Source organism: Kitasatospora sp. Xyl93 (assembly GCF_055383135.1).
On sequence record NZ_AP029185.1, the window covers coordinates 223,782 to 278,256 of the forward strand.

Annotated in this window: 56 protein-coding genes (2 of these 56 only partly in view); 25 read left to right on the plus strand and 31 right to left on the minus strand. The window is 74.9% G+C overall.

Annotation, left to right across the window (positions count from 1 at the left end; all coding sequences use genetic code 11):
• On the plus strand, positions 1-957 hold the 3' portion of the coding sequence (locus tag ACZ5GH_RS01075) for a YdcF family protein (protein WP_387755217.1). It extends 42 nt beyond the left edge of the window; 957 of the gene's 999 nt are visible here — the last part of the coding sequence; the start codon falls outside the window, past its left edge; the stop codon is at positions 955-957.
• A gap of 266 nt (positions 958-1,223) precedes the next feature.
• Positions 1,224-2,693, plus strand: a complete 1,470-nt coding sequence (locus tag ACZ5GH_RS01080; RefSeq protein WP_464333107.1) for an extracellular catalytic domain type 1 short-chain-length polyhydroxyalkanoate depolymerase — start codon at positions 1,224-1,226, stop codon at positions 2,691-2,693.
• 104 nt (positions 2,694-2,797) lie between these two features.
• Here ACZ5GH_RS01080 and mca read toward each other — a convergent pair whose 3' ends face one another.
• Both mca and ACZ5GH_RS01090 read right to left on the minus strand, forming a co-directional pair.
• Positions 2,798-3,691 (minus strand): mycothiol conjugate amidase Mca, encoded by an 894-nt coding sequence (gene mca / locus ACZ5GH_RS01085; RefSeq protein WP_464333108.1) that lies wholly within the window; start codon positions 3,689-3,691, stop codon positions 2,798-2,800.
• Positions 3,692-3,731: 40 nt separating this feature from the next.
• Positions 3,732-5,180: an MDR family MFS transporter gene (locus ACZ5GH_RS01090; RefSeq protein WP_464333109.1), complete on the minus strand. Its 1,449-nt coding sequence runs from the start codon at positions 5,178-5,180 to the stop codon at positions 3,732-3,734.
• A gap of 196 nt (positions 5,181-5,376) precedes the next feature.
• On the opposite strand from ACZ5GH_RS01090, the gene ACZ5GH_RS01095 reads away from it, so the two are divergent.
• Both ACZ5GH_RS01095 and ACZ5GH_RS01100 read left to right on the plus strand, forming a co-directional pair.
• Positions 5,377-6,024, plus strand: a complete 648-nt coding sequence (locus tag ACZ5GH_RS01095) for a TetR/AcrR family transcriptional regulator (RefSeq protein WP_464333110.1) — start codon at positions 5,377-5,379, stop codon at positions 6,022-6,024.
• Between the two features lie 121 nt (positions 6,025-6,145).
• Positions 6,146-6,826, plus strand: a complete 681-nt coding sequence (locus ACZ5GH_RS01100) for a DUF6445 family protein (RefSeq protein WP_387755202.1) — start codon at positions 6,146-6,148, stop codon at positions 6,824-6,826.
• Between the two features lie 23 nt (positions 6,827-6,849).
• On the opposite strand, the gene ACZ5GH_RS01105 is transcribed toward ACZ5GH_RS01100, so the two are convergent.
• Positions 6,850-7,473, minus strand: a complete 624-nt coding sequence (locus ACZ5GH_RS01105) for an endonuclease (protein WP_464333111.1) — start codon at positions 7,471-7,473, stop codon at positions 6,850-6,852.
• A 215-nt stretch (positions 7,474-7,688) separates the two neighbouring features.
• Between ACZ5GH_RS01105 and murQ the strand changes: the two genes are divergently transcribed.
• Positions 7,689-8,594: an N-acetylmuramic acid 6-phosphate etherase gene (murQ, locus tag ACZ5GH_RS01110; RefSeq protein WP_464333112.1), complete on the plus strand. Its 906-nt coding sequence runs from the start codon at positions 7,689-7,691 to the stop codon at positions 8,592-8,594.
• Positions 8,595-8,627: 33 nt separating this feature from the next.
• On the opposite strand, the gene ACZ5GH_RS01115 is transcribed toward murQ, so the two are convergent.
• Entirely contained in the window at positions 8,628-9,290 is a 663-nt protein-coding gene (locus tag ACZ5GH_RS01115) for a TetR/AcrR family transcriptional regulator C-terminal domain-containing protein (RefSeq protein WP_464333113.1), read from the minus strand.
• A 100-nt stretch (positions 9,291-9,390) separates the two neighbouring features.
• Here ACZ5GH_RS01115 and ACZ5GH_RS01120 point away from each other — a divergent pair, with 100 nt between their 5' ends.
• Both ACZ5GH_RS01120 and ACZ5GH_RS01125 read left to right on the plus strand, forming a co-directional pair.
• Positions 9,391-10,686 (plus strand): MFS transporter, encoded by a 1,296-nt coding sequence (locus tag ACZ5GH_RS01120; RefSeq protein ID WP_387755192.1) that lies wholly within the window; start codon positions 9,391-9,393, stop codon positions 10,684-10,686.
• A gap of 261 nt (positions 10,687-10,947) precedes the next feature.
• Positions 10,948-12,456, plus strand: coding sequence for a TolB family protein (locus ACZ5GH_RS01125; RefSeq protein WP_464333114.1), 1,509 nt, complete (start codon positions 10,948-10,950; stop codon positions 12,454-12,456).
• Positions 12,457-12,518: 62 nt separating this feature from the next.
• On the opposite strand, the gene ACZ5GH_RS01130 is transcribed toward ACZ5GH_RS01125, so the two are convergent.
• Positions 12,519-14,105 carry a glutamate synthase subunit beta gene (locus ACZ5GH_RS01130; protein ID WP_464333115.1) on the minus strand — a complete coding sequence of 529 codons (1,587 nt, stop codon included), beginning with the start codon at positions 14,103-14,105 and terminating at the stop codon, positions 12,519-12,521.
• A 134-nt stretch (positions 14,106-14,239) separates the two neighbouring features.
• The gene (locus ACZ5GH_RS01135; RefSeq protein WP_401115291.1) at positions 14,240-14,566 is read right to left on the minus strand and encodes a hypothetical protein; all 327 of its coding nucleotides are present in this window, start codon (positions 14,564-14,566) and stop codon (positions 14,240-14,242) included.
• A gap of 408 nt (positions 14,567-14,974) precedes the next feature.
• On the opposite strand from ACZ5GH_RS01135, the gene qcrB reads away from it, so the two are divergent.
• A complete protein-coding gene (gene qcrB, locus ACZ5GH_RS01140; RefSeq protein ID WP_464336775.1) occupies positions 14,975-16,597 on the plus strand; it encodes a cytochrome bc1 complex cytochrome b subunit in 1,623 nt (540 codons plus the stop codon).
• 137 nt (positions 16,598-16,734) lie between these two features.
• On the opposite strand, the gene ACZ5GH_RS01145 is transcribed toward qcrB, so the two are convergent.
• Positions 16,735-17,136: a hypothetical protein gene (locus ACZ5GH_RS01145; RefSeq protein ID WP_464333116.1), complete on the minus strand. Its 402-nt coding sequence runs from the start codon at positions 17,134-17,136 to the stop codon at positions 16,735-16,737.
• Between the two features lie 356 nt (positions 17,137-17,492).
• On the opposite strand from ACZ5GH_RS01145, the gene ACZ5GH_RS01150 reads away from it, so the two are divergent.
• Both ACZ5GH_RS01150 and ACZ5GH_RS01155 read left to right on the plus strand, forming a co-directional pair.
• Entirely contained in the window at positions 17,493-17,819 is a 327-nt protein-coding gene (locus tag ACZ5GH_RS01150) for an acyl-CoA-like ligand-binding transcription factor (protein WP_464333117.1), read from the plus strand.
• Positions 17,820-18,006: 187 nt separating this feature from the next.
• Positions 18,007-18,438 (plus strand): YchJ family protein, encoded by a 432-nt coding sequence (locus ACZ5GH_RS01155; protein WP_464333118.1) that lies wholly within the window; start codon positions 18,007-18,009, stop codon positions 18,436-18,438.
• A gap of 48 nt (positions 18,439-18,486) precedes the next feature.
• On the opposite strand, the gene ACZ5GH_RS01160 is transcribed toward ACZ5GH_RS01155, so the two are convergent.
• On the minus strand, positions 18,487-19,479 hold the full coding sequence (locus ACZ5GH_RS01160) for a polysaccharide deacetylase family protein (RefSeq protein ID WP_464333119.1): 993 nt from the start codon (positions 19,477-19,479) through the stop codon (positions 18,487-18,489).
• Between the two features lie 255 nt (positions 19,480-19,734).
• On the opposite strand from ACZ5GH_RS01160, the gene ACZ5GH_RS01165 reads away from it, so the two are divergent.
• Positions 19,735-20,274, plus strand: coding sequence for a GNAT family N-acetyltransferase (locus ACZ5GH_RS01165; RefSeq protein ID WP_464333120.1), 540 nt, complete (start codon positions 19,735-19,737; stop codon positions 20,272-20,274).
• Positions 20,275-20,281: 7 nt separating this feature from the next.
• Here the strand turns inward: ACZ5GH_RS01165 and ACZ5GH_RS01170 are convergent, their stop codons facing one another.
• On the minus strand, positions 20,282-21,199 hold the full coding sequence (locus ACZ5GH_RS01170) for a carbohydrate kinase family protein (protein ID WP_387755168.1): 918 nt from the start codon (positions 21,197-21,199) through the stop codon (positions 20,282-20,284).
• Between the two features lie 337 nt (positions 21,200-21,536).
• Here ACZ5GH_RS01170 and ACZ5GH_RS01175 point away from each other — a divergent pair, with 337 nt between their 5' ends.
• From ACZ5GH_RS01175 to ACZ5GH_RS01185, 3 genes are all read left to right on the plus strand, one after another.
• Positions 21,537-23,090, plus strand: coding sequence for a M1 family metallopeptidase (locus tag ACZ5GH_RS01175; RefSeq protein WP_464333121.1), 1,554 nt, complete (start codon positions 21,537-21,539; stop codon positions 23,088-23,090).
• 265 nt (positions 23,091-23,355) lie between these two features.
• Positions 23,356-23,844, plus strand: a complete 489-nt coding sequence (locus ACZ5GH_RS01180; protein ID WP_464333122.1) for a nuclear transport factor 2 family protein — start codon at positions 23,356-23,358, stop codon at positions 23,842-23,844.
• A gap of 88 nt (positions 23,845-23,932) precedes the next feature.
• Positions 23,933-24,169, plus strand: coding sequence for a hypothetical protein (locus ACZ5GH_RS01185; RefSeq protein ID WP_387755160.1), 237 nt, complete (start codon positions 23,933-23,935; stop codon positions 24,167-24,169).
• 66 nt (positions 24,170-24,235) lie between these two features.
• Here ACZ5GH_RS01185 and ACZ5GH_RS01190 read toward each other — a convergent pair whose 3' ends face one another.
• The 3 genes from ACZ5GH_RS01190 to ACZ5GH_RS01200 form a co-directional block, all read right to left on the minus strand.
• Positions 24,236-25,837 (minus strand): sigma-70 family RNA polymerase sigma factor, encoded by a 1,602-nt coding sequence (locus tag ACZ5GH_RS01190; RefSeq protein ID WP_464333123.1) that lies wholly within the window; start codon positions 25,835-25,837, stop codon positions 24,236-24,238.
• A gap of 199 nt (positions 25,838-26,036) precedes the next feature.
• Complete coding sequence (locus ACZ5GH_RS01195) at positions 26,037-26,399, minus strand: CAP domain-containing protein (protein WP_464333124.1); 363 nt, start codon at positions 26,397-26,399, stop codon at positions 26,037-26,039.
• Positions 26,400-27,148: 749 nt separating this feature from the next.
• Entirely contained in the window at positions 27,149-27,628 is a 480-nt protein-coding gene (locus ACZ5GH_RS01200) for a GNAT family N-acetyltransferase (RefSeq protein WP_387755152.1), read from the minus strand.
• Between the two features lie 171 nt (positions 27,629-27,799).
• Between ACZ5GH_RS01200 and ACZ5GH_RS01205 the strand changes: the two genes are divergently transcribed.
• The 6 genes from ACZ5GH_RS01205 (at position 27,800) to ACZ5GH_RS01230 (ending at position 32,681) form a co-directional block, all read left to right on the plus strand.
• A complete protein-coding gene (locus tag ACZ5GH_RS01205) occupies positions 27,800-28,240 on the plus strand; it encodes a hypothetical protein (protein ID WP_464333125.1) in 441 nt (146 codons plus the stop codon).
• 382 nt (positions 28,241-28,622) lie between these two features.
• Complete coding sequence (locus tag ACZ5GH_RS01210) at positions 28,623-30,167, plus strand: ATP-dependent DNA ligase (RefSeq protein WP_464333126.1); 1,545 nt, start codon at positions 28,623-28,625, stop codon at positions 30,165-30,167.
• Between the two features lie 241 nt (positions 30,168-30,408).
• Complete coding sequence (locus ACZ5GH_RS01215; RefSeq protein WP_464333127.1) at positions 30,409-30,636, plus strand: ferredoxin; 228 nt, start codon at positions 30,409-30,411, stop codon at positions 30,634-30,636.
• 72 nt (positions 30,637-30,708) lie between these two features.
• Positions 30,709-31,923 (plus strand): cytochrome P450, encoded by a 1,215-nt coding sequence (locus tag ACZ5GH_RS01220; protein ID WP_464333128.1) that lies wholly within the window; start codon positions 30,709-30,711, stop codon positions 31,921-31,923.
• Positions 31,924-32,074: 151 nt separating this feature from the next.
• Positions 32,075-32,239, plus strand: coding sequence for a hypothetical protein (locus tag ACZ5GH_RS01225; protein WP_464333129.1), 165 nt, complete (start codon positions 32,075-32,077; stop codon positions 32,237-32,239).
• A 103-nt stretch (positions 32,240-32,342) separates the two neighbouring features.
• Positions 32,343-32,681, plus strand: a complete 339-nt coding sequence (locus ACZ5GH_RS01230) for a hypothetical protein (protein ID WP_401115240.1) — start codon at positions 32,343-32,345, stop codon at positions 32,679-32,681.
• 112 nt (positions 32,682-32,793) lie between these two features.
• Here ACZ5GH_RS01230 and ACZ5GH_RS01235 read toward each other — a convergent pair whose 3' ends face one another.
• From ACZ5GH_RS01235 to ACZ5GH_RS01250, 4 genes are all read right to left on the minus strand, one after another.
• The gene (locus ACZ5GH_RS01235; protein WP_387755135.1) at positions 32,794-33,705 is read right to left on the minus strand and encodes a hypothetical protein; all 912 of its coding nucleotides are present in this window, start codon (positions 33,703-33,705) and stop codon (positions 32,794-32,796) included.
• Positions 33,706-33,751: 46 nt separating this feature from the next.
• Entirely contained in the window at positions 33,752-34,036 is a 285-nt protein-coding gene (locus ACZ5GH_RS01240; RefSeq protein ID WP_387755133.1) for a DUF427 domain-containing protein, read from the minus strand.
• Between the two features lie 153 nt (positions 34,037-34,189).
• Complete coding sequence (locus tag ACZ5GH_RS01245) at positions 34,190-34,426, minus strand: DUF6296 family protein (RefSeq protein WP_387755130.1); 237 nt, start codon at positions 34,424-34,426, stop codon at positions 34,190-34,192.
• 15 nt (positions 34,427-34,441) lie between these two features.
• Positions 34,442-34,687, minus strand: coding sequence for a DUF2277 domain-containing protein (locus tag ACZ5GH_RS01250; protein WP_387755128.1), 246 nt, complete (start codon positions 34,685-34,687; stop codon positions 34,442-34,444).
• A gap of 167 nt (positions 34,688-34,854) precedes the next feature.
• Between ACZ5GH_RS01250 and ACZ5GH_RS01255 the strand changes: the two genes are divergently transcribed.
• Positions 34,855-36,048: an MFS transporter gene (locus tag ACZ5GH_RS01255; RefSeq protein WP_464333130.1), complete on the plus strand. Its 1,194-nt coding sequence runs from the start codon at positions 34,855-34,857 to the stop codon at positions 36,046-36,048.
• A gap of 17 nt (positions 36,049-36,065) precedes the next feature.
• Here ACZ5GH_RS01255 and ACZ5GH_RS01260 read toward each other — a convergent pair whose 3' ends face one another.
• From ACZ5GH_RS01260 to ACZ5GH_RS01270, 3 genes are all read right to left on the minus strand, one after another.
• Positions 36,066-36,602: a gamma carbonic anhydrase family protein gene (locus tag ACZ5GH_RS01260; protein WP_387755122.1), complete on the minus strand. Its 537-nt coding sequence runs from the start codon at positions 36,600-36,602 to the stop codon at positions 36,066-36,068.
• A 113-nt stretch (positions 36,603-36,715) separates the two neighbouring features.
• Complete coding sequence (locus ACZ5GH_RS01265; RefSeq protein WP_464333131.1) at positions 36,716-38,011, minus strand: serine hydrolase domain-containing protein; 1,296 nt, start codon at positions 38,009-38,011, stop codon at positions 36,716-36,718.
• Positions 38,012-38,217: 206 nt separating this feature from the next.
• Positions 38,218-38,784: a DJ-1/PfpI family protein gene (locus ACZ5GH_RS01270; protein WP_464333132.1), complete on the minus strand. Its 567-nt coding sequence runs from the start codon at positions 38,782-38,784 to the stop codon at positions 38,218-38,220.
• 254 nt (positions 38,785-39,038) lie between these two features.
• On the opposite strand from ACZ5GH_RS01270, the gene ACZ5GH_RS01275 reads away from it, so the two are divergent.
• On the plus strand, positions 39,039-39,587 hold the full coding sequence (locus tag ACZ5GH_RS01275; protein ID WP_387755114.1) for an RBBP9/YdeN family alpha/beta hydrolase: 549 nt from the start codon (positions 39,039-39,041) through the stop codon (positions 39,585-39,587).
• Positions 39,588-39,666: 79 nt separating this feature from the next.
• Positions 39,667-40,263 carry a hypothetical protein gene (locus tag ACZ5GH_RS01280; RefSeq protein ID WP_464333133.1) on the plus strand — a complete coding sequence of 199 codons (597 nt, stop codon included), beginning with the start codon at positions 39,667-39,669 and terminating at the stop codon, positions 40,261-40,263.
• A 30-nt stretch (positions 40,264-40,293) separates the two neighbouring features.
• On the opposite strand, the gene ACZ5GH_RS01285 is transcribed toward ACZ5GH_RS01280, so the two are convergent.
• The 6 genes from ACZ5GH_RS01285 to map all read right to left on the minus strand — a co-directional run bounded on the left by ACZ5GH_RS01285 (position 40,294) and on the right by map (position 46,945).
• Positions 40,294-40,626, minus strand: coding sequence for a hypothetical protein (locus ACZ5GH_RS01285; protein WP_464333134.1), 333 nt, complete (start codon positions 40,624-40,626; stop codon positions 40,294-40,296).
• Between the two features lie 100 nt (positions 40,627-40,726).
• Positions 40,727-43,054: a transglycosylase domain-containing protein gene (locus tag ACZ5GH_RS01290; RefSeq protein ID WP_464333135.1), complete on the minus strand. Its 2,328-nt coding sequence runs from the start codon at positions 43,052-43,054 to the stop codon at positions 40,727-40,729.
• 168 nt (positions 43,055-43,222) lie between these two features.
• Positions 43,223-44,734: an alpha/beta hydrolase gene (locus ACZ5GH_RS01295; protein ID WP_464333136.1), complete on the minus strand. Its 1,512-nt coding sequence runs from the start codon at positions 44,732-44,734 to the stop codon at positions 43,223-43,225.
• A gap of 143 nt (positions 44,735-44,877) precedes the next feature.
• Positions 44,878-45,303: an acyl-CoA thioesterase gene (locus ACZ5GH_RS01300; RefSeq protein WP_387755100.1), complete on the minus strand. Its 426-nt coding sequence runs from the start codon at positions 45,301-45,303 to the stop codon at positions 44,878-44,880.
• A 100-nt stretch (positions 45,304-45,403) separates the two neighbouring features.
• The gene (locus ACZ5GH_RS01305) at positions 45,404-46,099 is read right to left on the minus strand and encodes an HAD family hydrolase (protein WP_464333137.1); all 696 of its coding nucleotides are present in this window, start codon (positions 46,097-46,099) and stop codon (positions 45,404-45,406) included.
• A 78-nt stretch (positions 46,100-46,177) separates the two neighbouring features.
• The gene (gene map, locus ACZ5GH_RS01310) at positions 46,178-46,945 is read right to left on the minus strand and encodes a type I methionyl aminopeptidase (RefSeq protein ID WP_387755098.1); all 768 of its coding nucleotides are present in this window, start codon (positions 46,943-46,945) and stop codon (positions 46,178-46,180) included.
• Between the two features lie 98 nt (positions 46,946-47,043).
• Here map and ACZ5GH_RS01315 point away from each other — a divergent pair, with 98 nt between their 5' ends.
• Entirely contained in the window at positions 47,044-47,313 is a 270-nt protein-coding gene (locus ACZ5GH_RS01315; RefSeq protein WP_387755095.1) for a helix-turn-helix domain-containing protein, read from the plus strand.
• Positions 47,314-47,507: 194 nt separating this feature from the next.
• Here the strand turns inward: ACZ5GH_RS01315 and ACZ5GH_RS01320 are convergent, their stop codons facing one another.
• The 3 genes from ACZ5GH_RS01320 to ACZ5GH_RS01330 form a co-directional block, all read right to left on the minus strand.
• On the minus strand, positions 47,508-48,902 hold the full coding sequence (locus ACZ5GH_RS01320; RefSeq protein WP_464333138.1) for an ABC transporter substrate-binding protein: 1,395 nt from the start codon (positions 48,900-48,902) through the stop codon (positions 47,508-47,510).
• Between the two features lie 131 nt (positions 48,903-49,033).
• The gene (locus ACZ5GH_RS01325) at positions 49,034-49,930 is read right to left on the minus strand and encodes a carbohydrate ABC transporter permease (protein WP_464333139.1); all 897 of its coding nucleotides are present in this window, start codon (positions 49,928-49,930) and stop codon (positions 49,034-49,036) included.
• On the minus strand, positions 49,927-50,862 hold the full coding sequence (locus ACZ5GH_RS01330) for a carbohydrate ABC transporter permease (protein ID WP_387755087.1): 936 nt from the start codon (positions 50,860-50,862) through the stop codon (positions 49,927-49,929). Before ACZ5GH_RS01330 ends, ACZ5GH_RS01325 begins: the two co-directional genes overlap by 4 nt.
• Positions 50,863-51,088: 226 nt before the next feature.
• Between ACZ5GH_RS01330 and ACZ5GH_RS01335 the strand changes: the two genes are divergently transcribed.
• Complete coding sequence (locus ACZ5GH_RS01335) at positions 51,089-51,793, plus strand: SMI1/KNR4 family protein (protein ID WP_387755084.1); 705 nt, start codon at positions 51,089-51,091, stop codon at positions 51,791-51,793.
• 58 nt (positions 51,794-51,851) lie between these two features.
• On the opposite strand, the gene ACZ5GH_RS01340 is transcribed toward ACZ5GH_RS01335, so the two are convergent.
• From ACZ5GH_RS01340 to ACZ5GH_RS01350, 3 genes are all read right to left on the minus strand, one after another.
• Positions 51,852-52,613 (minus strand): SDR family NAD(P)-dependent oxidoreductase, encoded by a 762-nt coding sequence (locus ACZ5GH_RS01340; RefSeq protein ID WP_464333140.1) that lies wholly within the window; start codon positions 52,611-52,613, stop codon positions 51,852-51,854.
• Positions 52,610-54,046 carry an MFS transporter gene (locus tag ACZ5GH_RS01345; protein ID WP_387755078.1) on the minus strand — a complete coding sequence of 479 codons (1,437 nt, stop codon included), beginning with the start codon at positions 54,044-54,046 and terminating at the stop codon, positions 52,610-52,612. Before ACZ5GH_RS01345 ends, ACZ5GH_RS01340 begins: the two co-directional genes overlap by 4 nt.
• A 78-nt stretch (positions 54,047-54,124) precedes the next feature.
• Positions 54,125-54,475, minus strand: partial view of a TetR/AcrR family transcriptional regulator gene (locus ACZ5GH_RS01350; protein WP_387755075.1) — the 3' portion only. Its footprint extends 228 nt past the window's final position; only the last 351 of its 579 coding nucleotides appear in the window; its start codon lies beyond the right edge, outside the window; it ends in the stop codon at positions 54,125-54,127.

Here is a 54,475-nt window from a genome sequence, read left to right on the forward strand (position 1 = left end):
GGAATCGGGGTACTACGCGACCGCCGCCAGTTCAGCAACGCCGTCCTGCTCGGCATCGCCGTCTCCCTCCTCTCCCTCGCCCTGCTCGCCGAACTCCGCAAGGCGCCCGGCGTGGTGGTCACGCTCGTCGCGGCCCTCATCGTCATCCTCCCGGCCTTCGGCACGGCGGCCCTGGTCTGGTTCCTGCTCGCCAACGGCCTGACCATGATCCGCAAGGAGGGCAGGCGGCCGGCCAACCTGCTGTCGCTGCTCGCCGGCCTCGGCATCCTCGGGGTCATCGGGCTGCTGGTCGCGGCCCTCGTCGTCCACTCCCGGCAACTGGCCGCCCTGGCGGGCACCGCGGTGCTGGTGGTCGGCTACGTCTCCTTCCTGTTCACCTGCTTCGTCGGCTACGCCTTCCTGTACGGCCGCCACCGGCCGCGCCAGGACGTGGACTTCGTGGTGGTGCTCGGCTCCGGGCTGATCGGTGGCGAGCGCGTCCCGCCGCTGCTCGCCAGCCGGCTGAACCGGGGCCACGAGGTGTACGAGAAGCAGGCCGCCCGCGGCAACCCGCCGGTGCTGATCACCTCGGGCGGCCAGGGGCCGGACGAGAAGCTGCCGGAGTCCCACGCGATGGCCGACTACCTGGTCGAGCGCGGCTTCCCCGAGGAGCACCTGGAGCGGGAGGACCGCTCCCGCACCACCGAGGAGAACCTGCTCTTCAGCAAGGCCATCATGGAGCAGGCCAAGCCCGGCTACCGGTGCGTCGTGGTCACCAACAACTTCCACGCCTTCCGGGCCGCCCTGCTCGCCCGGCAGACCGGCGTCAACGGCCACGTCTTCGGCTCGCCCACCGCCCGGTACTACTGGCCGAGCGCCACCATCCGCGAGTTCGCCGCGATCTTCCTCTCGCACAAGCTGGTCAACTTCGGGATCTGCGGCTTCATCGCCCTGTGCGGCGTGCTCGTGGCCCTCTGATCCACCCCGGTCCCGCCCGCCCGGTGCGGTGCAGGTGCCGGTGCGGTGCGGTGCGGCACGGTGCGGTGCGGGCGCCGGTGCGGTGCGGCACGGTGCGGGTGCGGCCTCCGGTGGTCGCCCCGGGCGCGCTCCGGGGCGGCGGAACCATGGCGGCCCGTGCCATGCCCGGGCGGCGGACCTCGGATGACTGCCACATGGCACCGGGCCGCGGGGCGCGCCACGCTGCACGGGACAGGCCCCCACTCCTCCCCCACCCAGGAGTCCCCATGCCCTTGCGCCCCGCCGCGGCGGCACTGCTCACCGCCGTCACTCTCGCACTCGGCACCACCGCACCCGCCCCGGCCTCCGCCGCACCCTCCCGCACCACGGCCACGGCCACGGCCACGAGCGGCAGCTTCCAGCAGGTCACCGGGTTCGGCACCAACCCGGGCAACCTCGCGATGTACACCTACACCCCCGCCGGACTGCCCGGCGGCGCTCCCCTGGTGGTGGCGCTGCACGGCTGCGCCCAGAGCGCCACCGACTACTACCGCAACTCCGGCTGGACCAAGTTCGCCGACCAGTACGGCTTCGCGGTGGTGTTCCCGCAGACCAGCAGCGCCAACAACAGCCTCTCCTGCTTCAGCTGGTTCGACGCGAACGAGGCCGCCCGGGGCGTCGGCGAGGCCGAGTCGGTGGTCGAGATGGTCACCAAGGCCGAGTCCCTGTACGGCTCGGACACCCACCGGGTGTTCGTCACCGGGCTCTCGGCGGGCGGCGGGATGGCCGCCGACCTGCTGGCCGACTACCCGGACGTGTTCGCCGGCGGGGCGATCGACTCCGGCCTGCCCGCCCACTGCGCCGCCACTCAGGCCGCCGCCTCCGGCTGCCAGAACTCCGACCAGCGGCTCACCCCGGCCCAGTGGGGCGACAAGGTCCGGGCCGCGTACCCGGGGTACACCGGGCCGTGGCCCAGGGTCGCGATCTGGCAGGGCACCGCCGACACCGTGGTCAGGCCGGTGAACTCGACCGAGCTGCGGGACCAGTGGACCGACGTCCAGGGCATCGGCCGTCAGCCGACCAGCACCCGAAGCCTCCCCGGCGGCACCACCGAGGAGCTCTACGCCGACGCGAGCGGCAAGCCCGCCGTGGCCCTGTTCACGATCAGCGGGATGGGGCACGGCCTGGCCGTGGACCCGGGCTCCGGTGCCGACCAGTGCGGGGCGACCGGCGCCTACTTCCTCGACACGATCTGCTCCGGCTACCACACCGCGCGGTTCTGGGGGCTGGACGGCGGCTCCGGCCCCGCCGACCCCGGGCTGCCGGCCCCGACCGGGCTGACCGCGACCGCGGCCTCCGGTTCGATCGCCCTCACCTGGCAGGCAGTCAGCGGCGCCGCCTCGTACCAGGTCTTCCGCGACGGCGGCCAGGTCGGCAGTGCGACCGGCACGGCGTTCACCGACACCGGGCTCGCGGCCGGCACCACGTACAGCTACACCGTGGCGGCGGTCGACGGGTCGGGCGCGGTCGGCACCCGGTCGGCGGCGGTGACGGCGACCACCCCGGGCGGGGGCACGTCCCAGTGCTACACCGCCAGCAACTACGCGCACGTGCAGGCCGGCCGGGCCACCCAGAGCGGCGGCCTCGCCTACGCCCTCGGCTCGGGCCAGAGCATGGGGCTCTGGAACACCTTCGTCACCCACACCCTGAAGCAGACCGGCCCGGGCTACTACGTTCTCGCCGACGGCCAGTGCTGAACGGATGACAGCCGGCACGCGGCCGAGCACCGCCCCGACCGCCCGCCCCGCCGCGAACGCCCGCATCGCCACGCCCAATGCGTCCACCGCGCCCACCCCGGAGCTCACCCCGCCCCCACCCCCGCCCGGAGCCCGGCGAACAGGTCGGTCTCGACCTCACCCGCGCCTGGCGCCGGCGCCAGGCTCCGGGCCAGGTGGTAGTCCTCGGTCGGCCAGACCTCGCGCTCGATGTCCCGCGGGTGGGCCATGAAGGCCACACCCGGCTGGACCTGGGTGGCGTGCGCCAGCATCGCCGCGTCCCGTACGGCGAACTGCTCGGCGCACGCTATCCGGGTGGTGGTCGCCAGGGCGGGCGGGGTGTCGGGCCAGCCGGCGAGCAGCTCGCCCATCTCCGAGCGCAGGCCCCGTTCCGTCATGGCCTCGTGCAGGGCCTGGAACCAGGCCCGGGAGAGCGCCAGGTGGTAGTAGAGCTTGGCCACCTGCCAGGGCCCGCCCAGCCCGGGGTGGCGTTCCGGGTCGGCGGCGGCTTCGACGGCCGCCACGGTGACCCGGTGGGTCATCACGTGGTCCGGGTGCGGGTAGCCGCCGGTCTCGTCGTAGGTGATCACCACCTGCGGGCGGAACTCCCGGATCAGGGCGACCAACGGCTCCGCCGCCAGTTCCACCGGCTGGGCGGCGAAGCAGCCCTCCGGCAGCGGCTCGCCCTCCCCGGGCATCCCGGAGTCGACGAAGCCGAGGAACCGCTGGCGCACGCCGAGGATCTCCCGGGCGGCGGCCATCTCCTCGCGCCGGACGCGGGCGATGTCGGCCCGGACCTCGGGCCGGTCCATGGCCGGGTTGAGCACCGAGCCGCGCTCGCCGCCGGTACAGGTGGCGACCAGGACGTCCACGCCCTCGGCGGCGTACCGGGCGAGGGTGGCCGCGCCCTTGCTGGACTCGTCGTCGGGGTGCGCGTGCACGCTGAGCAGCCGCAGGCCGCCGGGGTGACGGGTGAACACGGGTACCTCCATGCCTGGGGGGTCGGGAACCGACCGGTGGTCAGCCGGACTTGCGGGTGTTCGGGTAGAGCAGTGCCGGAGCGATGGCGAGCGCGGACAGCGCCAGCACCCACCAGAAGGTCTCGCCGAAGGCCGCGCCCGGGTGGCCCGGGTGCCCGTCCTGCGCCTGCAGGAGCGCCAGCGTCAGCACCGCCGTGCCGAGCGCTCCGCCCACCCGGTTCAGCACGTTGACCGCGCCCGCCGCCGTCGGCACCTGGTCCTTCTCGACGCTCCCGTACACCGCCGCCAGGCCGGGTATCGCGATCATCCCCATGCCCGCGCCGCGCAGGGCCAGCGAGGCGGCGATCAGCCAGCCGGCCGGTTCGGAGCCGCTGCCCAGCCGGGTGAACGCGACGGTGCCGACCAGGGAGCAGGCGATGCCGATCAGGATCAGCGGACGCGGCGCGATGCGGTCGGTCATCCGGCCGGCCAGCATGGCGGTGACCGCCGTGCCGAGGGCCTGCGGGGCCAGCAGCAGACCGGCCTCCACCGCGCCGGCGTGCCGCACCTGCTGGTAGTACAGCGGCACCAGGAACATCGAGCTGTACAGCGCGGCGCCCTGCAGGAAGCTGTTCGCCGTCGCCACGCTGAAGCCGCGCCGGGCGAACAGCCGCAGGTCGATCAGCGGCGTCCGGACTCCCCCGCGGCCCACCCGCAGCGCGTGCCGGCCGTAGAGCGCCACCAGCATCACGCCCACCAGCAGAGCGGCCCAGCCGGCCGTCGCGTCGCCGTCACCGACCGTCGAGAGCCCGTAGACCAGCCCGGTCAGGCCCGGCGAGAGCAGCACCAGACCGGTGACGTCCAGCCGGGGCTTCGGCCCGTCCGACGCTTCGTCAGCCGGCAGCCACCGGGCGGCGAGCAGCAGGATCACCAGCCCGACCGGCACGTTCAGCAGGAACATCCAGCGCCAGTCGAAGTGCTCCAGCACCAGCCCGCCGAGGATGGGACCGAGGACCGGGGCCAGGCTGATCGGAAGCATCAGCGTGCCCATCACCCGCCCGACCCTGGAGGGGCCGGCTGCTTGTATGATGATCGCTTGGCCCAGCGGTTGGATCATCCCGCCGCCGATCCCCTGCAGTACCCGGAAGGCGATCAGACTGCCCGTCGACCAGGCCAGCCCGCACAGCGCCGATCCGAGCACGAACAGGACGACCGAGGCGAGCCACGCCCGCCGCCCACCGAACCGCGCCGCGGCCCAGCCCGAGAGCGGCATCGTCAGCGAGATCGCCAGCAGGTACCCCGTGGCCACCCACTGCACCGCCCCGATCGAGCTGTGCAGGTCGCGCCCCACCGAGTCGATGCCGACGTTGACGATCGTGCTGTCCAACAGTGCGAGCACCGGCCCGAGCGCGAGCACGGCGCCCATCTTCCACAGGCCCGGCGGAATCGGCTCCGGCTCCCCCTCCCGGACTCCTCCCGGTCGGTCCTTCGCCGTGACGGATGTGGTCATGCGCCCTCCCCTGGTCGCCCTCGGGCGAGCCGCTCCCCGAAGCCGCGTGCGGTCACTCCGACGCTCACCCGGCACCCTCGCGGACACTCACCCGGGCGGCCGGTCCGACCGCCCGGGAAGAACTTAGGACGGACCGAGCTTCTGGGTCAAACCTAATTACTGTGCTCGACCCAGCGAACTGCGCTACGCTCCCGCCATGACCGAGACCGGGACCACGCCGAACCTGCGCGAGCTCAACAAGCGCCGCACCCGCGAGGCGATCTCGCACGCCGCGACCAGGCTCTTCATCGCGCAGGGCTTCGACCGCACGACCATCGCCGAGGTCGCGGCCGCCGCGGGAGTCGCCAAGATGACCGTCACCAACCACTTCCCCCGCAAGGAGGACCTCTTCTTCGACCTGCACGAGGAGCTCGCCGGCCGGCTCGCCGCGGCCGTCGCCGGGCGCGCGCCGGGCGAGTCCGCGCTCGCCGCCCTGCGCCGCGACTGCCTGACCGGGCTCGACCGGCACGACGCCCGGCTCGGCTTCTCCGGCCCGGCCTTCGCCCGCACCGTCTTCGACAGTCCCTCGCTGGGCGCCCGGCTGCGCGAGCTGCACGAGCAGAGCGAGACGGCACTCGCCGAGGCACTGGCCGAGGCGGTGCACGAGAGACCCGTCGGCTTCGAGTGCCGGGTCGCCGCCGCGCTGCTCGCCGCCGTCGACCGGGCGGTGTTCGCCGAGGTGTTCCGACGCACCCTGGCGGGTGAGGAGCACGCGGCGATCGCCACCGCGGTCCGCCCCTCGGCGGTCCGGGCCTACGACCGCCTGGAGGGCGCCCTGGGGAGCTTCGCCGTACGGGAGGACTAGCGCACCGGACCACCGCCGCGCGCCCGGGGCCCCGGCCATACGCCCAGGTCAGGGCACCCTTGACGAAAGGTTGACCTGCTCACGGCAGAACGTTGACGATCACCGCCCCTATGGTCGGCGCATGCCCCCACAGCCCATCAGGCCTATCGCCCTGCCCGTTCTGCCGTACCGCAAACCCACCCGCGGCCGGGACTACTGGGTCCTGGACGACGTGCTGCCCGACCCGGACGCCGTCCGGGAGCGCTGCCTGGCCCGGGGGGACTGGACGGAGGGCTACCCGCACCGCCCCGAGACATGGCCCGGACTGCGCACCATGCCGGGCCTGGAACCCGACGAGCTGGCCCGGGTCGAGTCGCTGGTCCGCAAGGCCACCGGCGCCTCCCGGCTCTGGGTGCAGAGCACCCCGGGCGGCGGCACGCTCAACCACAACTGCGTCCAGGTCGTCGGCGCCGGGGAGTCCGAGTCCCGCCCGCACACCGACTCCCGCGCGCTCTGCCGTTACGCCGCCGTCCTCTACCTCAGCCCCGGCGCCCCCAAGGACGCCGGCACCAGCTTCTACCGCCAGCAGTTCCCCGGCGGCCGCCTCGGCGGCAACCTGGTCAACGCCCCGCACAACAACCTGGTCGAGGCGCTCGGCACCCGCCACGTACCGGCCGACCACTTCACGGAGGACGTCCGCGTCCCCAACCGCTACAACCAACTGCTCCTCTACCACGCCAACCTGATCCACAGCGCCACCGGCTACTACGGCACCGAGCTCGCCGAGCGGCGGATGACGGCGGTCTTCTTCTGGATGGCCTGACGCCCGCCCAGCAACGGCACACCTCACCCGGCCCCCACGTGCGCCAGGCTCGCCCTGGTCAGCGCCGCCGCAAACCGGGCCAGGTCCCCCGGCCCGACCAGCGCCGCCAGTCCGTCCGGCTCATCCGGCAGCCCGAGCGTCCGGGCCTCCTCCAGCACCCGCTCGTCGAAGTACGGCCGCAGCGAGGGCCAGACCGCCTGCGCCTCGCGCCGGAAGATCCCCGCGCCGACCGGTCCGATCCGGGGGAACTCCCGGAGCAGCTCGCCGATCCGCTCGGAATCGCCCCCGGCCTCCTCCCGCAGCCGCCGCAGGTCACCGTGCCAGCGGTCGAGCAGCAGCTCCGCCCCCTGTCCGAGCGCGGTGGCGGTGCTCTCGTCGTAGCGCACGTAGTGGGCCCGGCCCAGGGCTTCGATGAGCGTCCGGCGCCGGGCGCCGGCCATCGCACGCGGGGTCCGCAGCCCGGCGGCCGACAGTTCGCGGGCCGCCGCGGTGGCGGTCCCGGCGCTGATCCGCACCGAGCAGAGCACGGTCAGGACGAGCAGCCGGTACAGCGGCGAGGGCCTGTCCCGCAGCGTGATCCCCGCCTCCTCCGCGTAGGTGCGGCCGAACCGGTCCAGCAGTTCGGCAACGGTCGGTTGCACGGCCACCACCTCCCTCCCTCCACGCTTGCCCTGATTCGGGCGCCTCGCACCCGGGGAGGCTCGCCGCATGAGCGAGCGCAGCGAGCGAATCATCAAGAGGTGCGCGTGGGCGAAGGCCCCTGCCGAGCGAGGCGAGGCGGGAGCATGAGCGAGCGCAGCGAGCGAATCATCAAGAGGTGCGCGTGGGCGAAGGCCCCTGCCGAGCGAAGCGAGGCGGGAGCATGAGCCGTGATGCCGTTCCCACGACCGAGACCGTCCGCCCCGAGTGGGCCGCGATCGACCAGCTGCCCACGGTCGAGCTGCTCCGCCTGATGAACGCCGAGGACCGCACGGTGCCCGCGGCGGTCGCCGGGGAGCTGGACCGGATCGCCGCCGTGGTCGACGCCGTGGCCGCCCGGATGGCGCGTGGCGGCCGGCTGGTCTACGCCGGTGCGGGGACGGCCGGGCGGCTCGGTGTGCTGGACGCCGTCGAGTGCCCGCCGACCTTCGGCACCGATCCGGCGCTGGTCGTCGGCCTGATCGCGGGCGGACGCTCGGCCGTGACGGCGGCCGCCGAGGGCGCCGAGGACCGCACCGACCTCGCCGAGGCCGACGTGGCCGCGCTCGCCCTCACCCCCGCCGACACCCTGGTCGGCGTCTCCGCCTCCGGCCGTACGCCCTACCCGCTGGCCGCCGTCCGCGCCGCCCGGGCGGCCGGGGCGCTGACCGTCGGGCTGGCGTGCAACCGGGGCTCGGCCCTCGCGGCCGCGGCCGAGCTGGGCGTCGAGGTGGAGGTCGGCCCGGAGGTACTGGCCGGATCGACCCGGCTCAAGGCGGGCACCGCGCAGAAGCTGGTGCTCAACCTGCTGTCCACGGCCGTGATGGTCCGGCTCGGACGGACGTACGGAAATCTGATGGTCGACCTGCGCGCCACCAACGACAAGCTGCGCGACCGCGCCCGACGGATCGTCGCCGAGGCGACCGGCGCCGACGGGGCCGCGGTCGACCGCGCCCTGGCCGCGACCGGCGGCCGGGCCAAGGACGCGGTCCTGTCCCTGCTCGCGGACGTGGACGCCCCCACCGCCGCCCGCCTGCTCACGGCCTCGGACGGCCGGCTGCGCGAAGCCCTCCGGCTCGCCCAGCCCTGACGCCCGCGCCCCGGGGCCGCCGGCATCCAGGCCCTAACGGCCCTCCCCAGCCTCCCGCGCGATCTCCGCGCGGAACCCCTCGATCAGCACCCGCAGCCCGTACTCGAAGTCGGCGTCGTGGTCGGTCATCCGCAGCACGTCGACCGCCTCGCGCAGCAGCGGCAGTCCGCTCAGCGCCTCGTCCGGGAACGGCGGCCGGTCGCGGTCCGCGGCATCCTGCCGCCAGGCCTGCTCCTCGGTGACCCAGCCCATGATGTAGCGGTCGACGGTCAGCAGCAGCCGCAGCGCCGTGCGCGGGCGCAGCCCGGCTCCGCAGAGCGCTCCCAACTGGGCCTCGACCGCCGGGAGCTCGTCCTCGGTGGGCAGGGTTCCGGCGTGCACCCGGGCGCCGTCGCGGTAAGCGAGCAGGGCGTTCCGCTTGGCGCGGGCGTCGGCGGCGATCCACTCGGGCCAGTGCTCCGGGTCCGGCTCGCGGTCGGGCGGGAGGGCCTCGGCGAGCATCGCCTCGGCCATCAGGTCGAGCAGTTCCCGCTTGCTCTTGAAGTGCCAGTACAACGCCGGTGACTGAACGCCGAGTTCACGGGCGAGCCGGCGGGTGGTCAGCCCGTCGATGCCCTCCTCGTCGAGCAGGCGCAGCGCCGTGCGCACCACCTCGTCGCGCCGCAGCGCCATCCGATCGACCTCCCCGTCAACCACTTGCCAGGCCCACCTTATCGCCGATAAGTTCCCGAGCTGGAACTTATCGGCGATAAGGAGAGCCGTCGCGACGCCGACGGCCGCGAAGGGATCACCCCTCATGACCTCCGGACCGGACCCGACCTCCGGAAGGGGCCGCTTCCGGTCCCGAGTGCTGCCCGACACCGCGCCCTGGCGGTCCTCCCGGGACTTCCGGCTGACCTGGACCTCCGGCACGGTCACCCTGCTCGGCTCGATCTTCACCATGACGGCGATCCCGCTCCAGATCGCCGACCTCACCGGCTCGCCGCTGGCCGTGGGCGCGGTCGGCGCGGTGGAACTCGTGCCCACCGTCCTGTTCGGCCTCTACGGCGGTGTCCTCGCCGACCGGGCCGACCGCCGCACCGTCGCCCTGGTCACCGAGGTCGCACTGGCCGCGCTCAGCGCCCTCCTGCTGGCCAACGCGCTGCTCGGCACGCCCTCCGTCTGGCCGCTCTACGCCGCCGCCGGGGTGGCCGCGGCGCTCCAGGGCATCCAGCAGCCCTCGGTCGAGGCGATGGTGCCCCGGCTGGTGCCCCGGGACCAGCTGGTGGCGGCGGGGGCCCTGCTCTCGCTGCGCTGGAGCATCGGCGGCGTGGCCGCCCCGGCGGCGGCCGGCCTGCTGATCGCCACCGCCGGCGTCCCGGCGGCCTACCTGGTCGACCTCGGCACCTTCCTGCTCTCGATCGCCCTGCTCGCCCGGGTCCGGCCGGTCCCCTCCGAGCGGGACGCCGAGGCACCGCGGCTCACCGAGTTCCTCGACGGCGCCCGGTACGCGGCCAGGCGGCCCGATCTGATCGGCACCTACCTGGCCGACCTCGCCGCCACCGTCTTCGCCCTGCCCACCGCGCTCTTCCCGTTCCTGGCCGCGGACCTGGACGCCACCTGGGCGCTCGGCCTGCTCTACTCGGCCGGCGCGGCCGGCAGCCTGCTCGCCGCCGCGACCGGCGGGTGGGCGGCGCGGGTGCACCGGCACGGCCGGCTGGTCCTGCTCTCCGCCGCCCTGGTCGGCGCGGCGACGACCGCGGCCGCGTTCGCCCCGGGACTATGGACCGTGCTGCTCTGCCTCACCGTCGCGGGTGGCGCGCACTGGATCGGCGACACCTTCCGCAGCGCCATCTGGAACCAGTCCATTCCGGACGAACTCCGGGGCCGCGCCGCCGGGTTGGAGATGCTGACCGGATCCGCCGGCCCGGCCCTGGGCGACCTCCGGGCCGGCGGGCTCGCCGCCCGACAGGGCATCCGGGCGGCCCTGCGCACCGGCGGCCTGCTCTGCCTCGGCAGCTCGGCCGCGCTGTCCGCCGCGATCCCCGCGCTCTGGCGCTACGACCAGCGGGCCCACCGCACCGGGCCGGCCACCGCGGAGCCCACCCCGTGACGGCACCCGCCCACCGGCCCCCGCCCCAACCCACCACCCCCCGTAGGCAGATCTCCCGACCCTCCTGTCACCGGATCGCCGCAACAGCCGTACGCACCCGACTCGATCACGTCTGCGGGCTCCCGGCACGGGTGCGCCGCTCCCGGCGCGCAACCGTTGACCGACCGCCCCGCCCGGCGGTTGGCTCACCCCGAGCCGGCCGCCGGGGAGTTCGGCGTCCACCGCCGACGCGGCACGGCCGATCCCAGGGGAGGGAACCAGATGATCCGCATCCGCCGCCCGCTGCGCACGGCCTGCGCCCTCGCGGCCGCCGCACTGGTCGCCGCCGTCGCCGCACCGGCCCAGGCCGCTCCGGCCGACGCGGGCCCGGCCGTCCGGCCGGGCGCCCGCACGGAACGCGTCTCCGTCGGTCCCGGACACGCTCAGGCCACCGGAGCCTCGCAGGCCGACGGTCTGAGCGCCGACGGCCGCTTCGCCGTCTTCACCTCGCAGGCCGCCGACCTGGTGCCCGGCGACACCAACGGCACGTCCGACGTCTTCGTCCGTGACCTGTGGACCGGCCGCACCGAACGGGTCGACACCGGCCCGGGCGGCGCCCAGGCCGACGGCGCCTCCTACCAGGCCGCCATCAGCGGCGACGGCCGCTACGTGGCGTTCGGTTCCACCGCCACCAACCTCGCCCCCGGCGCCAACCGCGGCTCCGAGGACGTCTACGTCCACGACCGCCGGACCGGCGAGACCCGGCTGGTCAGCGTCGGCAGGACGGGAGTGCCGCAGACCGGCAAGCTCTCCGGCGTCCCCTCGATCAGCTGGGACGGCCGCTACGTCGCCTACCAGTCCAACCGCGGTGACCTCGCCCCGGGCACGGTCACCTGGTCCGGCGGCAACATCTACGTCACCGACCGCTGGACGGGCGACACCCGCCTGGTCAGCATCGGCGCGGACGGCAGGGAGGCGGACGCCTCCTCCTCCGCGCCGGAGATCAGCGCCGACGGCAACACGGTCGTCTTCATCTCCAAGGCGACCAACCTCCTCGACCCGGGCCAGGCGGGCGGCCTCTCCCCGAAGGTGGTCGCCGAGCTCAGGGCCAGCTCCGACCAGGAGTTCACCGCCGACTCGTCCCGCCCAGACGCCCGCCCCGACGCCCTGCCCGACTCCCGAGCCGACCTCCGACCCGTCGCCCTCCCCGACCCCCGCGCGGAGATCCGCAAGCCGCGCACCTACCCGCTGTACGCCCGCGACCTGCGCACCGGGCGGACGAGCCTGGCCAGCCCGGACGCCGACGGCGGCTACAAGGGCGTGGTCAGCCCCTCGATCAGCCCCGACGGCCGCTACGCGGTCTACTCCTCCTGGGTCCTGCACGGCGACTCCCAGTGGGACCGCCACTTCGAGGTCTACGTCCGCGACCTCGGGCGGGGCACCGAGACGCTGGTCAGCGCCGGCCTGCCCGGTACGACGACCACCCTGAGCTCCTACGGCGGCCGGATCACGGCGGACGGCCGGTGGGTCCTCTTCAGCTCGGAGGCGGCGAACCTCGTCCCCGGCGACACCAACGGCGCCGAAGACGTGTTCCGCCACGACCTGTGGACCGGCCGCACCGAGCGGGTCAGCCTGGCGGGCGACGGTTCGCAGAGCACCGGCCCCTCGCACTCCCCGTTCCCCGGCGCCTTCGGCACCACCGTGGTGTTCACCTCGGCCGACGGCACCCTCGTCCCCGGGGACACCAACGGCGTGGAGGACGTGTTCCTCCGCCGCCTGCCGCTGTTCTGACACCCGCCCGACGGACCACTGACCCCCGGCGGAGGCCCGGTCCGGCGCGGGCGCTCCCGGACTCACACCGTGAGCGCCCGCGCCGAGGCCCGGATCGGCGCCGGCAGCTCCGTCCACCCCCGCAGGTACCGGTCGACCGCCGCCGCGACCGCCCGCCCCTCGGCGATCGCCCAGACGATCAGCGACTGCCCGCGCCCGGCGTCCCCCGCGACGAACACGCCCTCCGCCGCCGTGGCGAAGCCGTCGTCCCTGGCCAGGGCGCCCTCCGCGCCGGTGGCGAGGCCGAGTTGGCCGAACAGCCGCCGGTCGGGCTCCGGCCCGGTGAACCCCAGCGCGAGCAGCACCAGCTGCGCCGGCAGGCTGCGCTCGGTACCGGCCCGCGGGCTGCGGTCGGCGGGTTCGGCCTCGGCGAACCGGACGGCGGCCAGCCGACCGTCCGGGCCCGGCTCGAAGCCCACGGTGGCCGCGGCGAACACCCGGGGCCCGGCCTCCGCGGCGCCGGACTCCTCGTGCGAGGTGGTCTCCCGGTAGACCTTGGGGTGCACCGGCCAGGGCTGCCCGGCGGCCCGGCCCCGCGGCGGACGCGGATTGACGTCCAACTGGGTGACCGACGCGGCACGCTGGCGCAGCGCCGTCCCCAGGCAGTCCGCCGCCGTGTCCCCGCCCCCGACGATCACCACGTCGCGCCCCTCGGCGGACACCGGTGAGACCGGGCGGTCGCCCTCGTCCACCCGGTTCGCCCAGGTCAGGTAGTCGATCGCCTGGTGCACCCCGGACAGCTCCCGACCCGGCACCGGCAGGTCCCGGCAGGCGGTGGCGCCCACCGCGACCACCACCGCGTCGTACCCGGCCCGCAGTTCCTCACCCGGGACGTCCCGGCCGACCCACACCCCGGTGCGGAGGTCGACGCCCTCGGCCCGCAGCTGGTCCAGCCGGCGCTCCAACCGGTGCTTCTCCAGCCGGAACGGCGGGATGCCGTACCGGAGCAGCCCGCCCGCGCGGTCGGCCCGTTCGTACACCGTGGTGGTGTGCCCGGCCCTGGTCAGCTGCTGGGCGGCGGCCAGCCCGGCCGGCCCCGAGCCGATCACCGCGACCCGCCGACCACCGGCCCGCTCCCGGCACTCGGGCGGCCGGGGCACGTCCCAGCCCGCTTCCCACGCCCGGTCGGCGATCGCCAGCTCCACGTTCTTGATCGTCACCGCCGCGCCGTCGATCGCCAGCACGCAGGCGCTCTCGCAGGGCGCCGGGCAGAGCCGCCCGGTGAACTCCGGGAAGTTGTTGGTCGCCAGCAGCCGCGCCGCGGCCGCCCGCCAGTCCGCCCCCGCGCCCCGCTCCTCCCCCGACCCCGTCCCCGTCCCCGTCCCCGTCCCAGGCGCCGGCCCCGGGTCCGACCCGGCCCCAGGATCCGGCTCCGACCCCGGATCCGACGCCGCCACCAGCCGGTTCCACTCCGGCACCAGGTTCCCCAGCGGACAGGCGCTGTGACAGAACGGCAGCCCGCACTCCATGCACCGCCCCGCCTGCCGGCCCACCACCGGCAGCAGCGACCCCGGCCGGTACACCTCCCGCCAGTCCCCCAGCCGCTCCCGCGCGTCCCGCCGCGCCCGCTCCGCGCGCGGGGTGGTGAAGAAGGCCATCCGGTCTGCCATCGCGGCCTCCGGCAGGGCGTGCCGACACGGACCAAGCGGCCCGCCCACCCGGCGGCGCGCCACCGTACGCCCGCGAAGCACCGCGCGAAACCGGCGGCCGCCGCAGCCCGCCCCTGCCCGTCGGACGGCCCCGCTCAGCCCCACCACTGTTCCGGCACCGGCTCCGGCTCGGGCGAGTCCGGGACCGTCACCGGTTCGGCGCAACGCACCAGCAGATCCCCCTCCTCCGTACCGGCGACCAGGTAGCCGCACTCGCGCAGGACGACCGCGGCCGCGCCGCTCAGTGCCGCGACCGCCTCCCGGGAGGGCGGACCGCCCGGCTCCGCGCCCGGCGTCCAGCCGACCACCACGCCCTCGGGGTGACGGTCGATCCACAGCGGTGAGGAGCCCGGGCCGGTGTCGAACCCGGCGCGGGCCAGGGCCTCGGTGACGTCCTCGAAGAGTTCACGGTGATCCGCCATTGGCGAAGCGTAGGCCCTGGACCGGGAGACCCCCGGACACGGCGCGCGCCGACACGCTTCGGGGGCACCCGACCGCAGCATCGGCACCCGTTGGGCCGAGCGGCGGCCAGCCGATCGGGCGTCAGAGCCCCCCGTCCGGCCCGACACGAGCGGCCGGACGGGCCGATGGACGTGCACAGTCGGCCCCCTGCCGACAGCATGACAGAGTAAGCGCTCCATCACCCTGAGCAACGGGTCCAGCGGAACACCTGGTCCGCGCGCCGGTCCGGCCGGCGGGCCCGTATCGAGAGGTCCCATGATCACAACACTTCGCCGGCCGGCGTTCCCGCCGGCGGGCCTCCAGCACGGTACGCCGAGGACGCCGGGGAGCCCGTCGTGAGAACCGACCAGCAGTCGCAGCCGGGACCGGTGACCAGCACGCGCGCCAACCCCGCCAACCCGGCCGAGGCCCTGGCCGACTGGACGGACGGCCGACTCGGCATCTACTCCCTGGCCAAGGCCAACCTGCGCAAGATCTTTCCCGACCACTGGTCCTTCATGCTGGGCGAGATCGCGCTCTACACCTTCGTCATCATCATCCTCACCGGCGTCTGGCTCACCATGTTCTTCACGCCGAGCATGGGCGAGGTCGTCTACGACGGGTCGTACGTGCCGCTCAAGGGCATCCCGATGTCCGAGGCCTACTCCTCGACGGTCCGGATCAGCTTCGACGTGCGCGGCGGCCTGCTGATGCGCCAGATCCACCACTGGGCCGCGATCGTCTTCGTCGCCTCGATGCTGACCCACATGATGCGCGTCTTCTTCACCGGCGCGTTCCGCAAGCCGCGGGAGGTCAACTGGGTCTTCGGCGCGCTGCTGCTGATCCTCGGCATGTTCGACGGCTTCATGGGCTACTCGCTGCCGGACGACCTGCTCTCCGGCACCGGCATCCGCTTCATGGAGGGCGCCGTCCTGTCCGTCCCGATCGTCGGGACGTACCTGCAGTTCTTCCTCTTCGGCGGCGAGTTCCCGGGCACCGACATCATCCCCCGGCTGTTCACCGTCCACGTCCTGCTCATCCCGGGCGTCATGGTGGGCCTGCTCGCGGCGCACCTGATCCTGGTCTTCTACCACAAGCACACCCAGTTCGCCGGGCCCGGCCGGACCAACAGCAACGTGGTCGGCATGCCCCTGCTGCCGGTCTACACGGCCAAGGCGGGCGGGTTCTTCTTCCTGGTCTTCGGCGTGGTCGCGGTGATGTCGGCGATCGCCACGGTCAACCCGATCTGGGCGTACGGGCCGTACCGTCCGGACCAGGTGTCCACCGACGCCCAGCCGGACTGGTACATGGGCTTCTCCGAGGGCCTGATCCGGGTGATGCCGGGCTGGGAGATCAGTGTCTGGGGCGGCCACACCCTCAACCTCGGGGTGTTCATCCCGCTGATGGTCTTCCCGCTGGTGCTGATGGTGATCTGGTGCTACCCCTTCCTGGAGGCCTGGATCACCGGGGACCGGGGTGAGCACCACATCGCCGACCGGCCCCGCAACGCGCCGGTCCGCACCGCCTTCGGAGCGGCCTGGATGGCCCTCTACCTGCTCCTGCTGGCCGGCGGTGGCAACGACCTGCTGGCCACCCACTTCCACCTCTCGATCAACGCGATCACCTACGCGGTGCGGGCCGGCTTCTTCACCTTGCCGGTGGTCGTCTTCGTGATCACCAAGCGGTGGTGCCTGGGCCTCCAGCGGCGGGACAGGGAGAAGGTGCTGCACGGCCGGGAGACCGGCGTCATCAACCGGCTCCAGCACGGCGAGTTCGTCGAGGTGCACGCCCCGCTGCCGCAGGGCCGGCTCTACACCCTCACCTCGCACGACCAGCCCCAGCCCTCCGTGCTGCCGCCCGCGGTGGACGAGAACGGGGTGGCCCGCAAGGCCGGACTGTGGACCCGCGCGCGGGTGAAGCTCTCCCGCGGCTTCTACGGCGAGTACAGCCAGATCGCCAAGCCCACCGTCGAGGAGCACGAGGAGATCACCAGCGGCCACGGCCACCACTGATCCCCCGACCGGTCCCCGACGTCGGAAAGGGCCCGCTGTGCCGGAGACGGCACAGCGGGCCCTCGTCGCGCCCGGGGCGGTCGACGGCGGCCCGGGCGCACCCGGCCGCACCGGACGGTGACGGCCGGAACGGTGGGTCAGCCGCGCAGGACGGCCGGGACGACGGCGATCAGCGCCGCCGCCACGGTGACGGAGAGGCAGAGCGCCGCCCAGCGGGCGCAGATCCGGCGGCACTCGACGCGGTAGCGGGCGGCCAGCCGCCGGCAGCGCTCGACCGCGCGGTCGACGACCTCCTCGGCGTAGCGCAACCGGTCTGCGGCGTAGGCCTGTTCGAGGAACTCCCGCTCCGGCTCCGGAAGCCACGGGAACTGCGCGGCGAACGCGCGGGCGTCCCGCTCGGCCGCCGCGACCTCCGCCTCCCAGGCCAGGAACCCCTCGATGCGAGCGAACCCCGCCCGCGAGTTCACCCGGGCACCGGCCCCGGCGGGCCTGCCCTGGCGGGGGGTCCGCGCTCTCGGCGGACGCTGTCTGCCACCCATGACCGCTCCTCAAGTCGTGTCGAGTCGTCCCGTCGGAAATCCTGCGGGCACGGGCTCCCGGCGGGGATCGCTCCGCAACCAGGCAACTACTACCAGCGACGAACCGCAGGTGGGGGGACGGCTCGCCAGAACCCGTACACCCGGGAAAATCTTGCGTGCCGCGCACGATCGGGCACCGCGCACCTCTGCCGGGACAGTGATACCCGGACGAACGGTCAACCCGGACTGCGGGAACGGAAGAAGGCCGCGACGCGGGAGGCCCTCAGCCGGGCGGCACTGCGCCCGGCGATCGAACGGGGGCTGGAGAACGCCCGGCGGAGGAACCGCTCTGGGAGGCACTGACCCGGTCGCCGGCCGTGCCGTTCGACGGCGCGGCCGAGGAGCCCCACGTGCAGTGGACGGCCGCCGTCCGGCTGCTCCTGGGCGAGCCCGCGCTCCAGGCCGAGGTGGTCCGCGCCACCGCCGCCACCCGGGCCGGCCTGGCGGCGGCGGTGGCCGCCCGCACCGGGACCGACCCCGACCGGGACCTCTACCCGAAGCTGGTCGCCTCGGCCGCGCTCTGCGCACTGCAGGTCGCCGACGAGCACCACCTGACCGCCGACCCGGCGGTGCCGTTCCAGCCGCTGTTCGGCGAAGCCCTGCGACAGCCGGCGGCCGGGCTGCCCGATCCGCGGAACGGGTGAACCCGCCGTACCCGAGGGGGTTCGGGACGACCGACGCCGCCGCCGCGGTCGGCGCCGCCCGCTCTGGGCCCGCCCCGGCCCGCCGTCCGGCTCGGCCGCTGACCCGGGTGGCAGTCGCGGGCGGACCAGGGGCGGCGGGGGCGGGCCCGCCGGGGAGCCGTCCGACGGGTGGGGGAGAATGGACGGCATGTCCCGACGTCGTTCCGAGTCCCGCGCCGCCGCGCCCCGGCTGCTGCCCTCCTCCCCCTGCCCCTGCGGCCTGCCCGCCGCCTACGGCGACTGCTGCGGCCGGCTGCACCGGGGCCAGGCGAAGGCCACCACCGCCGAGTCCCTGATGCGCTCCCGCTTCAGCGCCTTCGCCGCGCAGGACGAGGCGTACCTGCTGCGCACCTGGCACCCGGACACCCGGCCCGCGGAGGTCGACTTCGATCCGGGGCTGCGCTGGACCGGGCTGGAGGTGGTCGGCACCACCGAGGGCGGCGCGTTCCACGCGGAGGGCACGGTCGCCTTCCGGGCGCACTGGACCGAGGGCGGCGAGGCGGGCGTGCTCACCGAGAACAGCCGCTTCGTGCGGCACGAGGGCGCCTGGGTGTACCTCGACGCCCTCTCGCTCGGCTGAGCCGCCCGGCCCGCGGTCGGCGCTGCGGCCGGCGGCTGCGGGTGGCCGCTACAGGTAGTCGTCCAGCCGGGCCAGCGCGAAGCCCTGCTCGGTGACCTCGTTGAGGACCTTGCGCAGCAGGTCCGGCATCGAGGCCTTCCAGATGTCGGCGCCCCGGAAGTGGGTCAGGATGATGTCGCCCGGATGGAGCTTCCGGTCGTCGTAGCGCCACTCCATGTGGTCCGGGAACGCCTCCTCGTTCCACAGCGGCACCGCCTCGACCCCGCAGGAGGCCGCCGCGCGCAGGGTGTCGTCGTTGTACTCGCCGTACGGCGGCCGGAAGAGCCGGGGGCGGGCCCCGATCTGCTGCTCCAGCTGGTCCTGCTGGGTGCAGATCTCCTGGCGCTGGCTCTCGTAGTCCAGCACCTTCAGGTTGCGGTGGTTGATCGTGTGGTTGTTGATCTCCACGCCCTGGGCGTGGAGGTCGCGGAAGTAGCCGTAGTTCTCCCGGGCCAGGTAGTCGGAGACGTAGGCGCTGAGCGGGATGCCCAGCTCCTCGGCCATCCGGGAGAACTCCGGGTCCTTCTCGGCGCCGTCGTCGACGGTCAGGAAGACCACCTTGTCGTCGGTCGGCACCCGGTAAACGACGGGCGGGCGGCCGTCCGCGAGCTTGACGCCCTGCACCGGGGTGAGGGCGGCCCTGGTCGCCGGGCGCGGCGGGGCCTTCAGCGGCGGACGCTCCAGGCCCCAGCGCTGGGCGGTCTCCAGCGCGGCTCGGACGGCCGCCTCCTGGCGGGCCATGGCCTCGCTGCTGTTCTGCTCCTCCTTGCGGGCCAGGCCGGGCAGCAGCTGCGCCGCGGGCGGGGCGCCCGCGCGGTCGGCGTCCTCGGCCGCCGCGACGGGGGCGGCCGCCCCCGGAACCGCGACGGCCTCGGCGGCGGGCGCCGGCGTCGCCTTGGCGTCGGCGGCCGGGGCCGACTTCGGCCCGGCGGGAGCGGCCGGACCGGCGCAGCCGGCGAGGACGGCGGAGAGGCAGACGGTGGCCAGCAGGCCGGTCCGCACACCGCTCCGGTGGTGCTGATTCCCCCTCAGACCCCCACTAATACGACAACCTGATGGTCTGTTCATGAGTGCACTGCTCCCCCGCCGCGCACCACCGCCAATCCCCTCGTCACCCGTTCGGGGCAACGACGCACCGGGGTCCTTGCCGTTCCTTTGCCCGGCGGCGGGCGGCCGGGTGATCAGCGGCCTCCGGCGACGGGCGGGGCCGCCGGGAAACCGATTGCGGTGCCGGCCCCCGAACCGGATCATGCGCCCATGACGAACACCGCGCCCGGCCGCTCAGCCCTCTGGACCATCACCACGGCCGACGTGACCACCCCCGAGGCCCTGGACCTGCTGCGCGAGTACTACTACGACGTGGCCAACCGCTACTACCGCCTGCACTTCGGCCGGGAGGGCACCCCCGAGGAGCTGGAGTCCGGCCTGGCCGGCTCCCCCAGCGACGACCTCGCCGCCCCGGACGGCGTCTTCCTGATCGGTCGCCACGACGGCGTGGCCCACTCCTGCGCCGGCCTGCGGCGGATCGACGCCACCACCGCCGAGCTCACCCGCGTCTTCGTCCGCCCCGGCCTGCGCGGCACCGGGGGCGGCGCCGTCCTGCTGGCCGCCGTCGACCGGGCCGCCCGCTCACTGGGCGCCGAGCGGATCGTCCTCGACACCCGCCTCGACCTGATCGAGGCCCGCACGCTGTACCTGCGCAACGGGTACCGGGAGATCCCCGCGTACAGCAGCGGGCCGTACGCCGAGATCTGGTACGGGAAGGACCTCACCGTCGGGGTGCGACAGGGCAGTTGAGCCTGGGCTACCCGGCGCTCGCGCCGGAGCGGGGCGGCGGGCCGCCCGCCAGGGCGGCCGCGAGTTCGGCCGCCGAGGGCGGGTTGGCGCCCGGGCGGGCGACGGTCAGCGCCGCCGCCGTCACCGCGTGGGTGAGGCAGGCCGCGAGGTCGGCGCCCGTCGCACGGGCGTGCAGGAAGGCGGCCGTGAAGGAGTCGCCGGCGCCGACGGTGTCCGCGACCGGTACCGGGAGGGCCGCGGCCTCGGCGCGTCCGCCGTCCGCGGTGCGGGCGAAGGCGCCCTCCGCGCCGAGGGTGACCGCGACCACGGCGGGGCCGAGGGCCAGCCAGCGCTCGGCCACCGCCTCGGGCGGCTCACCCGGATAGAGCCAGGCGAGGTCCTCGTCGCTGGCCTTGACCAGGTCGCTCAGCGCCACCAGGCCCTCGACCCGGCGCACTGCCTCGGCCCGGTCCCCCATCAGCGCCGGGCGCACGTTGGGGTCGTAGCTGATCCGCGCCCGCCCGCGCCAGCGCTCCACCAGTGCCCGCACCGATGACGCGCCGGGCTCGGTGACCGCGGCGATCGAGCCGACGTGGATCGCCGCGGGCGGCTCGGCGGGTTCGGTCGGCGGCAGCGTCCAGCGGATGTCGAAGGAGTAGCGGGCCCGGCCCTGACCGTCCAGCTCGACCACCGCCGAGGGCGTCCGGGAGGCCTCGACCGCCTCCACCCGCACGCCCGCCGACTCCAGGTGCCGGCGGATCAGCCGGCCGTTGGCGTCCGGGCCCAGTTCGGTGAGCAGCGTGGCCGGGCGGCCCAGCCGGGCCAGGCCGTAGGCGACGTTCGCGGGGCTGCCGCCGGGGTGCACCCGGTCCGGGGCCTCACCCGTACGGACGATGTCGGCGACGCACTCGCCGATCACCAGAACGGGCGATTCGGGGCTGGTCACGGCGGCTCCTGGCATCCGGTACGCGGGCGTCGTCTCGGCTGCCAGCCTACGGGTTGCCTCCGGGCGCGCGGCGCCAGGGCACAGAAGTACGGCCGCCGGACCTGGCCAGGTGTTCCGACGGCCGTGGCACCGTCCGTCAGGGGAAGGTGCACTCCTGACGTTAGAGCGCGCGGGGGTGGACCGCCATCACCGTGGGCCGTCCGGGGGACCACGGTGCGTCGTCGAACCGGGCCGATCGCGCCCGGGGTGGTCGGGCGGTCCACTAGCATCCGTGGCCGGGCCTTCCGTCCCGGCGGCCCCCGCCTCCGCTCCCGCTCCCGAAGTGCGGTGATCACCCATGGTCAGGCCCCGCGCCGGTCTCGTCCCGTCGCTCGCGCTCAGCGCGGTGCTGCTGTCCGCGAGCGTGCCGACGGCCGGGGCCGCCGACGGGCTGGGCGATCCGGTCTTCCCCTCGCTCGGGAACGCCGGGTACCAGGCGCTCGGGTACGACCTGGCCTTCGACTACCGGGCCGGGAGCCGGACGGTGGACGGCACCGCCGTGGTGACCGTACGGCCCGACCGCGCGCTGGCCCGGCTGGAGCTGGACGCGCTCGGACTGACCGTGCGCGCCGTCCGGGTCGACGGGCGGCCGGCGGAGTTCGCGGCCCACGACGAGAAGCTGACGGTCACCCCGGCCAGGCCGTTCCTCCCGGGCGGCGTCACCCGGCTGACCGTCGAGTACACCGCCGACCCGCGCGCCCCGCTGCCGCACACCGGCTGGGTCCCCACGCCGGACGGCTTCGCGGTGGCCGGCCAGCCGAACAGCGCGCACACCGTCTTCCCGTGCAACGACCACCCGAGCGACAAGGCGCGGTTCACCATCGCGGTGACCGCCCCGGACGGCCTCCTCGGCGTGGCCAACGGGGAGCTGGCGGCCACCGAGCGGCACGGCGACGGCCGCACCACCCGCCGGTACGTCTCGCGCGAGCCGATGGCCACCGAGCTGGTGCAGGTCTCGGTCGGCGACTACACGGTGCACGAGCGCACCGGCCCGCACGGCCTGCGGCTGCGGGACGTGGTGCCGACCGCGCGCGCCGCCGAGCTGGAGCCGGCGCTCGCCCTCACCCCCGGCCAACTCGCCTGGGCCGAAGCGCACCTGGGGCCGTTCCCGTTCGAGACGTACGGGATCCTGCCGGTCAACACCGACGACCCGGCCGCGTTCGCCTTCACCGGCCTGGAGACCCAGACGCTCACCCTCTACAAGCCGAACTTCCTGCGGCAGCCGGAGCCGGCGATCGGCTCGCACATGATGCACGAGCTGGTGCACTCCTGGTTCGGCAACAGCGTCTCCCCCGCCCGGTGGTCCGACCTCTGGCTCAACGAGGGCCACGCCGACTTCTACGGCCTGGCCTACCGCTACGAGCGCGGCTGGCCGGACGCCTGGGGGTACGCCACGCTGGTCGACCGGATGCGCTACCTCTACGGCCTGGGCGACCAGTGGCGGCACGACTCCGGGCCGGTGGCCTCCCCCACCGCCGCCGACCTCTTCGACAGCCAGCGCTACACGGGCGGCGCGCTGGTGCTGTTCGCGCTGCGGGAGAAGGTCGGGGCGGAGACCTTCGACCGGATCGAACGCACCTTCCTGCGCACGTACCGGTACGGGAACGCGACCACCGAGGACTACGTGCGGACGGCCTCGGCGGTGTCCGGGCAGGACCTGCGGGGCTTCCTCGACGACTGGCTGTACGGGCTGCGGACGCCGCCGATGCCGGGGCATCCGGACTGGGTGGTGGGCCCGGTGGGCCGACTGGGCGCCGCTCCGGGGGTGTCGGCTCCCGGGGCGCGGGTCCGGGAGGGTGGGGCCGCAGTGGCCGGCGGGCCCGGGGTGGCGCGGGGCTCCGGGACGCTCTGAACGGCGCGGCTGGGGCTGCTGGTGCACGCCCGGCGCGCCGCCGTGCGTCCGATCACCCCTCGCACGCCCCTGACCGACAGGGGCTGGTGGGGCCATGGTGGTTCCCACGGCCCGCCCGCCGCCCGGCACAGCCCCGGTCGGCTCGCGGGCCGTCCAACGTTCCCCCGCGCCCCCGCCGGTGAGCGGGCGGCAGGACTCCCGGCCGGATTGTCAGTCCCCGGTGCTAGCGTCCCCAGCACGATCGGGAACGAACGGGGGTTCAGTGATGGGTGTCGATCTGACGGGTGGCCATCTGGCGGGTGGCGCGCAGGCGGGTGGCGAGCTGACGGGCGGCGAACTGCGGGAGGCCGGGGCCGGGGTCTACGACCGCTGGACGGCTCTGTGGAACGGTGGGTCGGGGCCGGCCGAGGAGATCATGGCGCCCGACTTCACCCTGCGGTACGCGCAGGCGGGCACGGAGGCGTTCGACGGCGTGCGGACGCCGGCCGGGCTGGCGGAGCTGATCGGGCGGTGGCGCGCCGGGCGGCCGGGGCTGCGGTTCGAGACCGAGGGCGTCCCGGTGGTGGACGTGGAGTCGGTCGACGGCGCGCTGTCCGGCCTGGTGGCCCGGCCGTACCGGGCGAGCTTCCCGGACGGCGAGGGTGGTGTGACGGCGCGCAGCGGGACGGACACCCTGCGGCTCAGCGGTGGGCTCATAACCGAGGTGTGGTCGGTCTCCTCGGGTGCCGCCGGGCGGACGTTCTACCGGGCCTGACGCCGCGGTCGGGCATGGTGGGGCCCGGTGGGGCGGGTGGGGCCGCGGTAGGCCGTAACCCTTCCGGCGCAGCGTCGTTGGACCGGCCATGAAGAAGCGCAGCATGCTTGCCGTCGCCTCGCTCGCCGTGGGTGTCGTGGCCTCCCTCACCGCGCCGAGTGCGCACGCCAGTGCCGTGGGCGGGCAGGAGGGGCTGCCCGGGCCGCTGAGCAGTGCCACGGACGTGGCGCCCGGGCAGGTCGGTGACGCGGGCGGTGTCCTCGGGGAGGCCACCGGCTATGTGACCGGGTCGGCGGACGGCCTGGTGGCGGCCACGCCCGCGTAGTCCCCACGGCCTCCGGCCGGTCACCGCTGCCCGGTCGCCGTCGGCCGGGCTTCAGGACAGCGGGGTTCAGGACAGCGGGGCTCCGAGGTCCTGGGTCCAGTGGGGGGTGCCGGCCGAGCTCGTGGCGAAGCCGACGCCGATGTCCTTGAATCCGCAGTCGAGCATGTTGGACTGGTGGATTCCGCCGTCCATCCAGCGGGCGAAGACGGCGGCCGGGGTGGTCGGGCCCCGGTCGAGGTTCTCGCCCCACTGGGACCAGCGGTAGCCGGCGGCGGTGATCCGGGCCTCCGTCCGGACGCCGTCCGGGTTGACGTGGTCGAAGAAGCCGCGGGTGGCCATGTCCTCCGCGTGCTTCTGCGCCGTGCCGTGCAGCCGGGGGTCGATCCGCAGCGGGGTGCAACCGGCCTTGGCGCGTTCGGCGTTGACCAGGTCGACCAGCTGGCGCTCCGGGTTGGGCTGCGGTGTCGCGGTGGCGCTGCGAGTCACGGTCGGCGTCGGGGTGGGCGTCGCCGTCGGCGTCGGGCTCTCCGCGGGTGTCGGGGTCGGCACCGGGGTGGCGGTGGCGGGTGCGGCGGCAGCGGTCGGGGTGTCCTGGGCCGCGGCCGGGGCAGTGGGCTCCGGGGCCGTCGGCTGCGGCGGCTCGCCGGCCTGCGGCCAGACCAGGGCGAGGGTGGTCACGGCGACGGCCGCGGCCGCGCCGCTCGCCAGGACGGCCTTGCGGGCAGCGGTGCCCGCCCAGCCGCCGTGCCGTCCCGCGTGCGCACCGGCTCCGGCGTGGGTTCCGCCGCCTGCGCCGCCGCCCGTTCCGATACCCGCACCGGAGCCCGCTCCGGTGGCGGTCGTCGAGGACGCGACGGCGGCCGCGGTGTGCTGGAAGTGCAGCAGTACGGGCGCGTCCAGCGGGATCGGCACCAGGGCGAGGCCGGCCAGCAGCCCTTCGGCGGGGAACAGGTCCCGGCCGAGGCCGCCGCAGTCGGAGCAGTCGCGGATGTGGCGGGCGATGCGCTTGCGCCAGACCGAGTTCGGGGTGCCGTCGAAGCCCGCGGTGAGCTCGGTCAGCCCGGGGCAGCGGGGGTAGGCGCCGAGCGCGCGGACGACGACGCGGCCCGCTTCGAGCTGCTTCTTCATCCGCTGCACGCGCACGGCGGTGTGCTGCGGGCTCAGGTCGAGGGCCTCGGCGAGTTCGGCGCGGGTCAGCTCGCCGGCTGCCTCCAGCCACCAGAGGGCGAGCAGCTCGCGGTCGTCGGGGTCCAGCCAGCGGGTCGCCTCGGCCACCTCGCGGCGCTGGCCGGACAGGCCGAGGCGCAGGATGGTGAGGTCGGTGAAGTCGGCCCGCGGGTCGGGGACCTCCCAGGTCTCGTCCAGGCCGCCGACGGTCGGCTGCTGCTGGCCGGCGGCGTGTCGACGGCGCACCTGGTTCATGGTGATGGCGACCAGCCAGGACCGGAAGGACTCCGGCTCGCGGAGCCCGTCCAGGCCGTCCAGGGCCCGGATCATGGTCTCCTGCGCGACGTCGTCCACGTCGGCGTGGCCGCCGAGGGCGCGGCCGGCCACGTTGTAGACGAGCGGCAGCCAGGTGGCGACCAGCGCCTCCTGGGCCTGCCGGTCACCTGCCTGCGCCGCGAGCACCAGGGTGGTCCCGGTCCTGTTCTGCACATCAGCGTTCATGGTCCGCACTCCGTCTTGCCGTGTTTCCGTCCGCCGCTGCCTCCTCGGAGACCCGTGGGGAGTGATCAGATAACAACAATGTGCACGGAATCGGAAAATCGGACCGGAACGATCAGCCCGGATCGGCAGGCCCGGTCCGGGGGTCAGACCGGGCCGGGGCCTGGAGAACCGGAGCCGTCGGGTGCGAGCCGCGGCCGGTTCACGCCGGGGCGGCGAACACCTGGGTCCACCACGGGCCGTTGGTGCCGGTCCGCACGCCCACGCCGAGCTGCTTGAACGAGCAGTTCAGGATGTTGGCCCGGTGGCCCGGGCTGTTCATCCAGGACACCATCACCGCGGCCGGGTCCTTCTGGCCCCGGGCGATGTTCTCGCCCCAGGTGCTCCAGCTGTAGCCGGCCGCCTCGATCCGGTGGTCGGCGTGGTTGCCCTCGGGGCTGGCGTGGTCGAAGTAGCCGCGGTCGGCCATGTCGTCGCTGTGCGACTGGGCCGCGCTCGCCAGCCGCGGCTCGGCGCTGACCGGACCGCAGCCGGCCTTGGAACGCTCGACGTTGACCAGGTCCACGACCTGCTGGGCGTACGACGGAGACGCGGCCCCGCCCGCCGGCGGGGCCGCGGTGGCCCGCTTGGGTGCGGGCTGGGCGGCCGTGGCGGAGCGGGTGGCGCTCGGAGTCGGCTTGACCGTGGAGGCCGCGGGGGTGGGGACGGCGGTCGGGGGTGGCGACGGCCGGGGCCGTCGGGGCGGCCGGAGCGGTCGCGGTCGGCGCGGCCAGGGCGCTCGGGACGGCCGCCGGGTCCGTGGTGGGGGCAGCGGGGGCGGCCGGCGGCGGGACGTCCGGGTTCGTCCCCCCGGTGCCGGGCACCTGGATGCCCTCGTGGGTGCCCAGCTCCGCGGAGATCAGCGCGTCGGCGGCCAGCGACTGGCCGGCCATGTCGCGGTCGGTCTGCTTGCCGCCGTACGCCGCGTAGCCCGCGCCGGCCAGCGCGGCGAACAGCCCGGTACCGGCCACGGCGGCGACGACCGCGGTGACCGGCACGATCCCGCCGCGCCGCCGCGCCCGCCGCCCCCGGCCGGCGTGCCGCTCGGCAGCCCGCCGCGCCGCCCGGCCGCCCGAGCGGCCACGGGTTCCGCTCCCGCTGTCGTCGCCGGCGCCGCCTCCGATCGCCGGGAGGATGGTCGTCCTGTCGTCGCTGTTCACGTGGCCACGCTTTCTGTTCCGGGTCGACTGGTCGGGTGCCGACACTGGGGAGACCTCCCGGCGGGGCGCCGATAACAGAAATTCCGAACGAATGTCCGGCGGTCGGGCCGCGACCTCAGCCGACCGGGGCCTCCGGAGCCATGTCGTAGGTGAGGAACCTGGTCCGGGTGGCGACCTGGTCGTACTTGCCGCGGGCCCGGTAATTGTCCTCGGAGGTGATCCAGCGGACGGTGTTCCACCCGCGTTCCGCCGCGATTTCCCGCAGGCGGCCCAACAGCGCGTCCACCGCCCCGCCGCCCCGGACCTCCGGCGCGACGAACAGGTCGTCCAGGAAGCACCCGACCGCCCCGTGCAACGGTCGCGCGAACGGCCGGTAGTGGGCGAGCCCGACCGGCCCACCGTCCCCGTCCCGGACCAGTAGGCCCGCCAGCTCGTGCCCCGGGTCCATCAGCCAGGACCACACCAGCTCGGCCTTCTCCTCCGGTATCGGCACCCGGTAGAACTCGCAGTACCCACGGAAGAGTTCACGCCAGGCGGCGTAGTCACCGGGCTCGGGCGCGCCGACGCTCCAGCGGGTCGTGGGGGTCTCACTCATCTCGGTCTCCGTCGCTCAGCGGGCGAATGCGAGCCCTCAGCATGCCGCCCCGTCACCCCGCCGCCGACCACCGCCCCGGCCAAGACCGCCCACCCCCCACGCCACCGCGGCACCTTGCCGAAGCGCCCCGATGGTAGTTTTCCCGGAACCGCAGGAGGGGCGGACGAGCAGATGGACAGTGGCCTGCGGCACGCGACCGTCGTGGCGCTCGGAGAACTCGGGCGGAGTCACGACTACCGCGACCGGGCGGACGCCGGTCACGGCCTCGCGGGGTTCGCCGAGATGCGGGAGGCCGTGGAACCACTGCTGGAGCTCGTGCTCGACCCGGGTGACACCTTCGTCACCCGACGGACCGTGGAAGCCCTGCTCCGGCGGAAGGACGGAGCCGGGCTGACGGTAGTCGCGTCCGCGCTGGCCGTCGCCGGTCCGCATCACACCGACTGGATCCACACCGCCGTCCACGACGTGTTCGGCATCTTCTCCGACGACCGGGACGCCGCGATGCGGCTGTGTGAGGAGATGTCGCGGGACGGCGACGATCGGGTCGCCCTGGGGGCTCGTCAGCTGCACGGAATCCTGGCGGAGATCGATCCCGTACTTCGCAGTTCATAGCGCGCGGCCGTCGCCGCCCTGGGCCCGAAGGCTCCCTGCCGGCAGAGGCGGTCGAGGAGGGGAAGCGACTCCTACGCCGATCAGGTGGAGGAACAGCGGCCGGCGTAGCCGTGCCGATCCGGGGTAGCCCCTCACCGGGGCCGCCCGGGAGGCTCCCGGCACCCCGGCCCGGAGCTGGGTCCGCCCTGCCCGGGCAGTGCAGACGGAGGGCAGCACGTGGCGACCCGGGCAGGTGGGCGGGCGTCCTGCCCGGTCGTCCTCGCGTCCCCCTACTGGCGGAGCACGCCCCGGGCGGCGTCGGCGGTGCGACCGCCGGCCCCAGGGGCGGGGCCGCCGTGCGGGGGGCGGGGTGGGGGCCGATGCTGAGGGGGGAGGTGGTGGTGTGGCGGGGTTGTCGCGGTTGGCGTCGGTGTCGCGGGAGGTGGCGGCGGAGGCGGGGCGGCGGGCGAAGACGGGGTTGCTGGCCGGGTGTCTGCGGGACCTGGGGCCGGTGGACGGGCCGGCGGCGGTGGCGTTGCTGTCCGGGGAGTCGCAGCGGTTGCGGACCGGGATCGGGCCGGCGGCGCTGCGGGGGCTGCCGGAGCCCGCGGTGGAGGCGTCGCTCGGCGTGCGGGAGGTGGAGCGGGAGCTGGAGCGGATCGCCGACGTGCACGGGGCGGGGGCGCAGGCGGAACGGCGGCGGCTGCTGCACGGGCTGTTCGCCCGGGCGACCGAGGTGGAGCAGGGGTTCCTGCGAGCGGTGCTGGTCGGGGACCTGCGGCAGGGGGCGCTGGACGCCGTGGTCGGGGACGCCGTCGCCCAGGCGGCCGGGGTGCCGGCGGCGGCGGTGCGGCGGGCGCTGATGTTCCGCGGGTCGGCCCGGGCGGTGGCGGAGGCGGCGCTGACCGGCGGGGAGGCGGCGCTGGCGGCGTTCCGGCTGGAGGTCGGACGGGCGGTGCGGCCGATGCTGGCCGCCTCCGCGCCGGACGTGGCCACGGCGCTGGAGCGCACCGGTCCGGCCGCGCTGGAGTGGAAGCTGGACGGCATCCGGCTGCAGGTGCACCGGGACGGCGGGGAGGTCGCGGTGTTCACCCGCGGCCTGGACGACATCACCGCGCGCGTCCCCGAGGTGGTCGAGGCCGCGCTGGCGCTGCCGCTGCGCTCGGCGGTGCTGGACGGCGAGGCGGTCGCGCTCGGTCCGGACGGCCGGCCGCGCCCGTTCCAGGAGACCGCCGCGCGCACCGCCTCCCGGCGCGACCCGGACCGGCTGCGCGCCGAAGTCCCGCTGGACGCCTACTTCTTCGACCTGCTGCACCGGGACGGCGAGGACCTGGTGGACAAGCCCGGCCGGGAGCGCTGGGCAGCGCTGGAGGAGGCGGTGCCGGACGCCCTGCGGGTGGCCCGGGTCGAGACCGGCGACCGCGACCGGGCGCTGGCCTTCTTCCGCGAGACGCTGGCGCTCGGCCACGAGGGCGTGCTGGTGAAGGACCCGGCGGTCCCGTACGCGGCCGGCCGGCGCGGCGCCGGCTGGATCAAGGTGAAGCCCCGGCACACCCTGGACCTGGTGGTGCTGGCCGCCGAGTGGGGCAGCGGACGCCGGCACGGCTTCCTCAGCAACCTGCACCTGGGCGCCCGGGCGGCGGGTGAGCCGGGGCTGGGCCCGTGGGTGATGCTGGGCAAGACCTTCAAGGGCCTGACCGACGAGACGCTCGCCTGGCAGACCGCCGAACTGCTGGCCCGGGAGGCCGGGCGGGACGCCTGGACGGTGCGGGTCCGGCCGGAACTGGTCGTCGAGATCGCGTTCGACGGGCTGCAGCGCAGCCCCCGCTATCCGGCCGGCCTCGCCCTGCGGTTCGCCCGGGTGGTGCGCTACCGGCCGGACAAGGCCGCCGACGAGGCCGACACCGTCGCGACCGTACGGGAGATCGCCGCCGCCGAGGGGCTGTGAGCCCGGTCGGGGCCGGGTGAGGAGAGCCGGGGGAAGGGGCGGCGGCACCCGACGCTCGCCCGGGTGACGTCGATTCAAACCTGCCCCGCCACCCGGCCGCTCCGGCGCGAACCGAATCGGCCATTCTCGGCGATCCCGCCACCGCACCCTCCGTGGACGGATCAGCGGCGGTTAGGTTGGCAATGACAACGGGAGGCGGCCGCCGGGCAGCCGGCGGCGCACTGGCGAGAGGTGCCCGACCATGCGGGTGAGTGTCGACCGGGACCGCTGCTGCAGCTCCGGGATGTGCGTCACGAACGTTCCCGAGGTCTTCGACCAGGACGACGACGACAGTCTGGTGAGACTACGTCAGACCACCTTCCGGCCGGACCAGTTCGACGATCTCAGACTGGCCGCCCAGCTCTGCCCGGGCGGCGCGATCACCGTGGTCGAGGACGAGCCGGCAGCGGCCGAGCAGGCCGGGGCGTAGCCCGTCTGACGGGCCGTCCGGCCACCACACCACCCCCACCGGAGAACCATCGCGACGCAAGGAGACCCCGCCTTGACGAGCACACCCACCGCCCCCGCCGTCCCGCTCCCGGCCCCGCACTCCGCCGGCTGCCCGTTCGGCCCGCCGCCCGCGTACACCGAGGCCGCCGCCACCGCCCCGCTGACCCGCGCCGACCTGCCCGGGGGCGAGTCCTGCTGGCTGGCCACCGGCTACGCCGAGGTCCGCACCGTCCTGTCCGACCGCCGGTTCAGCGCCGACGTGCGCCACCCGTCCTTCCCGCTGCTGGTCGCCGGCAGCCGGGAGCGGATCGCCGAGAACCCGACCTTCCTGCGGCTCGACGACCCCGAGCACGCCCGGCTGCGCCGGATGGTCACCGGGGACTTCCTGGTCAAACGGGTCGAGGCGATGCGCCCGGACATCCAGCGGATCGTGGACGAGGCGCTGGACGGCATGACCGAGGGCCGCACCGAGGCCGACCTGGTCGCCGACTTCGCGCTGCCCGTCCCCTCGCTGGTGATCTGCCTGCTGCTCGGCGTCCCGTACGAGGACCGCGAGTTCTTCCAGAGCGTGAGCCGTACCCTGCTCAGCAACACCAGCACGCTCGAGCGGCTGCTCGAGGCCCAGGACGAGCTGCTTCAGTACCTGGAGGCGCTGACGGCCCGCAAGCGGGAGGAGCCGCGGGACGACATCCTCAGCCGGCTCGCCGCCCGGGACGACCTCACCCCGCGCGAGGCCGCCGCCACCGGCATCCTGCTGCTGATCGCCGGGCACGAGACCACCGCCAACATGATCGCGCTCTCCACCGCCCTGCTGCTGGACCGGCCCGAGCAGGTCGCCAGGCTGGCCGACCCGGCCGCGCTGCCCGGCGCGGTGGAGGAGTTGCTGCGCCACCTCACCATCGTCCACACCGGGGTGCCCCGGGTGGCGCTGGAGGACGTGGAGCTGGGCGGCACGACGGTCCGGGCCGGGGAGGGCGTGATCGCGATGCTCTCCACCGCCAACCGGGACGAGGAGGTGTTCGGCGGCCCCGGCCGGCTGCCGGCCGACGAGCTGGACCTCGACCGGGACGCCCGGCGGCACATGGCCTTCGGCTTCGGCGTGCACCAGTGCCTCGGCCAGCCGCTGGCCCGCGCCGAGCTCCAGATCGCGCTGGCGACGCTGTTCCGGCGGCTGCCCGGGCTGCGGCTGGCGGTGCCGCGCGCCGAGCTGGCGTTCCGCACCGACTCGTTCATCTACGGCATGCGGTCACTGCCCGTCACCTGGTGACCGCGGAGCGGGGTCGGCGGATGCTTCGCGGGTCACCCGGCTGGCCCCCGCGCCGGGGCGGGGGCAGGCTGGAGGGGCGAAGAGACACCACCGGCCCCGCCGCGCCTCCGGCCCGGCGCGCCCCGGGCCGGCCGAGGAGACGGAGCCCGCGATGACCGACATGAGCGACCGGTCCAAGGTGAGCACCGAGGACGACGACGACATCCGCGCCGCGGACCCCGAGGAGGGCATCCCCTCGATGCAGAACCTGCACGCGCAGGACACCTCCCAGGCGGAGGGCAGCCCCATCCTGGACGAACCCGGCCGGCGCGGCTGACCGTCCGCCGTACCGACTCGACCGCCCGGTGGGACCGGGCGGTCGCCGCGACCGCGGGTGCCGCCGCTGCGGCGGCGGACCACCCGCGGGGGAGGATTGGCGCATGACCGAACACGACCGAGGCAACCGCCAGGCCCGGCCGCCCGCGGACCCGCGCGCGTCGTGGGCGACCTGGACCACCCAATCGATCATCAGCGGCCCCGGCGGGGTGACCACCACCGAGATCGGCCCGATCTCCGGGGACCTCACCGTGCACACCACATGGGTGGACGGCGAGGCGAGGCTGACCGTCCAGTACACCGGCGCGCTGGACTGGTACACGGTCGCCGGCAGCCCGGTGCCGGCGGACGACGAGACCACCGCACGGGCGATCCACCAGGCGATGGTGAACGGCGTCAAGGCCGGCCGGGGCGCGGGTGCCCCGGCACCGCCGAAACCCTAGGAACCCCGAACCTCCGGGAACCTCTCCAGGAACCTCGGGGAACAGCGGCAGCGCGGCGCGCCCGGGACCGGTGACCGGTCCCGGGCGCGCCGTTTCCCGGCACTCCCCGCCGCTACGGAGCCGTGCCGCCCTTCGGGGCGGGCGCGGCCGCGGCCCAGTAGGCGCCGTCCGCCGGGCGGCGCCTGCGCAGGTCCTCGCGCACCTCGTCGGCCAGCCGGCGGGTGTCGCGGCGGTTCATGGTGGCGCCGATGCCGGCGCCGACCAGCAGCGGGGTGACCGCCGGCAGGTGGCGCAGCGAGCTGCGGGTCAGCCGGCGGCGGACCTGCTGGCGCACCTCCGAACTGATCGCCAGCGCGGCGAAGCCGGCCGGCCGGACCAGCAGGCCGGCGTCGATCCCGCGGCGGTTGGCCCAGGCGCCGAGGTAGGCGCCGCCCCGCTGGGTGGCGGTGCCCTGCGCCGGGATGCCGTAGACCTCGTGCAGCTCGGCGATCAGCTTGACCTCCACGGCCGCCACCGCGAGCGTCTCGGCCGCGATCTCCAGCGGCATCGCGGGCGGCACCGGCAGCATCGCCGCCGCGCCGACGCCCGCGCCGAGCGCGCTGGAGGCCCGGACGGCGCCGGTGACCAGCACGTCGGCCAGCTCCTCCGGGAAGGCCGCGCCCGGGTGCTGCGCCCGCAGGGTGGCGAGGTCGCGCACCGGGATCCGCGGCGCGGCCTGCACCAGCTGTTCGGTCAGGGCCTTGCCGCCGTACGCGGCGCCCTTGGCCGCTCCCCTGGCGGCGGCCCGGCCGCCGTGGCCGAGCAGCCGGGCGCCGTGCAGCACCACGGCCCGGCCGCGGCCGCGCTGCTTCGCCGCGTACTCGGCGCCCGGGCCCCTGCCGACGGGCTGCTCGGACTCCTCGACCAGTTCGACGAGCCGCTCGGTCAGGACGGGCACCACCGGATCGGGTGCCGTCGGATCGGGCGCCGTCGGTTCGGGCTCGGCGGACGGCCGGGAGCGGCCCGGCCTGCGGAAGACTGCCATGGGAATCCGGTACCCCTTTCGCGACGACGGCACCGACCGGGGCCGCCTACTCGACGACCTCCACCCCCCGCCAGAAGGCCACCCGGCCGCGCACGTGCTCGGCCTCGGGCTTCGGGTCGGTGTAGAACCAGGCGGCGTCCGGGTTGGTCCGCCCGTCCACCTCCAGGGTGTAGTAGTCGGCGGTGCCCTTCCAACCGCACACCGTGGTGGTGTCCGAGGGCCGCAGGTACTCGCTGCGCACCGCCTCGGCCGGGAAGTAGTGGTTGCCCTCGACGACGACCGTGTCGTCGCTCTCGGCGATGACGACGCCCTGCCAACTCGCTGTGGTCATATGGCGATTGTGCCCGACTCGGGGAGGCCGCGCCCGCGCTTCCCGGCACGGACCGACGGTCCGCACCGTGGCGGTCGGCGCACGGCAGCGGTCGGTGCACGGCAGCGGTCGGTGCCGCGCCGGTCACGGCAGCCTCGGGCAGGGCACCGGCGGTCAGGGCAGCGGTTGGGCGTGCACCGGCACGTGCGGGCTCTGGTGGCCGCCGCTGGCGAGCATCCGGACCTCGCCGGCGTCGCTGATCTCGGCCCGGACGATCCCGCTCTCGTCCTCGTACACCGGGTGGCCGCCCGGGCCCGCGGCGTCGGTGCGGCTGACCACCACGACGTCCTGCGGGGCCTGGGTGCCCGGGGTACCGGGGAAGGTGAGGGCGTAGCGCTCGGCGGGGTTCATCGCACCTGCTCCTGCCTACCCGACGGCCTCGGCGGGCTCGGCGGCCCGGGTGTGCGAGCCGCGGACCTCCAGCTCGGCCAGCAGCCGGGCGGTGGCCTCCGCCACCGCTTCCACCGCGCGGTCGAAGGCCTCCCGGTTGTGCGCCGCGGGGGCGCGGAACCCGGAGACCTTGCGGACGTACTGCAGCGCGGCGGCGTGGAAGTCCTCCTCGTCGGCGTCGGGGGTGACGGGGGGTCGCAGCGTCTTGATGTTGCGGCACATGCTCCCAGTCTCGCGCGCGGGAGCCGCGTCGGCGACCCCCGTTCGTCACCCGCACCTCACGGCGACGCCATCCGACCGGATTAGGATGCCGGACGAACGAATCCGTTCTCCTCATCCCCCCGCCGCGCGCTCCCCCGGTCCGTCGGCGTCACTCCGGAGTCATCCCCTTGCCTCTCGCGCTGCTCGCGCTGGCCGTCACCGCGTTCGCCATCGGAACCACCGAGTTCGCCGCCATGGGGCTGCTCCCCCAGGTCGCCGACAGTCTGCACGTGTCCATCCCCCAGGCCGGCTGGCTGATCTCGGCGTACGCGCTGGGCGTGGTCGTCGGTGCGCCGCTGCTGACCGCGCTGGCCGCCGGGCGGCCGCGCAAGGCGGTGCTGGTGGCGCTGGCCGGGCTGTTCGCGACCGGCAACCTGCTGTGCGCGCTGGCCCCGGAGTTCTGGACGCTGGCCGCCGCCCGGCTGGTCACCGGGCTGCCGCACGGTGCCTTCTTCGGGGCCGGCGCGGTGGCGGCGGCCGAGCTGGTCGCGCCGGACCGGCGGGCCCGGGCGGTGGCCGTGATGTTCTCCGGGCTGACCGTCGCCAACATCGTCGGCGTCCCGGCCGCGACCCTGCTCGGCCAGCACCTGGGCTGGCGGGCGACCATGCTGGTGGTGGTGCTGATCGCGGCCGCCGGGACGGCCGCCATCGCCCGGCTGGTGCCCGCACTCCCCTCCCCCGGCCAGTCCGGGCTGCGGCACGAACTGCGGGCCCTGCGCAGCGGGCAGCTCTGGCTGGCGCTGGCCACCGTGGTGTTCGGCTGCGGCGGCTTCTTCGCCTGCTACAGCTACATCGCGCCGCTGCTCACCGAGGTCTCCGGGTACGCCACCGGCTCGGTGACCCTGGTGCTGGCGCTGTTCGGGGTCGGCATGACGATCGGCAACGTGCTGGGCGGGTTCGCCGCCGACCGGGCGCTGCGCCCCACCGTCTGCGTGGCCTTCGTGCTGCTCTCCGCCACCCTGGCGCTGTTCTCGGTGACCGCGCACGCCCGCTGGTCGGCGGCCGTCACGGTGGTGCTGATCGGGCTGTTCGGCTTCGCCATCGTGCCGGCCGTGCAGACCCTGGTGCTGCAGAAGGCGCGCAGCGCGCCGACCCTGGCCTCGGCGACGGTCCAGGGCGCCTTCAACCTGGCCAACGCCCAGGGCGCGTACTTCGGCGGGCTGGCGCTGGCCGCCGGGTTCGGCTGGACCTCGCCGACGCTGGTCGGCGCGGGCCTGGCCGCCACCGGGACGCTGATCGCGGTGCTCGCCTGGGTGGCCGACCGCCGGCGGCCCGCCCCGGTGGCGGCGGAACCGGCGGCGGCCGCGATCGCCACGGCCTGAGGCCCTCCGGGAGGCTCCTAGACCTCCTGGACCTCCTGGGCCTCCCGGTGGGCGTCGGCGAGCAGCTGGTAGCCGGCGCCGTTGGCCTTGATGCCCGACCTCTCGTCCTCGGTCAGCTCGCGGCGGACCTTGGCCGGGACGCCGGCGACCAGCGAGCCGGGCGGGACGACCATGCCCTGCGGCACCACCGCTCCGGCCGCGACCAGCGAGCCGGTGCCGATCCGGGCGCCGTTGAGCACGGTGGCGTTCATGCCCACCAGGACGTCGTCCTCGACGGTGCAGCCGTGCAGCACGGCGTTGTGGCCGACCGAGATCCGCTCGCCGACCACCAGCGGGAAGCCGGGGTCGGCGTGCAGGGTGCAGTTGTCCTGGATGTTGCTGCCCGCGCCGACGCTGATCGACTCGGCGTCGCCGCGCAGCACCGCGCCGTACCAGATGCTCGCGCCGGCGGCGACGGCGACGTTCCCGACCACGACGGCGTTCGGCGCCACGAAGGCGCCCGGGTCGACGGCGGGTGTCCTGCCCGCGACGGCGGCGATCAGCGGCTCTGCCATGTCTCGTCCTCCTGGTGACGGTGGCCGGTGGGGCGGGTCCGACGGTTGCCGCCGGGTGCGCGGCGCCGGTCGCCGGACGTGCCCCCGGGTCGCGGGTCAGCGTAGGGGGTGGGTCAGGGCGTCATGCGGGCGAGGTCGGTTCCGGCGGCTCCGGGCCGGGGTCCGCACAGGGCGGTGACGAAGACCTTCTGCCAGGCCGCGTTGGCGGGCTCGTCCGGGGCGTCGTAGACGGTGGCGCTCCCGGCGAACTCGCGCCTGCCGTCCGCCGAGCCGAGCAGCATGGTGCCGTAGCCGGGGATGCCGCCGGCGTGGCCCCAGAAGGAGCCGCAGGGCGTGTCCAGGCGCTGCAGGCCGAGGCCGTAGGTCCGGCCCTCGCCGTGGTCGGTGGTCTGCCGCATGGCGGCGAGTTCGGCGGGGCGCAGCAGGCGGCCGCCGAGCAGGGCGTGGAGGAAGGCGGTGAGGTCGGCGGTGGTGGAGACGCCGGCGCCGGACGGGCCGGCCATCGAGGGGTTGAACAGGGTGACGTCGACCGGGCCGGTGCCGGACTTGTAGTAGCCGTGGGCGTGCGGGCCGGGGAGGAAGGGCGAGTCGCCGGGCATCCAGGTGCCGGTGAGGCCGAGCGGGCGGATGATCCGGCGGGTCACCTCCTCGTTCCAGCCGCGGCCGGTGAGCTTCTCGATGATCATCCCGATCAGGATGTAGTTGGTGTTGGAGTACTGCCAGTCCTGGCCGGGCGGGAAGGCGGGCGGGTAGAGCTTGGCGATGTCGACCAGGTCCCGGAGGCCGTAGTGCTTGAAGCGGCCGCCGTCGAGCCACTCCGGGCGCCGGAAGTCGAAGGCCGGGTCCTGGGTGTAGTCGGCGACGCCGCTGGTGTGGTTGAGCAGTTGCCGGACGGTGATCGCGGTGCTGTTCGGGACGATGCCCGGCAGCAGGCACTCCAGGCGGTCGTCGAGGTCCAGCCGCCCTTCGCCGACCAGCTGGAGCACCGTGGTGGCGACGAAGGGCTTGGTGGCGCTGCCGATCCGGAAGGAGCCCCGGGGGTCGGCGGGCGCGCCGTCGAGTTCGGTGACGCCGGTGGCGTTGCGCCAGACCAGCCGGCCGTCCTCGCGGACGGCGCCGAGGGCGGAGGTCGAGTAGCCGGGGCCGGTCATCCCGGCGAGGGCGGCGTCGGCGGCCTCCCAGTCGGCGCGGCGCTCCGGGGTGGCGACGGCGCCGGCCCGGGCGGCGCCGGTGGCGCGGCCGCCGTGCGGGCCGCCGCAGTCGGCGGTGCCCGGTCCGGCGGCGGGCCGGGCGACGGCGGCGGCGGGGGCGAGCGCGAGGAGCAGGCCCGCGCCGACGGCGGCCGCGACGGCGGTGCGCAGGGCCGGTCGGCGGCGCCGGGTGGTCGGAGTGGTCGGGGCGTCGGTCATGCCGGTCTCCCTGGTCTGGGTCGTGGCGGCGGTCGACCGGGTTACGGGCCCCGGCCTCTGACACCGTGTCAGGGATCCGGGCGGCGGTCGTCGGCCGCTGGTCGGTGTCCGACCCGGACCGGACCCGGAGCGAACCCCGAACGAACCCGGAGCTGTACCCCGGGACGGCTCGGGGTACGGCTCCGGGACCAGCGGCGGGGCGTGCGTCAGGTGACAGGGGCGTGCTTGCGCAGGACCTCGACGAAGGCCCGCAGCCAGGCCGGGTGGTCGGGCCAGGCGCGGGCCGAGACGACCACGCCGTCCACCACCGCCGCGCCGTCCACGAACTCGGCGCCCGCGGCCCTGATGTCCGGTGCCAGCGCGGGGTAGGCGGAGCTGCGGCGGCCGTCCAGGACGCCGGCGGCGGCGGTGATCAGCGGGCCGTGGCAGATCTGGGCGACGGGCTTGTCCCCGGCGAAGAAGTGCTGGGCGATCCGCTGCACGTCCGGGTCGTTGCGCAGGTACTCGGGGGCACGGCCGCCGGGGATGACCAGGGCCACGTAGTCGGCCGGGTCGACTTCGGCGAAGGCCAGGTCGGCGGGCCAGGTGTAGCCGGGCTTCTCGGTGTAGGTGTCGAAGCCCTCGACGAAGTCGTGCACCACGAACTGGAGGCGCTTCCTGGTCGGGGCCGCGATGTCGACCTGGTAGCCCTCCTCGCGCAGCCGCTGGTAGGGGTAGAACACCTCCAGTGACTCGGCGGCGTCCCCGGTGACGAGCAGGATCTTCGATGTCATCGCCGACATCCCTCCACGTGGTCGAGCCTCAGGTCGGGTACGGGCGAGGGGCGGTGGCGACCGGCCCGGGCCCGGTCCAACCTCCCGTACGGCGACACCGTTGGCAACGGGGCGCACCGGGCGCGCAACAGCGCGTACGGACCACCGTGCGCCGCTTGCGGGGGGTGCGCGCCGGTCGGCCGCCCGGCTGCGGGGGCCGGCGGCCCGCGGCCTAGACTCCTGCTGCCCGTGACCGCCCTGCTCCGGAGGAGCCCATGCCCGCCCGCACCACCTACCTCGTCCTCGCCGGCTACCAGAACTCCGGCCCCGCGCACTGGCAGACCCACTGGGAGGAGGCCGAGCCGGAGTCCTTCCGCCGGGTCCAGCAGGCGGACTGGGACCACCCGGAGCGGGCGGACTGGGTGGCCCGGGTGGACGCGGCGGTGGCAGCGGCCGCCGCCGAGGGCCCGGTGGTGCTGGTCGCCCACAGCCTGGGCTGCGTCACGGCCGCCCACTGGGCGGCCACCGCGTCCGCCGAGCGGACCGCCGCCGTCCGGGGCGCGCTGCTGGTGGCCCCGGCGGACGTCGACACCGCCGAGGTCCCGGAGCTGGTCGGCTTCCGCCCGGTGGCGCTGGAGCGGCTGCCGTTCCCGTCCGTCGTGGTCTCCTCGACCGACGACCCGTGGGTCTCCCCCGAGCGGGCCCGCGCGTTCGCCGCCGCCTGGGGCGCCCGGTACGTCGAGCCGGGTGCGTACGGGCACCTCAACTCCGACTCCGGGCTGGGCGACTGGCCGGAGGGCCGCAAGCTGCTCGCCGAGCTGTGACCGCGACCACGGGGGAAGCGGTGACCGGGGAAGCGGCCACGGGGGAAGCCGGGGCGGGGGGACGATGGACCGGGGGACGATGAAGCGGGGGACGTCCCGGGCCAGGCGCGTCCTGGTCCGGCTGCTGGCGGTCGCCGGGCTGGCCGCCGTGCTGCTCTACACCGAGGGGCAGTGGGAGAGCCGCTCGGGCGGGCGGATGCTGGTCGCCGACCTGCTCAACCGGCCGGAGCCGCTGCTCGGCGGGGCGCTGGCGGCGCTGATCGCGGCCGCCTGGCTGGGCGACCCGCGCACCGCCGTGCGGACGGCCACCCGGACGGTCACGGTGACCGCCGGGGTGGTGTTCCTGATCGGCGTGCTGGCCGCGCACAAGGTGTCGGCGGCCGAGACCCGCAGCCGGGAGGACGCCCCGGCCGGGGCCGAGCACGCCCTGATCGTGGTGCACCGCTCGTACGCCGCCGGGTCGGCCGCGGGCGAGCACTGGCAGGTGCTGCTGGAGAGCGGTGCGGGCTGGTCGGCCCGGCGCTGGTCGCTGGCGGACATCGGCCGGGGCCCGGGCGACGCCCGGCTGGTGACCGCGAACTGGACCGGGCGCTCGCAGATCACCGTGGTGACCGACTCCTACCGGCGGGTGTTCAACCTCGACCAGGACAGCGGCGAGCCGGTCGAGGCGCGCTAGCCCGGCCGGGTTCGGCCAGGTCGCGGGGGTTCAGCCCAGCCCCAAGGCGTGCGCGCCGAGCGCCAGCAGGGCCGCGTTGCCGGCGGCGCCCAGCGCGGTGGCGGACAGGAAGCGGGCCGCCGTGCCGTCCGGGAACGGGTTGAGGGTCATCGCGTGCAGGAAGCCCGGCATCGTCCACACCACCGCCGTCCACTGCCGCACGGCGCCCGCCGGGCCCGCCCCGCCGCGCGGTTCGGCATGCGGCGAGGCACGCGGTTCGGCGCGCAGCTCGTGCGCGGCGGCCAGGCCGATCACCAGGTAGCCGGCCAGGTAGCCGATGGAGGGGCAGAGGACGGCGGGGACGCCGAGGACGCTGTGCGGCATGCGGTCATCGTCCGCCGAACGGCCGCGGCCCCGCATGAGTACCCGTACTCATGCGGGGCCGGGGGTTCACCGGTCCTGGGGTTTCACCGGCCCTCGGGGCTCACCGGTCCTCGGGGTCGGTGGCGCCGGGCGGCACGGCCGGAACGGTCGGTACGGACGGCCCGGTGCGGCCGGGCGCCGGGGTGGCGCCGCGCGGCCGGCCGGTGTTCGCCGGGCCGCCGGTGGCGGGGGTGCCGGCACAGGTGGCCGGGCCCGGCGAGCCGCCGGGGGTGGGGCAGTTGGCGTCCCGCCGGGGCGGGTCCGGGATGTGGACGGTGGCGAAGGCCTTCTCCGGCATGTCCCGGACGGCGTCGCTCATCGCCTGCTGCCAGATCGGTCCGGGGCCGGTGGCGCCGAAGACCTCGGCCTGGTACCTGCCGCCGATCCGGATGTTGCGCATCGGCACCTTGGTGCCCGGGCTGCCCAGCCAGACCGAGCCCGCCAGGTTGCCGGTGTAGCCGGTGAACCAGGCCGACTTCTTCTCGTCCGTGGTCCCGGTCTTGCCGGCGATCTGGCGGCCGTCGTCCAGGCCGAGGTCCCGCGCGGTGCCGCCCTTCTCGGTCACCCCGAGCAGCACGCTGTTGATCACGTCCGCGGTGCTCTCGGACATCGCCGGGGTGCACCGGGCCTGGGGCACCGGGACGTCGGCGCCGTCCACGGTGGTGATCCGGTTGATCGCCAGCGGCGCGCAGTAGGTGCCCCGGGCGGCGAAGGTCGCGTACACGTTGGCCATGGTCAGCGAGCTGACCTCCTGGGTGCCGAGGCCGAGCGCGGGCACCTCCTGCAGGGCCGAGCCGTCCGCCTTGCCCTCCATGCCCAGCTTGTTGGCCATCTGCTTGACCGCGCAGAGGCCGATCTCCTGCTCCATCTGCACGAAGTAGGTGTTCACGGAGAGCGCCATGGCCTGCTTGAGCTCGTACGGGCCGATCTCCTGGGGGCTCTCGTTGGGGATGCTCCCCTCCTTCTTCCCCTTGCTGAGGTTCTTCCAGGTGCCGTCGCAGGTCCGCATCGAAGGCCAGTCCATCCGGTTCGGCGAGTCGTACCGCTGGGTGGGCGACAGACCGGCCTCCAGGGCGGCGGCGGCCACGATCGGCTTGAAGTTGGAGCCGGGCTGGAAGCCGATGCCGCCGCCCATCGCCGCGTCCACGTTGTAGTTGACGACGGTCTCGTTCTTCTCCTTGGCCAGGCCGTACGGGCGGGTCTGCGCCATCGCCAGGATGTTGCCGCTGCCGGGCTCGACCATCGTCATCGCGGCCGAGACCGGGTCGGTGACGTACACCTTGGTGGAGACGGCCTTCTGGGCCGCGGCCTGCTTGTCCGGGTCCAGCGTGGTGTGGATGTTCAGGCCGCCGGTGTCCCAGAGCTTCTTGCGCTCGGCCGAGCTCTTCCCGAACACCGGGTCCTGCTTGACCACGTGGCGCACGTAGTCGCAGAAGAAGCCCATGCCCGCCTCGGCGGTGATGCAGCCGTTGCGCGGGTCCTTGTAGACGAGGCCGAGCGGCGCGGCCTTCGCCTCCCTGGCCTGCTCCGCGGTGATGTGCTTGTTCTCCACCATCTTGTCGATGACGGTGTCGCGGCGCTTCTGGGCGGCCACCGGGTGCAGCTTCGGGTCGTACTGGGACGGGTTCTGCACCAGCCCGGCGAGCATCGCCGCCTCGGGCAGGCTGAGGTCCTTGGCGTCCTTGCTGAAGTAGCGCTGGGAGGCGGCCTGGATGCCGTACGCCTGGTGGCCGTAGAAGGTGATGTTCAGGTAGTTGGTGAGGATCTGCTCCTTGGTCAGGTCCTCCTCCAGCTTGATGGCGTACCGGAGTTCCTGGATCTTGCGGCCGAGGGTCTTGCGCTGCGCCTCGCGCACCGCGTCCGGGTCGTCGCCGGCCTTCTCCACGTTGACGTTCTTCACGTACTGCTGGGTCAGGGTGGAGGCGCCCTGGACGGCGGCCCCGCTCTCCGCGTTCTTGGTGAGCGCCCGCAGGATGCCCTTGAGGTCGACGGCGCCGTGCTCGTAGAAGCGGGCGTCCTCGATGTCGACCTGCGCGGTGCGGATCAGCGGGGACATCTGGTCGGCGGGTATGACGGTGCGGTCGCGCTCGTACACCTTGGCGATCAGGCCGCCCCTGGCGTCGAAGATCTTCGTCGCCTGGGTCAGCGGCGGGGTCCTGAAGTCGTCGGGGATGCTTTCGAAGCCCTCGGCGCCGTTCTTCACGCCGAGTCCGACAGCCCCGGCCGCCGGGAGGATCAGGCCCGCCAGCAGGACGCCGCCCAACGCGCTGGCGCCGAGGAAGGTGGCCGCGTGACGCAGGATGCCCAGCGGGGTCTCGCGGCGCCTCGGGCGCGGCACCCAGGTGTCGCCCGGGTCCGAGGCGGCGGGTATGCGGCTCTTCGGTGACATAGATCGAACACTACGGCCGTGGCCAGGCCACGGGGAGCGGGTGTCGGCGAAGGATTGTCACAAAATCGCGACGGATTCGACTCATTCCCGAGGGTCGAACGGGCGTGCACGGCGGAGCAAGGGCCGTTCGTCCACGGCCCGTTGCCCCGCCTGCCCCACCCGTCCCGGTCAGCCCGCCGGGCAGAAGACGTCCCGGGCCGGTCGTCGGCCGCTGACCAGGTAGTCCGTCACCACCTCGTCGCCGCAGGCGTTCCCGGTCGACCGGTAGACGCCGTGGCCGCCCGAGTCCACCGTCACCATCCGGGCCCGGTCCCCCAGCGCCGCGCGCAGCTTGAGCGCACCGGTGTACGGGGTCGCCGGGTCGCGCAGGTTCTGCGTCAGCAGCACGTTGGACGGGCCCCTGTCGGTGACCCGCACCGGCGGCTCGGCGGGCGCGAACGGCCAGAAGGCGCAGGGCATCACGTTCACCGGCAGGCCGGCGGTGAGCGGACGGGCGGCCCGGTCGGCGGTGACGGCCTTCGCGTAGCCGGCCGGATCGGTGGGCCACCGGACGTCGTTGCACAGGGTGCCGACCGAGACGGCGAGGGTGTTCTGCACCGCCCGCAGGTCCCGCTCGCTCGGCTTCGGGGCGGCGGGCAGCGGGGCACGGCCGAGTCCGGCCAGCATCAGCCGGGCGAGGCCCGGGAACCTGGCGTCCGAGTAGAGGCTCTCCAGCAGGGTCTCGCGCAGCACGTTGCCGTTCAGCTCCGCCGGGTTGGCGCCCTCCCACGGCAGCGGGGCCCGGTCGAGGCGGGCCGCGAGGTCCAGGAAGAGCGGGCGGACCTCCTCCGGGGTGTTCGCCAGCCGGTCCGGATTGTCCGGCGCGGACGCCCACCTGGCGAAGTCCGGGAAGCGGTCCTCGATGCCCTGGCCGTAGCCCTCCAGCCAGCCGCGCCCGACCCTGGTCGGATCCGGGTCGTCGTTGCTGTCCAGCACGATCCGGTCGGTGCGCTGGGGGAACATGGTGGCGTAGACCGCGCCCGCGTAGGTGCCGTACGAGACGCCCCAGACGGACAGCCGGCGCTCGCCGAGGGCGTGGCGGACGCTGTCGATGTCGCGGGCCTCGTTGGCGGTGGAGATGCTGCGCAGCACCGGGCCGCCGTTGCGGGCGCAGGTCTCGGCGACGCGGCGGGCGGTGGCCAGGTTCTCCTCGATCGAGCCGTCGGCGGCCGGCCAGGGGCGCACCTTGGACATCGCCAGGTCGGCGGTGTCCAACCCGCAGTCGACCGGGGTGGAGCGGCCGACGCCGCGCGGGTCGAAGCCCACCACGTCGTAGCGGTCGCGGACGGACTGCGGCAGGCGCCCGGCCATGCCCTTGACGAGGTCGAGGCTGGAGCCGCCCGGGCCGCCGGGCACGGCCAGCAGGACGCCGCGGCGCAGCCGCGGGTCGGCGGCGGTGATCCGGGAGACGGCGATGGTGACGCGGGCGCCGCCCGGGTCGGCGTAGTCCAGGGGGACGGTGACGTCGGCGCAGCGTTGCGGGCTGTCGGCCGGGGCGTCCGGACAGGTGGTCCAGGCGAGGCGGTCGCTCCCCGGCTTCGCGGTGCCGGCCGCGCCGGCGGGCAGGGCGGTCAGCGCGGTGACGGCGAGGGCGGCGGCCGCGGTGGCCGCGGCGGTGATGGTGCGGGTGGGCTTCGGCATGCCCAGGAGTCTGCTGTGGTACGGCACTTGGGCCCATCCGGGCAGCGGGCCGGTCGGGGGTGGGGAAATCCCCCGGGGGGCGGGGTGGAGACCGCTGCGCTCACGGTCTCCCACCGTGCGGGACGAGGGGGCGGGTGAGAGGCCTAGAGGCCTAGCACACCCGGATCCGTGGCCAGGGCGCGCAGCGGCTCGCGCGGGTCGGCGACCAGCCTGCGTTCCGCCAGGTCGAGGATGCCGCCGACGCCGGTGATCTCGGCCGCCAGTACGCCGTCCTCGCGGACCAGCCGCTGCACCACCTGGAAGGTCTTGCCGTCCCGCCAGGTGAACGAGCAGCCGACCTCCACCGAGTCGCCCGCGCGCAGCTCCCGCAGGTACTTGACCGTGGTCTCCAGGACGACCGGGCCGACCCCTTCGGCGACCAGGTCCGCCTGGCGGATCCCGGCCGCCCGGAGGTACTCCCAGCGGGCGTGCTCGGCGTACTGGAGGTAGACCGCCTGGTTGAGGTGTCCCTGGGAGTCGGTCTCGTACCCCCGGACGGTGATGTGCGTGGTGAAGTCCTGATCACTCATGCCCCGCACGGTACTCCGGGCCGCCGGGGCCCCACCGCGTGTCCTGCGTCACCCCGGCCGGACGGCCTCCCGGACCGCGCGGACCGCCCGGCGGGGGCGCTCAGCGGGGCAGGACGGCCAGCAGCTCCGTGAGGGCGTCCGGGCGCTCGTCGACCGGCAGGTGCTCGACGGGGTGGAAGCCGCAGCCGAGCGCGGTCGCGCCGCCGTCGCAGACGAGGTCGTCGCCGACCATCAGGACGTCGGCGGGGGCGAGGCCGAGCCGCTCGCAGGCGGTCTCGAAGATCACCGGGTCGGGCTTCTGGGCGCCCACCTCGCAGGACAGCACGTAGACGTCGACCAGCTCGTCCAGGCCGTGCGCGCGGAAGATCGGACGCAGGTCCCAGCCGACGTTGCTCACCACCGCGACCGGCAGGCCCCGGCGGCGCAGCTCGCGCAGCACGGGGACGGCGTCCGGGTACGGGCGCCAGCTCGCGGGCGCGATGTGGGTCTCGTAGAGGGCGTCCACGTCGAGGCCCGCGGGCGGCTCGGCGGCGCGGGCCAGCGCGGTGTAGGCGGCGCGGTGCAGCTCGGGGGTCAAGTCCCGGGTGTCCCAGGCCTGCTGGACCTCCGACGGGATCCGCCGCGGTGGCACCCCGCCGGGCAGGGCGCCGAACTCCTCCAGCCGGGCCACCAGTTCGGCCTCCTCCCCGGCGGGCAGCGCGAGGCCGGCGGCGGCGGTGTGGGCCGTCAGCCACTCGGCGGTGGAGACGACCCTGAAGAGGGTGCCGGAGAAGTCGAACATCACAGCTTTGATCATGGTCCGAGCCTAGCCCGGGCGCTGCCCGGGCGTCCGGGGTACCGGATCGGGGCGCGGTCGGGGCACGATCAGGCGCGGTCAGGGCAGGGTCAGGACGCGCGGGCCGTCCTCGGTGATGGCGACGGTGTGCTCAACGTGGGCGGCGCGGGCACCGTCGACGGTGCGCAGGGTCCAGCCGTCCGAGTCGGTGCGGTGGTCGTCGCGGCCGCCGGCCAGCAGCATCGGCTCGATCGCCAGCACCAGGCCGGGGCGCAGCGGGTAACCCCGGCCCGGGCGGCCCTCGTTGGCCACGTGGGGGTCCTCGTGCATCCGGCGGCCGATGCCGTGCCCACCGTAGCCGTCCAGCAGGCCGTACCGGCCGGAGCGGGCGACGGTGCCGATGGCGTGGGCGATGTCCCCGGTCCGGTTGCCGACCACGGCGGCGGCGATGCCCGCCTCCAGGGCCCGGCGGGTGGTCTCGATCAGGGCGGTGTCCTCGGGGCGGGCGGTGCCGACGGTGAAGCTGACCGCCGCGTCCCCGGCCCAGCCGTCCAGGAGGGCGCCGCAGTCGATGCTCACCAGGTCGCCGTCGCGCAGCCGGTAGCCGTTCGGGATGCCGTGCACCACCGCGTCGTTCACCGAGGCGCAGATGACGGCCGGGAACGGGACGGGCGCGAAGGCCGGGCGGTAGCCGAGGAACGGCGAGGTGGCCCCGGCCGCCTTGAGCACGCCCCGCGCCACCTCGTCCAGCTCCAACAGGCTGACGCCGACCGCCGCCTGCTCCCGGACGGCCGCCAGCGCGTCCGCCACCACCCGTCCGGCCTCGCGCATCGCGGCCAGCCCGGCGTCCGACTTGAGTTCGACCATGGTGCGACCTCCCCTTGGATCCAATTCTTATACCGGTATTTGTATCACGGTCCGCAGGGTGCGGGACGCCCCGGGCGGCAGGCCCTACACTCGTCGGCATGGTGAGGACTCCGCTGACCCCGTGGGAGCGCGAGCGCGGCGAGCGCTTCGGGGCGCTGCTGCGCGAGGCGCGCGGCGGGCGCAGCATGGTCGAGGTGGCGGCGGCCGCCGGCGTCTCGGCGGAGACGCTGCGGAAGATCGAGACGGGCCGGGCACCGACGCCGTCCTTCTTCACCATCGCGGCGCTGGCCTTCGCGCTCGACCTGTCGCTGGACGAACTGGCGGCCGCGTGCGCGCCCTCGGAGGACGGCGAGGCGCTCTCCGCCTAGCCAGTGCGCGCGGGCCGGGGCGGGCGGGACGCGGATCGTCGACGTCCGGTGCCGTCGAACGGGCTTCACCGGCTTCCCTCGGGAGTCGGGGACCTCCGCGCCCGACACGGCGCAGCGGCCGCCGGGACGGCGGCGGCCCGCCCCGCGCGGGACGCGGGGCGGGCCGTCGTTCTCGGGCCGTTCAGCGGCTTGGGTCAGCCGACCGAGCTGTTGTAGCTCTCGATCGCCGGCCGGAGCTCCTTCGCCGCGTCGGCCAGGGCCTGCTGGGCCGGCTTGGTGCCCGCGATGGTCTGCTCGATCGCGGTCTCCACGCCCTTGCGGGCCTGCGGCATGACGCCGAGCAGGCAGCCGGCCGTGGCCGGGGTCGGCTTGGTGGCCTTCAGCTGGTCGATCGCGGTCTGGAACTGCGGGTACTTGGCCACCCACTCCTTGTCCTTGGGGTCGTCCAGGGACTTCGTGTTGACCGGGAAGTAGCCGGTGCCGGTGTGCCAGACGGCCTGCTGCTCGGGGGCGGAGACGAACTTCTCGAACTCCCAGGCCGCGCGCTTCTCGGCGTCCGAGTGGCCCGGGCCGCTGATCCACAGCGAGGCGCCGCCGATCACCGGGCCGCCCTGGTCGCCGGCGGCGACCTTCGGGAAGGCGGCGGTGCCGACGGCGAACTTCGCGGCCTCGGTGTAGCCGCGCAGCACGCCGGTGGACTCCAGGTGCATCGCGACCGTACCGGCCTTGAACGCGGCCTGGGCGTCGTCGGTGGTGCGGCCGGTGTTGGCCGCGTTGCCGCCCTTGACCAGGTCCGCCCACCACTGGACGACCTGGGCGCCCTGGGCGGAGTCGAAGACGACCTTGCCGGCCTTGTTGCCGCGGCCGTTGTCGTTGTCGCAGTACATCGCGCCGGACTCGGCCAGCAGCTGCTCGACGAACCAGCCGTAGATGGCGGCGCCGAAGCCGTACCGGACGGTCTTGCCGTCGGCGTCCTTCCTGGTCAGCTTCTTGGCCAGCTCGCCCAGCTCGTTGAGGTCCTTGGGCGGCTGGGCCGGGTCGAGCCCGGCCTCCTTGAAGGCGTCGGTGTTCAGGTAGAGCAGCGGCATCGAGGAGTTGAACGGCATCGACTGGAGCTTGCCGCCGACCGAGTAGTAGTTCCGGATGTTGGCGTCCAGGTCGTCCAGCGAGTAGCCGTCCTTGTCGGCGAAGGCCTGGACCGGGACGGTCTGCCTGGAGTCGATCATGAACCGGGTGCCGATGTCGTAGACCTGCGCCAGGGCGGGGGTGCCCTTCTGCTGCACCGCGGCCTTGTACTTGGTGACCAGCTCGTCGTACTTGCCCTGGAACTGCGCCCTGACCTCGATCTTGCCCTGGTGGGCGGCGTTGAACTGGCCGACCAGCCCGTTCAGCACGTCGGCGTTCTTGCCGGTCATCGAGTGCCAGAACTCGACGGTGGTGACGCCGGAGGCCTGGTCGAGCGCCTGGGCGCCGGGCGCGCCGGCGTCGGAGGAGCCGCCGGCGCCGGAGCCGGAGCCGCTGGAGCTGCAGGCGGTCAGGGACAGGCCGGCCACCAGCAGGGCCGCGAGCGCGCGCGCACTCTTCTTCACGAGGGTTCTCTCTCTATCCGGGAAAGCGGGGACGTGGACGGGACGGGGCCGGCGGGACGGGACCGACCGGGCGCCACCGGGGGGCGGGAGGAGCGGGACGTCACCAGCGCGGCGTCACCAGCGTGGCGGGATCAGCGGACCGCGCCCGCAGTGAGGCCGCGGACGATGAAGCGCTGGCCGAAGACCACCAGGGCGAGGGTGGGCAGCAGCGAGAGCACGACGCCGGCCAGGATCAGCCCGGGGTCGGCCATCTCCGAGTCGCGCAGCGAGGTCAGCCCGATCTGCAGGGTCTGCATGTCCGCGGTGCGGGTGATGATCAGGGGCCAGAAGTACTGGTTCCAGGCCGACAGGAAGACGTAGATCGACAGCGCCGCCAGAGCCGGCTTGTTCAGCGGGACGACGATCCGCCACAGGAAGCGCCAGTGGCCGGCCCCGTCGATCCGGGCCGCGTCGCGCAGTTCGCCGGGCAGCTGCCGGAAGGCCTGGCGCAGCATGAAGGTGCCGAAGCCGGAGGCCAGGAAGGGCAGCACCAGGCCGAAGTAGGTGTTGCCGAGCCCCCAGTCGGACAGCGTCAGGTAGTTGGGGATGATGATGGCCTCCCACGGGACCATCAGCGTGGCCAGGAACACCCCGAACACCACGGCCCGCGCCTTCATCGGCAGGAAGACGAAGGCGTACGCGGCGAGGACCGAGGTGAACAGCTGGGCGAGGGTGATGGCGGTCGCCGTGATCGCCGAGTTGGCGTACTGGCGGGCCAGCGGGACGGCCTCCACAGCGCCGGAGAAGTTCCGTCCGGTGACCGAGTGCGGCACCAGGGCCGGCGGGTAGGAGGAGAGTTCGGACGGGCCCATGAAGGCGCCGGCGACGGCGTAGTAGACCGGGAAGGCCACGGTGACGACGGCGACGGCGAGCAGCAGGTAGACGGCGGCGCGGCCGAGCAGGTCGCGCGGGGAGCGCCCGACGAGGGCGCGGGGGCGCGGGCGGGGCGCCTCCGCCTCCGTCCCGGCCCCGGTGGTGAGTGTGGTCATGCGTAGTGCACCTTCCGCTCCAGGACGCCGAACTGGACGGCCGTGCAGGCGAGGACGACCACGAGCAGCACCACGGCCTGGGCGCTGGCGGTGCCGAAGTCGCTGGAGCCGTAGGCGAAGGCCTTCTCGTAGACGGAGTAGACGAGGGTCCGGGTGGAGCCGTCCGGCCCGCCCTTGGTGAGGATGTGGATCTGGCCGAAGCTCTGGAGTGCGTGGACGGTGGAGACCACGGTCAGGAAGAACAGGTTCGGGCCGAGCATCGGGACGGTGATCGAGCGGGCCAGCCGCAGGCCGGAGGCGCCGTCGATGCGGGCCGCCTCGAGCACCTCCCCCGGGATCGAGCCGATGCCCGCGGAGAGCACCAGCACGTTGTAGCCGAGGTTCATCCACACCGTGGTGACGGCCACCGAGACCAGCGCGTACCGGGAGTCGGTCAGCCAGCCGACCGGGCCGAGGCCGACGTGCGAGAGCAGGCCGTTGAGCACCCCGCTGGCGGGGTTGAAGAACACCGCGAAGACCACCGAGGCGCTGGCCACCGAGAACGCGAAGGGCAGTGCGAACGCCGAGCGCAGCAGCCGCACGCCGCGGATGCGGTTCTCCAGCAGCAGCACCAGCACCAGCGCGCCGAGCACCCCCGGGACCACGGTGAGCAGCGTGAACAGCGCCGTGGTGGTCAGGGTGCGGCCGAAGTCGGCCGAGGCGAAGAGGTCCGTGTAGTGCTTCGCCCCCACGTAGCGGGAGGGCGCGCCGAAGAGGTCGTTGGCGTGTGCGCTCAGGTAGACCGTCCGCCCCAGCGGGTAGCCGATGAAGAGGACGAAGACCACCAGGGAGGGCAGCAGGAAGGCCCAGGCGAGCCCGTGCTCGCCCCAGCGCCCTCCCCGTCGCGGTCGTGGGCGGCCCGGGAGCGGCCCGGGGTGCGGTGCGGTCGGCATCTGTCGCGCGTCCGCCTTTCGTGATGTCGGTTCCGGCCGAAACCGTGTCCTGCCCACACGACGGCGCGGAAACCCCGCGGTGATCAACGGGTGTCGCCGGGATTACGCGTTCGCGTCAGATTCGGCCGGTGCGGTACGGACCGGCGGCGGACCGGCCGCAGCCCGGCTGCAGCCCGGCCGTTGAGCGGTTCACCGCGCTGTCGGAGGGGTGCCGTACGGTGCGCGGGTGGACGAAACGGAATTCGACATCCCGACCGCAATGGCCGAAAGTGTGCGCTCCCGCGCGGGCGCCTGGGCGCTCGTCAGGGGCTTCGCCGCGTACTGGGGCGAGCCGCTGGGGCCCGGCGACGGCTTCACGGACGCGGAGCTGGACGCGGCCGAGCAACGGCTGGGCCTGCGGCTGCCGGTGGCGCTGCGGGAGGCGTACCGGCTGTTCGGCCGCCGGGCGGACCTCACCAGCAGTCAGGACGTGCTGCTGACGCCGGCGGAGCTGTACGTGCTGGACGGCGCGCTGGTGTACCGGGCGGAGAACCAGGGCTGCGCGCACTGGGGCGTGCTGCTGGAGGACCTCGGCCGGGAGGACCCGCCGACGGTGGGCCGGCTCGACCTGGCGGACAAGTCACGGGAACGGTGGGAGCCCTGGGAGGAGCGCTTCTCGACGGCGGCCGCGGCGATGGCGATGGCGGAGAAGCTGCTGGAGGACCACGAGCTGGCCGACTTCCTCGAACCGGCCGACTTCCCCGGAGCGGACGGGGAACTGCCGTACGGTCTTGAGGAGTTGCCCGCGCTGGGGCGCGGCTTGCGGTGGTACCGGGGGCCGGAGGTGCTGGTCGGCGTGGCCGGGGAGGCCTGGGCGGCGGCCCGGGCACGCACCCCGGAGGCGCTGGACGCGCTCTACGGGGCGGTGCCCGGGGAGTGGCCGGGCGAGTAGCCCGGCGACGGGGGCCGGTGCTCGGCGGCTCCGGGGTCAGGCGGAGGAGCCGCCGAGGTCAGGCGGAGGAGCCGCCGTCCAGGACCAGGTCGCTGCCGACGGTGTAGCCCGCCTCCGGCGAGGCCAGGTACAGCACCGCGGCGGCCACCTCCTCCGTCGCGCCGGCCCGGCCGACCGGGACCTCGGCCCTCATCCGCCCGGCCTTGGCCGCGGCGTCCTCGCCCGGCCGGGAGGACATCGGGGTGTCCACCGCGCCGGGGCTGACGGTGTTGATCCGCACGCCCTCGGCGATGTGGTCGAGGGCGGCGGCCCGGGTCAGCGCGGTGACCGCGGCCTTGCTGGCGGCGTAGGCCCCGACGCCCGCGATCCGCTTGTGGGCGCCGATGTTGGACGAGACGTTGACGATCGCGCCGCCGCCGTGGGCCCGCATGTGGCCGATCTGGTGCTTCATGGCGAGCAGGGTGCCGGTCACGTTGATGTCGAACATCCGCTGCCACTCGGCCTCGTCGATGTCGGCGACCGGACCGAGGGCGCCGAGCACCCCGGCGTTGTTGACGGCGACGTCCAGGCCGCCGAGGTTCTCCACGCTCTCCCGGACCAGCCGGGCGGCGTCCTGGGCGTTCGTCACGTCGCCGGTGAGCGCGACCGCCTTGCCGCCGGCCTGCTCGATCAGGTCGACGGTCTCGGCGAGCGGGCCGGCGGTGCGGCCGGCGACCGCGACCCGGGCGCCCTCGCGGGCGAAGGCGAGCGCGATCGCCCGGCCGATGCCGCTGCCGCCGCCGGTGACCAGGACGGACTTGTCGGCGAAACGCGTGGTCATGAGGTGGTCTCCTTGATTCGGGTGGTGCGTTCGGTTGCGGTGGGGACGGTGGTCCGGGGCAGCGCGGCGACCGCGACGGCGGTGAGCGCCAGCCCGACGGCGGCCGCCGCGAAGGCCGCGGCGTAGCCGCCGACGACGCTCGGGCGGGTGGCGGCCAGCGCCATCAGGGCGGCCAGTCCGGCGGTGGGGCCGAGTTCCATGGCCGTGTTGAACACTCCGGCGGCCAGCCCGGTGCGCTCCGGCGGCACACCGCCGGTGGCGAGCACGGCCGCACCGGCGAAGGCCGCGGCGGCGCCCGCGGGCAGCAGGAGCAGTCCGGGCAGCAGTCCGAGGGCGTACCCGCTGCCGGGGGCGAGCCCGGCCAGCAGGCCGAGTCCGCCGGCCGCCACGGCGAGGCCGCCGGCGGTGACCGCCACCGGCCCGTACCGGACGGTCAGCGGCCCGGCCAGCCGGCCGGCGAGCAGCAGGACGGCCGCGTACGGCAGGAAGGCGGCGGAGGTGGCCGCGGCGCTCCAGCCGCGCAGCTGCTGGAGGTAGAGCGAGAGCAGGACGAAGGTGAGCGCGGTGCCGGCGGCGGTGGCCATGACGGCGGCGAGCCCGGTGGCGCGACGCCGGTCGGCGAGGAAGCCGGGCGGCAGCAGCGGGTCGGCGGTGCGGCGTTCGGCGGCGGCGAAGGCGAGCAGCAGGGCGAGCCCGGCGGCCAGCGGGCCGTACGTTCCGGGGCCGTGCCAGCCGTGTTCGGTGGACGCCACCAGGGCGTAACTCGCCGCGCAGACACCGGTGGTGGCGAGGGCGGCGCCGCGCAGGTCCAGGGCGGGGCGGTGGCTGACGGGGGCGGCGGCGGGCCTGGCCGGGCGGTGCCCGGCGGGGGCGGCGGCGGGCAGGGCGGCGGAGCGGGCGAGCCCGGCCAGCGCGACCAGGACGGGCACCGCGAACAGCCAGCGCCAGGAGACCGCGGCGGCGACCGCGCCCGAGAGCACGCTGCCGACGGTGGCGCCGAGCACCGACAGGCCGCCCCAGGTGGCCATCGCCCGGCGGTAGGCGGCGGGTTGGGGGTACAGCACCCGGACCACCGCGACCGCCGCCGGGGCGGTGAGGGCGGCTCCGGCGCCCTGCGCGAAGCGGCTCGCCAGCAGGACGGGGTAGCCGGGCGCGAGCGCGCAGGCGACCGAGGCGACGGCGAGCAGCGCCAGGCCCGCGCGGAGCACCGGGCGTCCGCCGTGACGGTCCGTCAGTCTCCCGCCGAGCAGCAGCAGGGAGCTGAAGGAGAGGCCGTAGGAGGCGCTGAGCAACAGCACCGCGGACGGGCCGAGCCCTAACTCCCGTGCCACCAGGGGCAGCGGCACGGTGAGGATCGTGATCGTGAAGACCAGCACCGCCTGGACGACGCCGAGCAGCGCGAAGCCGTACCGGCCGGTAGTGATGACGGCCATGTAAAACCCTCCCCCCTATGTAGACCGTTCGGTCCAGAATCAGCACAACAGAAGAAGCCGGTCCGGGACGACCGGGTGTCAGTCCAGCAGTGCCAGCGCCTGCTCGGCGGCGTCCCGCGCCCGGGGCGCGCCGTCGGCGGTCTTGCCCACCACCCGGATGCCCTGCAGCAGCACCACCAGCATCCGGGCGAGCGCCCGCGGCTCCCGCCCGGCGGGCAGTTCGCCCTGGGCGGCGGCGCGCACCAGGGCGCCGGTGAGCAGCGTCTCCAGGCGGTCGAAGCTCGCCTCCACCCGGCGGGCCGCGGCCGGGTCGTGCGCGGCCAGCTCCACCGCCGTGTTGGTGACGAAGCAGCCGATCCGGCGCTCCGGCCCGTCCGCCGTCGCGTAGTGGCGGACCATCGCCCGGACCGCCGGCAGCGCCGGGCCCGG

Coding starts and splice junctions, on each gene's coding strand:
- ACZ5GH_RS01275 (WP_387755114.1), top strand. CDS start 39,039: ATGCCCGCCCGCACCACCTACCTCGTCCTCGCCGGCTACCAGAACTCC.
- ACZ5GH_RS01230 (WP_401115240.1), top strand. CDS start 32,343: ATGACCGAACACGACCGAGGCAACCGCCAGGCCCGGCCGCCCGCGGAC.
- ACZ5GH_RS01325 (WP_464333139.1), bottom strand. CDS start 49,930: ATGACCACACTCACCACCGGGGCCGGGACGGAGGCGGAGGCGCCCCGC.
- ACZ5GH_RS01125 (WP_464333114.1), top strand. CDS start 10,948: ATGATCCGCATCCGCCGCCCGCTGCGCACGGCCTGCGCCCTCGCGGCC.
- ACZ5GH_RS01305 (WP_464333137.1), bottom strand. CDS start 46,099: ATGATCAAAGCTGTGATGTTCGACTTCTCCGGCACCCTCTTCAGGGTC.
- ACZ5GH_RS01165 (WP_464333120.1), top strand. CDS start 19,735: ATGACGAACACCGCGCCCGGCCGCTCAGCCCTCTGGACCATCACCACG.
- ACZ5GH_RS01285 (WP_464333134.1), bottom strand. CDS start 40,626: ATGCCGCACAGCGTCCTCGGCGTCCCCGCCGTCCTCTGCCCCTCCATC.
- ACZ5GH_RS01330 (WP_387755087.1), bottom strand. CDS start 50,862: ATGCCGACCGCACCGCACCCCGGGCCGCTCCCGGGCCGCCCACGACCG.
- ACZ5GH_RS01100 (WP_387755202.1), top strand. CDS start 6,146: ATGCCCCCACAGCCCATCAGGCCTATCGCCCTGCCCGTTCTGCCGTAC.
- ACZ5GH_RS01315 (WP_387755095.1), top strand. CDS start 47,044: ATGGTGAGGACTCCGCTGACCCCGTGGGAGCGCGAGCGCGGCGAGCGC.
- ACZ5GH_RS01095 (WP_464333110.1), top strand. CDS start 5,377: ATGACCGAGACCGGGACCACGCCGAACCTGCGCGAGCTCAACAAGCGC.
- ACZ5GH_RS01215 (WP_464333127.1), top strand. CDS start 30,409: ATGCGGGTGAGTGTCGACCGGGACCGCTGCTGCAGCTCCGGGATGTGC.
- ACZ5GH_RS01130 (WP_464333115.1), bottom strand. CDS start 14,105: ATGGCAGACCGGATGGCCTTCTTCACCACCCCGCGCGCGGAGCGGGCG.
- ACZ5GH_RS01235 (WP_387755135.1), bottom strand. CDS start 33,705: ATGGCAGTCTTCCGCAGGCCGGGCCGCTCCCGGCCGTCCGCCGAGCCC.
- ACZ5GH_RS01180 (WP_464333122.1), top strand. CDS start 23,356: ATGGGTGTCGATCTGACGGGTGGCCATCTGGCGGGTGGCGCGCAGGCG.
- ACZ5GH_RS01250 (WP_387755128.1), bottom strand. CDS start 34,687: ATGTGCCGCAACATCAAGACGCTGCGACCCCCCGTCACCCCCGACGCC.
- ACZ5GH_RS01225 (WP_464333129.1), top strand. CDS start 32,075: ATGACCGACATGAGCGACCGGTCCAAGGTGAGCACCGAGGACGACGAC.
- ACZ5GH_RS01240 (WP_387755133.1), bottom strand. CDS start 34,036: ATGACCACAGCGAGTTGGCAGGGCGTCGTCATCGCCGAGAGCGACGAC.
- ACZ5GH_RS01135 (WP_401115291.1), bottom strand. CDS start 14,566: ATGGCGGATCACCGTGAACTCTTCGAGGACGTCACCGAGGCCCTGGCC.
- murQ (WP_464333112.1), top strand. CDS start 7,689: ATGAGCCGTGATGCCGTTCCCACGACCGAGACCGTCCGCCCCGAGTGG.
- ACZ5GH_RS01190 (WP_464333123.1), bottom strand. CDS start 25,837: ATGAACGCTGATGTGCAGAACAGGACCGGGACCACCCTGGTGCTCGCG.
- ACZ5GH_RS01280 (WP_464333133.1), top strand. CDS start 39,667: ATGAAGCGGGGGACGTCCCGGGCCAGGCGCGTCCTGGTCCGGCTGCTG.
- ACZ5GH_RS01175 (WP_464333121.1), top strand. CDS start 21,537: ATGGTCAGGCCCCGCGCCGGTCTCGTCCCGTCGCTCGCGCTCAGCGCG.
- ACZ5GH_RS01080 (WP_464333107.1), top strand. CDS start 1,224: ATGCCCTTGCGCCCCGCCGCGGCGGCACTGCTCACCGCCGTCACTCTC.
- ACZ5GH_RS01205 (WP_464333125.1), top strand. CDS start 27,800: ATGGACAGTGGCCTGCGGCACGCGACCGTCGTGGCGCTCGGAGAACTC.
- ACZ5GH_RS01090 (WP_464333109.1), bottom strand. CDS start 5,180: ATGACCACATCCGTCACGGCGAAGGACCGACCGGGAGGAGTCCGGGAG.
- ACZ5GH_RS01265 (WP_464333131.1), bottom strand. CDS start 38,011: ATGACCGACGCCCCGACCACTCCGACCACCCGGCGCCGCCGACCGGCC.
- ACZ5GH_RS01270 (WP_464333132.1), bottom strand. CDS start 38,784: ATGACATCGAAGATCCTGCTCGTCACCGGGGACGCCGCCGAGTCACTG.
- ACZ5GH_RS01200 (WP_387755152.1), bottom strand. CDS start 27,628: ATGAGTGAGACCCCCACGACCCGCTGGAGCGTCGGCGCGCCCGAGCCC.
- ACZ5GH_RS01300 (WP_387755100.1), bottom strand. CDS start 45,303: ATGAGTGATCAGGACTTCACCACGCACATCACCGTCCGGGGGTACGAG.
- ACZ5GH_RS01340 (WP_464333140.1), bottom strand. CDS start 52,613: ATGACCACGCGTTTCGCCGACAAGTCCGTCCTGGTCACCGGCGGCGGC.
- ACZ5GH_RS01295 (WP_464333136.1), bottom strand. CDS start 44,734: ATGCCGAAGCCCACCCGCACCATCACCGCCGCGGCCACCGCGGCCGCC.
- ACZ5GH_RS01260 (WP_387755122.1), bottom strand. CDS start 36,602: ATGGCAGAGCCGCTGATCGCCGCCGTCGCGGGCAGGACACCCGCCGTC.
- ACZ5GH_RS01145 (WP_464333116.1), bottom strand. CDS start 17,136: ATGGGTGGCAGACAGCGTCCGCCGAGAGCGCGGACCCCCCGCCAGGGC.
- ACZ5GH_RS01290 (WP_464333135.1), bottom strand. CDS start 43,054: ATGTCACCGAAGAGCCGCATACCCGCCGCCTCGGACCCGGGCGACACC.
- ACZ5GH_RS01120 (WP_387755192.1), top strand. CDS start 9,391: ATGACCTCCGGACCGGACCCGACCTCCGGAAGGGGCCGCTTCCGGTCC.
- ACZ5GH_RS01345 (WP_387755078.1), bottom strand. CDS start 54,046: ATGGCCGTCATCACTACCGGCCGGTACGGCTTCGCGCTGCTCGGCGTC.
- ACZ5GH_RS01155 (WP_464333118.1), top strand. CDS start 18,007: ATGTCCCGACGTCGTTCCGAGTCCCGCGCCGCCGCGCCCCGGCTGCTG.
- map (WP_387755098.1), bottom strand. CDS start 46,945: ATGGTCGAACTCAAGTCGGACGCCGGGCTGGCCGCGATGCGCGAGGCC.
- ACZ5GH_RS01185 (WP_387755160.1), top strand. CDS start 23,933: ATGAAGAAGCGCAGCATGCTTGCCGTCGCCTCGCTCGCCGTGGGTGTC.
- ACZ5GH_RS01245 (WP_387755130.1), bottom strand. CDS start 34,426: ATGAACCCCGCCGAGCGCTACGCCCTCACCTTCCCCGGTACCCCGGGC.